Source organism: Aeromonas sp. R6-1, assembly GCF_040908165.1.
Classification (GTDB): Bacteria; Pseudomonadota; Gammaproteobacteria; order Enterobacterales; family Aeromonadaceae; genus Aeromonas; species Aeromonas caviae.
This window is the reverse complement of record NZ_JBFODF010000003.1, coordinates 1-56,544: the sequence shown is the minus strand read 5'-3', so window position 1 is coordinate 56,544 and position 56,544 is coordinate 1. Positions and strand designations below refer to the sequence as shown.

The window sequence follows — 56,544 nt, the reverse complement described above, 5'->3', positions numbered from 1 at the left end:
GTGCTGACCCGCCAGATGGCCCACTATGTCGCCACGCTGCCGGAGCCGCAGCAGCAGGTGGTGCGCGGGATCTACCTGCAGGAGCTCTCCCAGCAGGAGCTGGCCGACCGGCTCGGCGTGCCCCTTGGCACCATCAAGTCCCGGCTGCGGCTGGCACTACAGAAACTGAAGGAACAAGTGGAGCAAGGCCATGATTAAGACCCATCCGACTGAACCCATGCTGCGCGCCTTCGCCGCCGACGAGCTGCCTCTGCCGCTGGCCGTCGGTGTCTCCGCCCATTGCGAGTTCTGCCCCGAGTGCGCCGCCCGGGTGAAGGAATTTGAAGAGGCGCTGGCGTGCCAGCATCTCGCCCCTGACGTGCCGGACGAGGCGCTGCCCGCCGGATTCGATGCCATGCTGGCGGGCATACTGCAACAGCCGGTGGCGACGGAGGCGGCGCTCGCCCTTCCCGAGAGCCCGAGGCCAGAGCTCAGGGTGGCGGGTCACAGTTACCGGCTGCCGCGGGCATTGGCTCGGCATCATGCCCCCAGGTGGCGTCATCTCGGGGCCATCCGTCAGGTCAGCCTGCCCCTGGACGAGATGGGGGCGCGGGCCAACCTGCTCCACATCGAGGCGGGGGGGCGGATCCCGGAGCACACCCACAAGGGATATGAGCTGACCCTGCTGCTGGCGGGCACCATCGAGGATGGCGACACCCGCTATCAGGCGGGGGATTTCATCTGGCGTGACGCCAGCCACGCCCACAGCCCCCGTACCCCGGACGGCTGCCTCTGCTACACGGTGCAGGATGCCCCCGTGCAGTTCACCAAGGGGTTGTCACGGCTGCTCAACGGCATCAGCCAGCACCTCTATTGAGTTGGGTCACGGCTGCCCGGTGATCGCGGGCTGCCGCGCGACTGAGGCGGTATCACGGCATGAAAAAAGGGACCCTCGGGTCCCTTTTGTGTTGCTTGGCGGCGAAGCCCATCAGGCCACGAAGACCAGGTAGACGACGAAGGCCAGCAGGAAGCGGTAGATGGCGAACGGGATGAAGTCGAGACGACGGATCAGCGCCAGGAAGGTCTTGATGGCGACCATGGCCACCACGAAGGCGGTGACGAAGCCCACCGCAAACATGGGGAAGTCCGCCATGGAGAGGAAATCGCGGCTCTTGTAGAGATCCAGGCCGCTGGCCGCGATCATCATGGGTACCGCCATGATGAAGGAGAATTCTGCTGCCGCGTGGCGGCTGATGCCCATCAGCATGCCGCCGCTGATGGTGGCGCCGGAGCGGGAGAAACCGGGCCAGAGTGCCAGGCACTGGAACAGGCCGATGCCGAAGGCCTGCTTGTAGCTGATGTCGTCCAGGGTCTCCGCGGTCACGGCGGGGCGGAACTTTTCGGCGATGATGAGCAGGATGCCGCCGGCCACCAGGGCATACATCACGGTTTCCGGCCCGAACAGATTGGCCTTGATCCAGCTGTGGATAGCCAGCCCGACGACCACGGCAGGCAGCATGCCGAGGATGACGTGCACCAGGGAGAGGGTCGCGTGGCCCGGGGTCGGTTTCTGACCGAAGTGAATGCCGATGAGTCCGAACAGGCGGCGCCAGAACATGACGACCACTGCCAGGATGGAGCCGAGCTGGATCACCACCTCGAAGGTGGCGGCCTTGGGTCCTTCAAACCCGAGGAGGTGGCCGACGATGATCATGTGGCCGGTGGATGAGACGGGGAGGAACTCGGTCAGGCCTTCCACTATGCCCAGCACAAAGGCGACGAACAGGGCGTAGGATTCGGTCATGGTGCAGATCTCTTGGTTATGGGGTCTGGATAAAATCAACCCCGAATGGGTCGGGGCGGCCAATGATGGCGGAAAATCGCGCGGGCAACCAGTGAATATTGGGGATTTCAGCGCCCTGTCCCGGCCGGGAAAGGGCGCTGGCGGACCATGCAGGGCGCGGCTTGAAGCATGTTGTCAGAAGCCATGACTGTCCCGTCACGTTCTGACAGGGCAGTCACGCCTGTTGACCTCTGTTTTATGATCTCTTTGTGCTGTCAGGCTAGTATGGACAGGATTTTCTGTTGAAGATCATCGTCCAGGGGGGGCTGCCCCAGGGCGTCGACGGCGCTCCTTATCTGTTGGGGATGGCTGGCGCCGATCAGGGCGCAGCTCACCACGGGGTCGCGCAGCACCCATTGCAGTGCGAGTTGCGACAGGGACTGACCCCGTTGCAGGGCCAGTGCATGCAGGGCGCGGACGGTGGCGAGCTTCTCCTCGGTGATCTGGTCCGCCGTGAGGAAGGGGCTGGCACTGGCGGCGCGGGAATCCGCGGGAATGCCCGCCAGGTAGCGATCGCTCAGCAGCCCCCCCGCCAGGGGCGAGAAGGCGACCACCCCCATGCCGTGCTCCCGGCAGGCTGGCAGGGTGTCGGGCTCAATATCGCGCTGGAACAGGGAGTATTTGAGCTGGTTGACCAGGCAGGGGGTGCCGAGCTCTGCCAGCCGGGCGGCAGCCTTGGCCGCGAGCGGGGCCGGGTAGTTGGAGAGGCCGATGTAGAGCGCCTTGCCCTGGCGCACCATCAGGGCCAGGGCCTGGCAGGTCTCCTCGAGCGGGGTGCGGGGATCCGGCCTGTGGTGATAGAAGATGTCCACGTAGTCGAGGCCCAGACGGCGCAGGCTCTGGTGCAGGCTGGCGAAGAGGTACTTGGCGCTGCCGCCATCGCCGTAGGGGCCGTCCCACATCACGTAGCCCGCCTTGCTGGCGATGATGAGCTCGTCCCGATAGGGAGCCAGGCTCCTCTTGAGCAGCGTGCCGAAGGTCAGTTCGGCAGATCCCGGCGGCGGCCCGTAGTTGTTGGCGAGATCGAAGTGGGTGATCCCCAGATCGAACGCCTGATGCACCATGGCCTTCGCGGTGGCGGGATCGCTCCCGGCGCCGAAGTTGTGCCAAAGGCCCAGACCGATGCCGGGCAGGCGCAGGCCGTGGCGGCCCGCCGGTCGGTAGGGCTGGCGCTGGTAGCGGTCGGGGGCGGCGAGGTAGTTGTCATCCATCACGGTGCGGTTCCTTGGCTGATGTGCAATGAGGAGCGACGGGCCCTGCGGCGGGCCTCACCCCGGCTGATTCGGCGTTGCCATCGGGGCCGGGGCCGCCATGACGTGGTGGCGTGCCCGGGCCCCTTCGTCTGCCCGAGCGGGGCTGTCAGGGGGCAGGCATAAAGCGATAACGGGTCTGGTGGCGATAACGCTGCCCCGGCAGCAACCAGGGATCGCCGAGGGCGGGCCGGTTCGGGCTGTCGGGCAATTGCTGGGCCTCCAGGCAGAAGCCGTCGTAATCCCGGTAGGGTCGGCCCTGACGATCCGGTGTGCCGGTCAGCCAGTTGCCGCTGTAGAACTGCAGGGAGGGCTGGTTGGTGTAGACCGCCATCGCCAGCTTGCCATCCCCCGAGATCACCCGGGCGGCCCATGGCTGATTTGACCCACCAAACGGCTCATCATCAGGCTCAAAATCGCTGTTGTTGAGCAGAAATGCATGATCGTACCCCTTGGCCAACTGCTGCTGGGGGTGGTCCAGCCACGCCTGGCCGATGGGGCGGGGGGCGCGCAGATCGAAGGGGCCTTCCACCGGGGCGATGGCCAGCGGCAGGCTCTGGTCATCCGTGGGCAGGTAGCGGTCGGCGTCGAGGCTGATGGTGTGGTGGCGGATGTCGCCACCGCCATCCAGGTTGAAGTAGGCGTGGCTGGTGAGGCTGACCGGACTGGGGGCGTCCGTGCTGGCGCAGAAGTCGACCACCAGATCGCACTGCTCCAGCCGATACTCTAGGCTCACCCTCAGATTGCCGGGAAAGCCCTGATCCCCCGCCCGGGAGAGGAGCGCCAGCTTGACCCTGTCCGCCTCCTGCTCCTTGATCTGCCAGGTGCGGCGATGGAACCCGTCGCGCCCGCCATGCAGGCAGTTGGCCCCCTGGTTGGCGTCCAGCGTCCAGCACTGGCCTTCCCGCTCAAGGCGGGCGCCGCCGATGCGGTTGGCAAAGCGCCCCGCCACGGCCCCCAGCCATACCTGCTGGGTGAGGTAGGCCTCGTCGGCGCAGCCCAGCAACACCTCCCGCCGCTCTCCCGCCACCGGCAGGGTGAGGGAGGTGAGGGTGGCCCCGTATGCGAGACCGCGCAGCCGCAGTCCCTCCTCGTTTTCCAGCTCGAATTTCATCATGGTTTGCGGTTCCCCGTCGTGATCCCGTCGCCCCCTGCCGGCGTCGCGAGTGCCGGGCAGGGGGCGTCACCCGTTGTCAGGCGTGCGTTACAGTCTGCCGGCCCCTGCGCTGGCACGGCAGACGTAGCAGTCCGTCTTGAGGCCGAAGCGGGCCGGGTATTCCGCCTCCACCACGGCGATCACCTCGGCCACCTTCTCGGGGCGCAGCAGAGCGACCACGCAGCCACCAAAACCGCCGCCGGTCATGCGCACACCGCCTTCGCTGCCGATCCGGGCCTTGATGATCTCCACCAGGCCGTCGATGGGGGGCACGGTGATCTCGAAGTCATCGCGCATGGCGGCGTGGGACTGGCCCATCAGCTCGCCGAGGCGCACCAGATCGCCCTGTGCCAGCGCATCGGCCGCCGCCAGGGTGCGGGCGTTCTCGCCGACCACGTGGCGGGCACGGCGATAGCAGGCCTCGTCCAGCCCGGCCTTGCCCGCTTCCAGGGTCGCCAGATCCAGGTCGCGCAGGGCCTTGACCCCGTAGTGACGGGCGGCGGTTTCGCACTGCTGGCGACGGGTGTTGTATTCGCTGTCCACCAGGCCGCGGCGCACGTTGGAGTTGATGATGAGCACCGCTAGATCGGTGGGCATGGGGATGAGCCGGGTCTCCAGGGAGCGGCAATCGAGCAGCAGGGCGTGATCCTGCTTGCCGCTCGCGGAGATCATCTGATCCATGATGCCGCAGTTGCAGCCGACGAACTGGTTCTCCGCCTGCTGGCCGTTGAGGGCGATTTCCGCCTGGCTGATGGCCAGCCCCTGGGCCTCCTTGAAGGCCTGGCCGATGGCCACTTCCAGGGAAGCGGAGGAGGAGAGACCCGTCCCCTGGGGCACGTTGCCAGAGACCACCAGATTGAGGCCGCGCAGGGCGTGGCCCCGTGCCTGCAGGTGTTTCACCACGCCGCGGATGTAGTCGCTCCAGCGCTGGCTGGGGTGGTGCTCGATGGGTTGATCGAGACTGAACCGGTCGCGCTGGTTGTCGTAGTCGGCGGCGATCACTTCGACCAGGTTGTCGCCGCGCAGGCCGATGGCGACGCAGGTCTCGTAGTCGATGGCGCAGGGCAGCACGAAGCCGTCGTTGTAGTCGGTGTGCTCGCCGATGAGGTTGACGCGGCCTGGAGCCCGTACCAGCAGGTCGGGTTGTTGCTCAAACTGCTCGGCAAACACGGCGCTGACGCGCTGGCTCGGGGTCATAGGGCCTCCTCGTTGGACTGGTTCTGGTCGTTGTAGTGGATGGGACTGAGGGCGCGCAGCCGTTCGGCCGCCTGTTCCGGGGTGAGATCGCGCTGGGTTTCGGCCAGCATCTCGAAGCCCACCATGAATTTGCGCACCGTGGCGGAGCGCAGCAGGGGCGGATAGAAGTGGGCGTGCAGTTGCCACGCCTCGGGGCAGTCGGAACGGGGCGGGGCGAAGTGCCAGCCCATGGAGTAGGGGAAGCTGCACTGGAACAGGTTGTCGTAGCGGCTGGTGAGCTCCTTGAGCGCGATGGCCAGGTCCTGTTGCTGTTCCCGGGTGAGATCCAGCATGGAGGGGACATGGGCCTTGGGCAGCAGCAGGGTCTCGAACGGCCAGGCTGCCCAGAAGGGCACCACCGCCAGCCAGTGGGCCGTCTCCACCACGATGCGGGAGCGATCCGCCAGCTCCCGCTCCACATAGTCCAGCAGCAGGGGGCGGCCGTGTTCGGCCAGCCAGGCGCGCTGGTGCGCCTCTTCCCGGGCAATCTCGTTGGGCAGGAAGTCGCTGCCCCAGAGCTGGCCGTGAGGGTGCGGGTTGGAGCAGCCCATGACGGCGCCTTTGTTTTCAAAGACTTGCACCCATTCCCACTGGTCAGAGAGCTCGGCCACCTGGTCCATCCAGGTGGTGATCACCCCTTCGATGGCGGGCAGGGGCAGCTCGGGCAGGGTCTTGCCGTGATCCGGCGAGAAGCAGATGACCCGGCTGGTGCCCCGGGCGGCTTCCAGCTTCAGCAGGGGATCCGGCGCCGCGTCAGCGGCCGGGGTGTCCTGCATCAGGGCGGCGAAGTCGTTGGTAAAGACGAAGGTGCCCTGATAGTCGGGGTTGATATCGCCGGTCACCCGGGTGTTGCCCGCACAGAGGAAGCAGTCGGGATCATGGGCCTGGCTCGGCGCCAGGCTCACCTTCTCGACCTGGCCTTGCCAGGGGCGCTTGGCCCTGTGAGGGGAGACCAGCACGTACTGGCCGGTGAGCGGGTTGAAGCGGCGGTGGGGGTGATCAACGGGGTTGAACATCATCACTCCAGTGTGTGAGTTGAATACATCCGAAGGCGCAGGCCAGGGCCTACGCCTCGTAACCATTGGGGTTGGCGGACTGCCAGCGCCAGCTGTCGGCGCACATGGCGGCGAGATCCCGGCTGGCGTGCCAGTCCAGTTCCCGAGCGGCCTTGGCGGGATCGGCCCAGCACTCGGCGATGTCGCCGGGGCGCCGTGGCTCGATCCGGTAGGGAAGGGGCCGACCGCAGGCGGCCTCGAACGCCGCGACCATCTGCAACACGCTCTGGCCCTGGCCCGTGCCCAGGTTGTAGGCGTGGACACCGCCCCGTCCGGCGCAGTGTTCCAGAGCCTTGACGTGCCCTTCTGCGAGATCCATCACATGGATGTAGTCGCGCACCCCGGTGCCGTCGATGGTTGGGTAATCGTTACCAAAGACCGAGAGGCAGTCGCGCCGGCCGATGGCGACCTGGGTCAAAAACGGCATCAGATTGTTGGGGATGCCCTGGGGATCCTCCCCCAGAGTGCCGGACTCGTGGGCGCCGACGGGGTTGAAATAGCGCAGCAGGGTCATGCTCCAATGGGGCTCGGCCCGCTGCAGATCCTCGAGGATCTCCTCGATGATCAGCTTGGATCGGCCGTAGGGGTTGGTGGCGCTGCGGGGGAAATCCTCCCGGATCGGGGTGCTGGCGGGGTCGCCGTAGACGGTGGCCGACGAGCTGAACACCAGATTGCGTACCCCGGCCCGTTTCATCGCCTGCAGCAATACCAGGGTGCCGCTCAGGTTGTTCTCGTAGTAGTCCAGCGGGATGCGGGTCGACTCGCCGACCGCCTTGAGGGCGGCGAAGTGGATCACTGCGTCGATGTGCTGCTCGCTGAAGATGCGATCCAGCAGGGCCGGGTCACGGATGTCCCCTTCGTAGAAGCGGGGCTCGCGCCCGCTGATGGTGGCGACACGGGTCAGGACGCCCGCCTTGCTGTTGCAGAGGTTGTCTACCACCACGGGCTCCATGCCTGCGGCCTGCAAGGCCAGACAGGTGTGGCTGCCGATGTAGCCGCAACCGCCGGTGACCAGTACTTTCATCCGTTGTTCCACCCTCAACTCCTCGCATCAGGAAAGCCTGAGCAGGAGTCTAGCCGAGGGGCTGACGGGCAAACTGTGAGCTGCTTAACAAATATGTGTAAACGATTACACTTGTTTTCATCGACCAATGTGGCAAGTTCTGATTTTTCCCCCTGTTATCAGTGACATTGAACGGTATAATGCGGCCAGTTGCAGCGTGAAATAAGTGAAAACAGCATGAGCACCATCAAGGATGTCGCCCGTTTGGCCAATGTGTCAGTGGCAACGGTTTCACGGGTGATGAACAACTCACCCAAGGCCAGTGCCGCCTCTCGCGAGGTGGTGCTGAAGGCCATGGCCGAGCTGGGCTATACCCCCAACGCCAACGCGCGGGCCCTGGTCAGCCAGACCTGTGACACCATGGGAGTGGTGGTGGGGGACGTGGCGGATCCTTTCTTCGGCGCCCTGGTCAAAGGGGTCGCGGCGGTGGCGGTGGAGCAGGGCTTGCACCTGTTGATGGGTAATGGTTTTCACCGCGCCCAGCAGGAGCGGGAGGCCATCGAGCTGCTCATCGGCAAACGCTGCGAGGCACTGGTGGTGCACAGCAAGGCGCTCGGCGACGAGGAGCTGGTCGACTACGCCCTGCGCGCCCCTGGCATGGTGCTGATCAACCGCGACATTCCGAGTCTGAGGGGGCGCTGCATCGCCCTCAACAACCGCCAGGGTGCGGCGACCGCCACCCGTCATCTGCTGGATCTCGGCCACCGCCATATCGCCTTCCTGAGCTCGGATCACGCCATCGAGGATGCGCTGTTGCGCCACCAGGGCTATCAGGATGCCCTGGCGGAGGCGGAGGTCTTCGCCGATCCCGAGCTGGTGGAGAGCGGCATGCCCAATGAAGAGGGGGGCGAGCGCGCCATGCTCAACCTGCTGGCCAAGGGGTTGCCCATCACGGCGGTAGTGGCCTACAACGACGCCATGGCGGCAGGGGCCATCTCTGTGCTGGCGGACAACGGCCTCAAGGTGCCGGAAGAGGTGTCGGTGGTAGGCTTCGATGACATCATCTACGCCAGATACCTGAGACCCAAGCTCTCCACCATGCGCTATCCCATCGAGCTGATGGCGGCCCAGGCGGCCAAGCTGGCGCTGCAACTCGCCGCAGGGGAGAGCGAATCGGTGCAGAGCCGCATCTATACCCCCACCCTGATCAACCGCCATTCGGTCGCTCCCGTCAGGTCCTGATCGCAGCGCTTGCGCCCCGTCGGCGCAAGCGCTGCACCTGGCGAACCCGTACTGCAGCATATAAAGCGCCCCCATAGCTCAGACGATAGGTAGCTCAGAGCATGGCTAGCGCAGACCATAAAGGACTGTCTGAGGAGTGAGAACCGCCCCCTCACGCTCCCTGCCTGCCGAACTCGGCAGCTCTTCCCGCTCGTCTGTCACGAGCCCCTCTCCCCCGGCCTGCCGAGCCTCACTTCCGGCCAGATCCTGCCAGACGCCCGCCATGGCTTTTCTCTGCGCCGGGCAGGGGCTCTCGTGGCCTCTGCGCGCTCCTTCGAGAGACCGGGCTGTGTGCCCGGAACCGGGTTGAGGCGAGGGGGCGCGATGTCGGGTCTTTGCCATGGCTTGCTCCGCTGGTTCGGCCATTGCCTCCCGGTTTCACACTCCCGGGCATCTTCTGCCCTTCCGAAGGTCCGCTTTTTCCCCCATGGGGTCATTTACCCGGATTTATCCGATTTTTACTCCGTTTTACTTAACAAAATGAGTGTAATCGTTTACATCTGTGTGAGCGGGATCGCCGATCACCGGGCAAAACTCTCCTACACTGCAGTGGTTTTCAGCGTGAATGCAGGGAGAAGTGAAGCATGCTCAGGGAGATAGTGGCCCGTCAGGATTGGCAGACCCAGGGGATCACCGCCGTGAACCGGTTGCCAGCCCATACCCCCTTGTCCAGTTGGCGCAGTGAAGGGGAAGCCAGGATGGGGGGGTTGTCACCTTCCCGCCTGCTGCTGGACGGCGAGTGGCAGTTCTCCTGGTTCGAGGCCCCGGAGCGGGTGCCGGAGCAGTGGCTGGTAGAGGATCTGCCGGATGCCTGCCCCATCAAGGTGCCGGGCAACTGGCAACTGGCTGCGGCCTATCCGGGGGCGCGGCCCGTCACGGATGTGCCCATCTACACCAACATCAAGTACCCCTTTCCCTGCGACCCGCCCCGGGTGCCTGCCGAGAATCCCACCGGTTGCTACTCCCGCGAGTTCACCGTTGCTGCGGACTGGCTGGCCGAGGGGCAGACCCGGATCATCTTCGACGGAGTGGACAGCGCGTTTCACCTCTTCTGCAACGGCCGCTGGGTCGGTTACTCCCAAGACAGCCGGCTGCCGGCGGAATTCGATCTGACCCCCTTCCTTCAGGGCGGGGCCAACCGCCTCGCCGTCCTGGTGCTGCGCTGGTCTGACGGCTCCTATCTGGAAGATCAGGACATGTGGCGCATGAGCGGCATCTTCCGCTCCGTCAGCCTGCTGCACAAACCGGCCCGTCATCTGATGGATATCCGAGTGACGCCCGAGCTCGACGCCTGCTACCGGGATGCCCGCCTCAAGGTTGAATTGCAGGCGGCCAACGGAGCCGGTCTGTCGGTGGAGGCCAACCTCTATGATGGCGACGAGCGGGTGGCGACCCTGCGCCAGCAGATTGGCACCCAGGCCATCGACGAGAAAGGGGTGTATGACGATCGCGCTGAGTTGTGGCTGACGGTAACGGCGCCACACAAGTGGAGCGCCGAGAACCCGCACCTCTATCGCCTGACCCTGACCCTGCTGGACGAGCAGGGAAGCGTCCTCGAGAGCGAGGCCCATGACGTGGGCTTTCGGGCGGTGGAGATCCGTGGCGGCCTGCTGCGGGTCAACGGCCAACCCCTGCTGATTCGTGGTGCCAATCGCCATGAACACCATCCCGCCACGGGTCACGTGGTGACCCCGGCCGACATGGAGCAGGATCTGCTGCTGATGAAGCGGCACAACTTCAACGCGGTGCGCTGCTCCCACTATCCCAATCACCCCGAGCTCTATCGCCTGTGCGACCGGCTCGGCCTCTATGTGGTGGACGAGGCGAACCTGGAGACCCACGGCATGACCCCCATGGGGCGGCTGGCGCGGGATCCCGCCTGGAGCAACGCCTTCCTGGAGCGGGTCACCCGCATGGTGGCCAGGGACTTCAACCACCCCTGCATCATCATCTGGTCCCTGGGGAACGAATCCGGTTATGGTCCGGCCCACGACGCCATGTATCGCTGGGTGAAGGGGGCGGATCCCAGCCGCCCGGTGCAGTACGAAGGGGGCGGGGCCGACACCCCGGCCACCGACATCATCTGCCCCATGTATGCCCGTACCCATCAGGATCAACCCTTCCCGGCGGTGCCCAAGTGGGCGCTGGCCAAGTGGATCGGCCTGCCGGAAGAGACCCGGCCGCTGATCCTGTGCGAATACGCCCACGCCATGGGCAACAGCCTGGGGGGCTATGCCCATTACTGGCAGGCATTTCGCGATCATCCGCGGCTGCAGGGTGGGTTTGTCTGGGATTGGGTCGATCAGGGGCTGGACAAGCAGACCGACGATGGCCGCCATTTCTGGGCCTATGGTGGCGATTTTGGCGACACTCCCAACGATCGCCAGTTCTGCTGCAACGGCCTGCTGTTCCCCGATCGCACCCCCCATCCCTCCTTGTTTGAAGCCCGGCGTGCCCAGCAGCCCTTCGTTCTGACCCTGCAGGGTCGCCAGCCGCTGACGGTGGAGATCCGCAGCGAATACCTGTTCCGCGAGACGGACAACGAACGCCTGCTGTGGCGTCTGTGTGAAGACGGCGTGGTGGTGAGCCAGGGTGAATGCCCGCTCGAGCTGGCCCCCCGGGGGAGCGTGACGCTGACCCTGTTGGAGCAACTGCCGGCCTTTGCGCCGGGGGCGCTCGCCTGGCTGGATCTCGCCATCGTGCAGCCCACCGCCACGGCCTGGGCCGGAGCGGGTCACGAGGTGGCTCGCCAGCAATGCCTGTTGCCCGCGCCCCTGGCGCTGCCGTCGGCCTGCCCGGCGGTCAGCCTGACCGAGCAGCGCGATCACTGGGTGCTTGGCGCCGCAGATTCCCTGTGGCAGCTCGACAAGGCCAGTGGTCGCATCGTCAGCTGGCAGAAGCAGGGCCGCGAGCGGCTGCGCGACGCCATCGCCGATCATTTCTATCGGGCGCCGCTCGACAACGATATCGGCACCAGCGAGGCGGATCACGCCGATCCCAACGCCTGGATTGCCCGCTGGCAGGAGGCCGGACTCAATGATCTGCAGCACCGCTGTCTCGGCCTGGAGGCGAGTCCGGAGCTGGGTCTTATCACGGCGCACCACGGCTACTTCGTGGGTGACGAGCCGAAGATCCTGACCCGCTGGCATCACAGGGTGGACGGGGAGGGCGCCATGCACCTCGCCATCGAGGTGGAGGTGGCCGCCGACATGCCCTCCCTGCCGCGCATCGGTGCCCGGCTCTGGCTGGCCGATGAACCGGCCGAAGGTGCCCCGGTGAGCTGGCTGGGGCTTGGCCCCCACGAGAATTACCCGGATCGCCGGCTCGCCGCCGATCTCGGTCGCTGGCAATTGCCCATCGAGGCGTTGCACACCCCTTATGTCTTCCCCACCGACAACGGACTGCGCTGCGATACCCGCGCACTGCAACTGGGGGATCTGGCGGTGGAGGGGCACTTCCACTTCAGCGTCAGCCGCTACAGTCAGCAGCAACTGGCCGAAGCCCGTCACCAGACCGATCTGGTGGCCCTGGGGGGCACGCACCTGTGCCTCGATGGCTTCCACATGGGGGTAGGAGGCGACGACTCCTGGAGCCAGAGCGTGCGGCCCGAGTTCTGGCTGTTGCCGGGGCGTTATCACTGGCACTGCCGTCTGAGCTAGCCGGACCCGCCGTCGCGAGATGGCGAGACTCAAAGGCGGTTTCTCACGTAACTATTTAATTTTTAACAATATTACGGCTATGTAACAGAGTGTAAACGTTTTCATTTTGTTGCCAGGATCACAGACCGCCTCACAACAAACTGATTACATTAGGCTGGCGCCAGCTCAAACGGTGTACAGCATTCCCTACAAAAAACAGATAGAGATCGGAGCATAACAATGAAAAAACTCACGACAGTTGCCACCTTGCTGATGGGACTGATGGCGGGAGCCCAAGCCCAGGCCGATACCCGTATCGGGGTCACCGTCTACAAGTACGACGACAACTTCATGGCCGTGGTACGCAAGGCCATCGAGAAAGAAGCGGCGGCCACCCCGGGTGTGGAACTGCTGATGAACGACTCCCAGAACGACCAGTCCAAGCAGAACGACCAGATCGACGTGCTGCTGGCCAAGGGCGTGAAGGCTCTGGCCATCAACCTGGTTGACCCGGCGGCGGCCCCTGTCGTGATTGAGAAAGCCCGTGCGGACGAGATCCCCGTGGTCTTCTACAACAAGGAACCGAGCGCGGCCGACCTGGCCAGCTATGACAAGGCCTACTACGTTGGCACCGACTCCAAGGAGTCCGGAATCATTCAGGGCCAGCTGATCGCCAAGCACTGGAAAGCGCACCCCGAGTGGGATCTGAACAAGGATGGCGTCATCCAGTTCGTGCTGCTCAAGGGTGAGCCTGGTCACCCGGATGCGGAAGCCCGCACCACCTACGTCGTCAAGACCTTGAACGATGGCGGCATCAAGACCGAGCAGCTGCACATGGATACCGGTATGTGGGATACCGCCATGGCCAAGGACAAGATGGACGCCTGGATCTCCGGTCCGAACGCCAACAAGATCGAAGTGGTCATCGCCAACAACGACGGCATGGCGATGGGCGCCGTGGAATCCCTGAAGGCCCAGGGCAAGACCGCCATCCCGGTGTTCGGTGTTGACGCCCTGCCGGAAGCCCTGGCCATGGTCAAGAGCGGTGCCATGGCTGGTACCGTGCTGAACGATGCGGCCAACCAGGCCAAGGCCACCTTCGAGCTGACCAAGAACCTGGCCGAAGGCAAGCCGGCCGGTGAAGGCACCAACTGGAAGATCGACAACAAGGTCGTCCGCGTTGCCTACGTGGGCGTAGACAAAGACAACCTGTCCCAATTCGAGTAATTCCTCCCCTCAGGGCAAGGGAGATCCCCTTGCCCTCTTTTCAACCAGATGTGATGGCTGATATGACAACACGGCAACAATCAGAATGGCTGTTGGAGATGATTGACGTCAGTAAGAGCTTTCCTGGCGTCAAGGCACTCGATAATGTCAATTTACGGGTCCGTCCTCATTCTGTGCATGCGTTGATGGGCGAGAATGGCGCAGGGAAGTCCACGCTGCTCAAGTGCCTGTTCGGCATCTACGAGAAGGATCAGGGCAAGATCTTCTTCAAGGGACAGGAGATCAACTTCACCTCATCCAAAGAGGCGCTGGAGAATGGCGTTTCCATGGTGCACCAGGAGCTGAACCTGGTACTGCAACGCACCGTGATGGACAACATGTGGCTCGGCCGCTATCCCACCAAGGGACTGTTTGTCGACCACGGCAAGATGTATCAGGACACCAAGCATATCTTCGAGGAGCTGGACATCGACATCGACCCCAGGGTCAAGGTCGGCACCCTGTCGGTTTCCCAGATGCAGATGATCGAGATTGCCAAGGCATTCTCCTATGACGCCAAGATCGTCATCATGGACGAACCCACCTCCTCCCTGACCGAGAAAGAGGTCAATCACCTCTTCAAGATCATCAACAAGCTCAAGGAGAAGGGGTGCGGCATCGTCTACATCTCCCACAAGATGGAAGAGATCTTCCAGCTCTGTGACGAGATCACCATATTGCGGGATGGCCAGTGGGTGGCGACCCAGCCCCTCAAGGGCATGACCATGGATCAGATCATCGGCATGATGGTCGGCCGCGAGCTCACCCAGCGCTTCCCGGAAAAAACCAACCAGCCCAAAGAGGTGATCCTCGAGGTCGAGCACCTGACGGCCAAGAACCAGCCTTCCATCAAGGACGTGACCTTCAACCTGCACAAGGGGGAGATCCTCGGCATCGCCGGTCTGGTGGGGGCCAAGCGCACCGACATCGTGGAGACCCTGTTCGGCATCCGCGATCGCAGCGAAGGGACCATCAAGCTGCACGGCAAAGAGGTGGCGAACCACAACGCCCACGAGGCGATCCAGAACGGCTTCGCCCTGGTGACCGAGGAGCGCCGCTCCACCGGGATCTATTCACGCCTCGACATCGCCTTCAACTCCCTGATCGCCAACATGGACAACTACAAGGGATCCATGGGGCTGCTCAGCGACAACAAGATGAAGAGCGATACCCAGTGGGTCATCGACTCCATGCGGGTCAAGACACCGACCCAGCAGACCCAGATCGGCTCCCTCTCCGGTGGCAACCAGCAGAAGGTGATCATCGGTCGCTGGCTGCTGACCCAGCCCGAGATCCTGATGCTGGATGAACCGACCCGGGGTATCGACGTCGGCGCCAAGTTCGAGATCTACCAGCTCATCCTGGAGCTGGCGAAGAAGGACAAGGGCATCGTCATCATCTCCTCCGAAATGCCGGAACTGCTCGGCATCACGGACCGCATCATGGTCATGAGCAATGGCCGGGTCGCGGGGATCGTCAACACCAAAGAAACTGACCAGAGCGAGATCCTGCGCCTGGCATCTCTGTACCTATAAAGACAGGAAGACATTATGGAGTCGGCTAAAAATTTCAATCTGATGCAGGCGCTCAAAGAGAACGGCATCTACGTGGTGTTGCTGGTGTTGCTCATGATCATCGTGATCAAGGAGCCCTCCTTCCTCAGCCTCACCAACCTCAGCAACATCCTGACCCAGTCCTCGGTACGGGTCATCATTGCCCTCGGGGTGGCGGGCATCATCATCACCCAGGGTACTGACCTGTCGGCCGGTCGTCAGGTCGGTCTGGCGGCGCTGATCGCGGCCACCATGCTGCAGGCCCTGACCAACGTCAACAAGGTCTTCCCCACCCTGGGGGAGGTGCCCATTCCGGCGGTGATCCTGCTGGTGTGCGTGGTGGGCGCCCTGATTGGTCTGGTCAACGGCCTGATCGTCGCCTACCTGAACGTGACGCCCTTCATCACCACCCTGGGCACCATGATCATCGTCTACGGCATCAACTCCCTCTATTTTGACTCCGTGGGGGCTTCCCCGGTAGCCGGGTTTGATCCTCGTTTCTCCAACTTTGCGCAGGGCTTCATCCGGATTGGCGGGTTCAAGCTCTCGTACCTGACCTTCTATGCGGCCATCGCCAGCGTCTTCGTCTGGGTGCTGTGGAACAAGACCCGCTTTGGCAAGAACATCTTCGCCATCGGTGGCAACCCGGAAGCGGCCAAGGTGTCCGGCGTCAACGTCGCCGTCAACCTGGTGGTCATCTATGCCCTGGCCGGTGTCTTCTACGCCTTCGGCGGCATGCTGGAAGCGGGGCGGATCGGCAGTGCCACCAACAACCTCGGCTTCATGTACGAGCTGGATGCCATCGCGGCCTGCGTGGTGGGGGGCGTTTCGTTTGCCGGCGGTGTGGGAACTGTCGCGGGTGTGATCACCGGCGTACTTATCTTCACGCTGATCAACTATGGTTTGACCTACATCGGTGTCAGCCCTTACTGGCAGTTCATCATCAAGGGCGGCATCATCATCCTGGCGGTAGCCCTGGACTCCATGAAGTACGCCAAGAAGAAGTAAGCATTGGCAGGGAGGGCCGGGTCATCCCGGCCCTTTCTCTTTGGAGGGACCCATACCATGGCATTCAAAGTCAAAATCAACGTACTGTTGCTGCTCGCCATTCTGGTCACCATCGGTACCGCCTGGTTCAGCGTCAACCATTTCATCAGCGGCTACATCCGCACCCAGGCTACCCAGAACATCAACGAGCAGATCACCCTGGTCAGGGAGAAGCTGGCGGGTGACATCAACCAGAAGGTGCTGCTGGCCGCCAACCTCAACCTCGGGGTGACCAGCGTCAAGAAGGCGCTGCAGGAGACCGGCTTTCACAACATCGTCAAGCTCATTGGCGACATGGCATTCGACGCGAACGGGGTCATCGACGACAAGGCCAGGGTTGACGCCCTGCGCAAGCTGATCCCCGCCGCCAACAACCAGATCACCGTCAGCCCGCTGGAGCAGCTGGACGGCAAACCCGTCATCTCCATCCTGGTGCCGCGCGGTGCCGACTCCGCCTACCTCTACTACCTCGACATGAGCGAGTTCAAGACGCTGCTGACCAAGGTAAGCGGGGAAGGGCGTTACTTCTCCCTCACCGACAGTCAGGGACAGGTGCTCTACAGCAGCAAGCCCCAGGGAGAGAGCGAGAGCCGCCCCAACAAGCTGGATATTCGCGGCAGCGAGTGGACCCTGACCGGTTATGTGGATCTCGACTATATCCGGGCCATGACCCAGGCGCTCAACGGCAAGATCACCCTGGCCCTGCTCGGGGTGGCGGCGCTGGTACTGGCCCTCTCCATGGTGGCCCTCAATCTGGCCTATAGACCCATCCTCTCCCTGCGCGACCTGGTGCAGGAGCTCTCCCAGGGCAATGGGGATCTGACCCGCCGGCTCACGGTGACCAGCAAGGATGATCTCGGCCAGATCTCGGCGGGCATCAACCGTTTCATCGAGCAGTTGCAGGGCATGATGGGGGAGGTGAGACAAGCGAGCGGCCAGCTCAATGAAGGGATATCGGCATTGGCGAGGCAGACGGGGTCGGCCCAGGGCCTGCTGGCGGAGCATGTGCGGGAGACCGAACAGGTGGTCACCGCCATCAACGAGATGAGCCGTACTGCCGTCTCGGTATCGGAGAGCGCGGCCAATACTGCCCAGCTGACCGGCCAGAGCCAGCAACTGGCCAACCAGTCGCGTCAGGTGGTGGATCAGGCCATGGCCAGCGTCACTGCGCTGGTGACGGAGGTGGAGGCCACGGCACACTCCATCGAAGCCATGCAGCAGGATGTGCAGCAGATAGGCTCGATTCTCGGGGTCATCGGTGGCATCGCAGAGCAGACCAACCTGCTGGCCCTCAACGCCGCCATCGAGGCGGCCCGGGCTGGTGAACAGGGGCGGGGGTTTGCGGTGGTGGCGGACGAAGTGCGCTCTCTGGCGGGACGCACCCAGAAGAGCACTGCCGAGATCCAGACCATGCTGACCCGGCTGCAACGGGGCACCCAGACCGTGGTGGCCGCCATGGGCAACACCCGGCAGAGTTGCCAGGATGCGGCGGAAAACACCAGCAAGGTGAATGCGTCACTGGATCTGATGGCGGGAGAAGTGGTGGAGATCAACGATCTCATCAGCCATATCGCCACGGCCGCGGAGGAGCAAAGTGCCGTTGCCGAGGAGATCAATCGCAACATGAGTGCCATCGCCGAGGTGATCACCCAGCTCAAGGGGAATGGCGAGCGCACCGTGGACAGCTCGAATGCCATGCAGCGCACCTATGACAGGCTGCGGGAGATAGTGGGACACTTCCGGCTGGAATAGCGCCGGCTGTGCGAGTCCCGGGTACCCTGGCCAGCAACATCGTGGCCGGGATGACCCCTCAGCGGGCTGACGTGAAAAATACCCAAAAAAGATGGGGGCGACTTGCGTCGCCCCCGATAGTCTTATCGCTCATATCCTTGAACGAAGTTGCTCCCTGCAATCCCTGACTATACCTCTTCCTTTAGGTTTCCCCTTCCCAATCCTTTGGGGTGTCCTTTAGCCATCATGGCCTGACGAGTCATCCGTTCCCGTCGCACTTTCTCCGTCCTGGGAGGTGTCCTTTACCACATCCTGTGGTGAGTCCATTTGCCCAACCCTGGCAGCCAGTCTTCCTGACCGACTTCATTGCGTCCGTGCAGGAGTAACTATAAGGATTTCGCGCAGGGCGACAATGACATGCTGAAAAACGTTTTTTTCAAACTGGTTTCCCGAGAAAGGATAATGAAGTTATCTTTTTTAAAATCATGGCTTTAATGATCTATTGTGCTGTTTTTTCACGCGCATCTTCCGACTATGGCGAGAATTTTGTTGGCACTTTGCTTACGCAGTCGATGGCGAATGTCTCACAAGGTGTTTAACTGCGGTTCAGAATCCGGGGAGACCGGTCAGTGTCGATCGCAGATGAGGGTGGAGGAGGGCAACGGGCATGATGCAGGTGGCGTGGTCCGGATCCCATTCAGGAGATAAAGGAGGGAAAGCGGGGGTGACCCAAGAGGAGATCGCCTCCCCTTGGGCGAGAGGGTCAGGGGTGCTGGCTGCCACCGTACCATTGGCATAGGTAGGCGGGTACCAGCATCTGGGGTGCCTGGTCAACGTGACAGACCACCAGCGGCATGGCGGGGGCTCCCTGGGCATGCACCAGGGCCGGTGTCATGGGCAGGACCAGGGCGACGAACAGAAACAGCGACGGGATCTTCATGGTTATCTCCTTGGTGACGGGAACGAATGTGACAAGCATCACTTTTTGAGTTAAGGCGAACCCGAAATCGGCGCAAGGTGACTGAAAAAATTCAACTAATGAAAAAACTTTGAATCCCGGTTGCACCCCGGTCGGTGAAAAAGGCGCCATCAGGATGCGTGCAAAATGCATATCCATATAAAAGAGATAGTGCACACGACTTGGCGATGAGGCTCGCCATCTGGCCCGGGCGGGCCGCCATGATCTGGGACAAGAGATGGATTATTCAACGATAAAGGAGCAGGTGATTATTTATGTGAGAGCAAACGGGATGACAAGCGAGGATAAATTCAAAGGTGGGTGAAGTTTATTCAAAAAATGAGCGTTTTGATTTTAATATAATGATTTATTTGATGTTTTTTATTGGTGGCTATCCATTTTTGGATATCATGGGTGAATGGAATTGCGTTCTTTGTGGAATATATTGGGGCCTTATTGCGTATTTATGCCGGATGGAGGGTGAGGGAAATGTCAGATATGTAAACTCCATCATAAATTAACTTCTGAATTTATGCAGTCTCGGGTGAATGTGATCAATGTCCAAGTTTGGTGGAGTTGCCAGACCTAATCTCTGCGTCGAAAGGCAAGGGCAGGATAGAACACAAGCCGAGTACCCTACATAAAGAATATCCCGCCTTAGCCACGAGCCTGAATAGAAGGAATCTATTCAATCACTCGCAGGGACCACTGCTAGACGGAATATCATCATGAGCAAATTTTATGTAGGTTCTGAAGTTGGCCAGTTGCGCCGTGTCATGTTGCACCGCCCCAACCTCAGTCTGAAGCGTCTGACCCCTTCCAACTGCCAGGATCTGCTGTTTGACGACGTCCTGTCCGTGGAACGTGCCGGTCAGGAGCACGACAAATTCGCTCAGGTACTGCGCGATCAGAATGTCGAAGTCTTCCTCCTGACCAATCTGCTGGCGGAAACCCTGGACGTGCCGGAAGCCAAAGCCTGGCTGCTGCAACACCAGGTCTCCGACTATCGCCTCGGCACTGCCCTGGCCAACGACGTGCGCTGCTTCCTGGCGGACATGCCTCACCGCGAGCTGGCCCGCATCCTCTCCGGCGGCCTCACCTACTCCGAGATGCCCTACAGCGGCGTCAACATGGTGGTCGGCATGCATGCCCCGACCGATTTCATCATCGAACCGCTGCCCAACCACCTCTTCACCCGCGACACCTCCTGCTGGGTCTATGGCGGCGTCTCCATCAACCCCATGGCCAAGGCCGCCCGTCGTCGCGAGACCAACCACGTGAAGGCCATCTACCGCTGGCACCCGCAGTTTGCCGGTCAGGAGTTCATCAAGTACTTCGGTGACGAGGAGCGCGACTACGACAACTCCACCATCGAAGGGGGCGACGTTCTGGTCATCGGCCGTGGCGCCGTGCTCATCGGCATGTCCGAGCGCACCACGCCGCAAGGGGTGGAGCATCTGGCCCGCAGCCTGTTCAAGCACGGTCAGGCCAAGCAGGTCATCGCCATGGAGCTGCCGAAACACCGTAGCTGCATGCACCTCGACACCGTCATGACCCACATGGATGTCGACACCTTCTCCGTCTATCCGGAAGTCATCCGTAAGGATGTGAACTGCTGGAGCCTGACCCCGGGCGGTGCCACCGGGATGAACATCAAGGAAGAGGGTTACTTCGTGACCGCCATCGAGAAGGCGCTGGGGGTGGATCAGCTCAGGCTCATCACCACCGGCGGCGACAGCTTCGAGGCCGAGCGGGAGCAGTGGAACGACGCCAACAACGTGCTGACCGTGCGCCCCGGCGTGGTGGTGGGTTACGAGCGCAACACCTACACCAACGAGAAGTACGACAAGGCCGGCATCACTGTGCTGCCCATCCCGGGTGAAGAGCTGGGACGTGGCCGCGGCGGCGCCCGCTGCATGAGCTGCCCGATGGAACGTGACGGCATCTGACAAGACGGCGTGGCGCCGGCAGAGGCTGGCGCCACACACACCCGAACTCGAGAGTAACACCCATGAAAAAACCAACTGTCGTCGTCGCCCTGGGGGGCAATGCCCTGCTCCGCCGCGGTGAACCTCTGGAAGCCGACATCCAGCGCAAGAACATCGCCACCGCCGCCAAGACCATCGCCCGCATCGCCGAGGATTACAACGTGGTGCTGGTGCACGGCAACGGCCCGCAAGTCGGCCTGCTGGCCCTGCAGAACAGCGCCTACACCAAGGTCTCCCCCTATCCCCTGGATGTGCTGGGTGCCGAGTCCCAGGGCATGATCGGCTACATGCTGATCCAGGAGTTGAAGAACCTGATGCCGAGCCGCAACGTCACCGCGCTGCTGACCCAGGTGCAGGTTGATCCCCAGGATCCGGCGTTTGCCAACCCGACCAAGTTTATCGGCCCCGTCTACGAAGAGGCGGAAGCCCGCACCCTGGCTGCCGAGAAGCACTGGGTGGTCAAGGCCGACGGCAAGTTCTTCCGCCGTGTGGTGCCGTCCCCGCTGCCCCAGCGCATCGTCGAAGGCGACGCCATCGAAACCCTGATTGCCCAGGGTCACCTCATCATCTGTACCGGTGGTGGTGGTATCCCGGTGACCTGGGATGGCCAGAGCCTGACCGGCATCGAGGCCGTCATCGACAAGGACATGTCTGCCGCCTACCTGGCCAAGCAGATCAAGGCCGACGCCCTGCTGATCCTGACCGACGCCGATGCAGTGTATCTGGATTGGGGCAAGCCGACCCAGCGTCCGCTGCGGGTCACCAGCCCGGACGAGCTGGCCGGGGTCAAGTTCGACGCCGGCTCCATGGGGCCCAAGGTCGAAGCCTCCTGCGAATTCGTCAAGGCGACCGGCGGCATGGTCGGCATCGGCTCCCTGGAAGATGGCCTCGCCATCCTCAAGGGGGAAGCCGGCACCAACATCGTCGCCACCAATACCGTCAATGCCTGAGCCAAGGCTCTGGTCTGAACAACTGCGTAGTCAATGACACTGCCAAATTGGTCTGAACAAATATAGAGAGAACTCATCATGGCTTTTAATCTGCGTAACCGTAACTTCCTGAAACTGCTGGACTTCACCCCGCGCGAAATCCAATACATGATCGATCTGGCCATCGACCTGAAGAAAGCCAAATACGGTGGCTATGAGCGCAAGCATCTGGTCGGCAAGAACATTGCCCTGATCTTCGAGAAGACCTCCACCCGCACCCGCTGTGCGTTTGAAGTGGCAGCCTTCGACCAGGGCGCCCAGGTCTCCTACCTCGGCCCGAGCGGTTCCCAAATCGGTCACAAGGAGTCCATGAAGGACACCGCCCGGGTGCTGGGCCGCATGTATGACGGCATCGAATACCGCGGCTACGGCCAGGAGATCGTCGAAGAGCTGGGGGCCCACGCCGGTGTGCCGGTCTGGAACGGCCTGACCAACGAATTCCACCCGACCCAGATCCTGGCGGACTTCATGACCATGCTGGAGCACGGCAAGGGCAAACGTCTGGATCAGATCAAGTTCGCCTACCTGGGTGACGCCCGCAACAACATGGGCAACTCCCTGATGGTGGGTGCCGCCAAGATGGGCATGGACATCCGTCTGGTGGCGCCGAAAGCCTTCTGGCCGGAAGAGGAGCTGGTTGCCACCTGCCGCCTCATCGCCGAAGAGACCGGTGCGCGCATCCACCTGACCGAAGACGTGAAAGAGGGTGTGCTGGGTGCCGACTTCCTCTACACCGACGTCTGGGTCTCCATGGGTGAAGCGAAGGAAGCCTGGGATCAACGGGTGAAACTGATGACCCCGTATCAGGTCAACATGGACGTCATCAACGCGACCAAGAACCCGGATGTAAAGTTCATGCACTGCCTGCCGGCGTTCCACAACGACGAGACCACCATGGGCAAGGAAGTAGCCGACAAATATGGCATGAAGGGCCTGGAAGTGACCGAGGACGTGTTCGAATCCGAGCACAGCATCGTGTTCGACGAGGCGGAAAACCGGATGCACACCATCAAGGCAGTGATGGTGGCTACGCTGGGCGACTGACGTCGTCAGTGGTGCCGGGGGGTGACCCCCGGCTTTTCAACCATGTGACAGCGGCATAATACCTCCAACCCTACGACCCGCAGCCTGCATGGATACCACACCCACAGAAGGAAGCTGGACCATGACCAAATTCAAGTTCCCGTCAGCCTACACGATACTGTTTGTGCTGATCGCCCTGGTGGCCGCCCTGAGCTGGATAGTGCCGGCCGGCAAATACGAGATGACCATGAACGAGGCCCTCGGCAAGGAAGTGCCGGTGGCCGGTACCTACAAACTGGTGGATGCCAATCCCCAGGGGATCGTCGACGTGCTGCTGGCACCCATCGACGGTCTCTACAACCACGACACCTACGAGGCTGGCGCCATCGACGTCTCCCTCTTCATCCTGATCATCGGTGGCTTCCTTGGCATCGTGACCAAGACAGGTGCCATCGATGCCGGCATCGAGCGCGTCACCGATCGCCTGCGTGGCCGTGAAGAGTGGATGATCCCCATCCTGATGGCGCTGTTCGCCGCAGGGGGTACCATCTACGGCATGGCGGAAGAGTCCCTGCCATTCTACACCCTGCTGGTGCCGGTAATGATGGCCGCCCGCTTCGACCCCGTGGTCGCTGCCGCGACCGTGCTGCTGGGGGCCGGTATCGGTACCCTGGGCTCCACCATCAACCCGTTCGCCACCGTGATCGCCGCCAACGCGGCCGGCATCTCCTTCACCGACGGCATCTGGTTGCGGGTCGCCATGCTGGTGGCCGGCTGGCTGATCTGCGTGGCCTATGTGATGCGTTACGCCAAGATGGTGCGAAGCGACCCCAGCAAATCCCTGGTGGCCGACAAGTGGGAAGAGAACCGTGCCCACTTCCTCGGCAACAAGAGCGACCAGATGCTGGAGTTCACCACCACCCGCAAGATCGTGCTGGGTATCTTCGTCGCCGCCTTTGCCGTGATGATCTACGGGGTGGCCGTGCTGGGCTGGTGGATGGCGCAGATCTCCGGCGTGTTCCTGGCTGCCGCCATCATCGTCGGCGTCATCTCCCGCATGAGCGAGGAGGAGCTGACCTCCAACTTCATCGACGGTGCTCGTGACCTGCTCGGCGTGGCCCTCATCATCGGTATCGCCCGCGGTATCGTGGTGGTGATGGACAACGGCATGATCACCCACACCATTTTGCACAGTGCAGAGGGGATAGTGACCGGCCTCTCCACCATCGTCTTCATCAACGTGATGTTCGTGCTGGAAGTGGTGCTCTCCTTCCTGGTGCCCTCTTCCTCCGGTCTGGCGGTGCTGACCATGCCGATCATGGCGCCGCTTGCCGACTTCGCCAACGTGGGTCGCGAGCTGGTGGTCACCGCCTACCAGTCCGCCTCCGGCCTGGTGAACCTGGTGACCCCGACCTCCGCCGTGGTCATGGGGGGGCTGGCCATTGCCAAGGTGCCCTATGTGCGCTGGCTGAAGTGGGTGGCCCCGCTGCTCGGCATGCTGACCGTGCTGATCGTGCTCTGCCTGAGCCTGGGCGCCGTGCTGGCATGAATGCCGACAGAGATAGGGACAACAACGGGAGCCTGGGGCTCCCGTTTTTGATGGCAGGCAAGGCGGGGCGCCCGGCCTCTCCCGTGGCCTGACTCCTTGCCGCGCGGGCAACAAAAAGGCGACCCCAGGGTCGCCTTCTGGCATCCAGCAGGGGTCAGCGGGCGTTTTCCAGGGTGCGCACCACGGCGGCGTGAGCCTGGCGGGTTCGGCTGATGTGGCGCGGGGCGATCAGTACCACGTCGTTGCCGGCCACGGCCCCCAGGATCTCGGGATTGGCGTTGCGATCCAGCAGGCGAGCCACCACGGTAGCGGCCCCCGGGGTGGTATGCACCAGCACCATCTGCTGGTTGTGGACCACGGCGCGCACCATGTCGTGGATGGAGCGGGTGCTGCCGGCGGGCTCCAGCTGCTCGTCCACCAGGGTGTAGACCTTCTTGCCGTTGGCGTTCTGGGCCTTGGCGACCCCGAGACGGCGCAGCAGGCGGGAGATGGTGGACTGGCTGATGTCCGCAAAACCGCGGGCGGAGAGCTCGCGGCGGATCTCCTCCTGGGTGCTGTAACAGTGCTGGCCGATGATCTGGCGGCAGGCGTCGAGCTGGGCCAGGTCGGACTCTGGTTCTGCTGGGCGGCTGAGGGTGTTGACCATGGCGACTTCCTTTGGCGATGAGCGATGGCGGTCTCGCCCAGTCTGTCGTTCCGGCTTTTCATAGCGAAAAACACTAATGAGGAGCACTCAAGCAGGGGATGAGCGAGGTATATCCATTACGGGATGGCAAATTATAACCAAAGGGGGAATAAGTGATGTGACAGGGTTCAAAAATGGGCCCGATGGGGCCCACATGGATATCCTTTGTCGGCAGGAAATCAGTAGCGTTCGCTGACGATGTCCTGGGTGAAGGACTTCTCGCAGTATTTGCACTTCATCCGCACCGCCCCTTTCACCTCGCGCACCCGGAAGTAGCTCTCCACCGGTTCGTTGTGGGAGATGCAGTTGGAGTTGGGGCAGTGGAAGACCCCTTCGATGAACTCCGGCAGCGCCAGTTGGTGCTTCTTCACCACCACGAAGTCTTCGATGATGTTGACGGTCGCCTTGGGGGCGAACAGGGCGAGCTGGTTGGCCTGCTGCTCGGTCAGACGGGTGTTCTCGATCTTGATGAGATCCTTCTTGCCGAGGGCGCCGGATTTGAGGTTGAAGCCGACGGTGATCCGCTCCTGGGTCTCGATCAGCTGGAACAGCTTGAGGATCTTGATGCCCTGGCCGGCGGGGACGTGGTCGATGACGGAGCCGTGGCGGATGGCTTCGACTTGCAGTTGGTTCTTCTCGGACATGATGTTCCCCTTTCCCTTAGACGGTTTCGTTCAGTACCAGTGCCAGCAGTGCCTGGCGGGCATAGACCCCGTTCTCCGCCTGCTGGAAGTAGTAGGCGTGGGGGGTCTTGTCGACGGCGACCTCGATCTCGTCAACCCGGGGCAGGGGATGGAGGATCTTCATGGTGGGCTTGGCCCCTTCCAGGGTCGCCAGCTCCAGCACGAACTTGGCGGCCATGTGCTTGTACTCGGTCTCGTCGAAGCGCTCCTTCTGGACGCGGGTCATGTAGAGGATGTCGAGCTCCGGCATCACCTCTTCCATGGTCTCGTGCACGCTGAAGCGGATGCCTTTCTCTTCCAGCTCCTCGCAGAGGTAGTCCGGCATGGCCAGGGCTTCCGGGGAGATGAAGAAGAAGCGGCAGTTGAACAGGCTCAGGGCCTGGGCCAGGGAGTGGACGGTGCGGCCGTACTTCAGGTCACCGACGAAGGCGACGTTGAGGCCGTCCAGCTTGCCTTGGGTCTCGTGGATGGAGAAGAGGTCGAGCAGGGTCTGGGTGGGATGCTGGTTGGAGCCGTCACCGCCGTTGATGACCGGCACCCGGGAGAACTCGGAGGCCAGACGGGCTGCCCCTTCCTTCGGGTGGCGCATCACCACCGCATCGGTGTAGGAGCTGATGATCTTGATGGAGTCGGCCAGAGTCTCGCCCTTCTTGGCGCTGGTGTTGCCGCCGTCAGCGAAGCCGATGATGTTGCCGCCCAGGCGCTGGACCGCGGTCTCGAAGGAGAGACGGGTGCGGGTGGAGGCTTCGAAGAAGCAACTGGCGACCAGCTTGTCTTTCAGCAGGCGGCTGTCGGGTTCGGCCTTCAACCGCTGTGCGGTGGCGACCACCAGTTCCATGTCGGACCGGGTCAGATCCGAGATGGAGATGACGTGTTTGTTATAGAGTGGATTGGTCATCGTCTGCATTCCCTTTGGCATCAATGAAGGTTTTTCCGGCACAAAAAAAAGCCCCTGAAACAGGGGCTCTTTTCAAAAAAAACGGGGGATCTGTGGGACGGGAACCGGAAACAACGGGGCCGCTCTGGTGCGCTCCACCCGTCTGCAAGGCTGCTTTTTTCATCAAAAACGGCATTGTCCTGTCCCGACCTTTTTCAAAACCGCACCGATTATAGGGCTGGTTTTTGAATTGTCAAAAATTTATTTCAGAGGCAGGATTTGGCCAGAAAAACGTTTAAGTGTCGCGAACTGGTCGACAAATCCAGAGTGCGTGCTGCGCCTGCAAGGGGGCGCCATCGGCGGCCATGCTGCGCAGGTAGCCGAGCCTGTGGTGCCCCTCCAGCAGGCAGTAGGGATGGGGCAGGGGGTGACCGTCCGGGTAGCAGGTTCCCGGGGCGGTGGCGAGGACGATGACAGGCTCGGACCAGGTGCCCCGGCGCAGCATGTCATCGCCGAGCCAGGAGCGGCGCACGTAGCGGTTGCTGCGCAGCATCTCGCCCCAGCGATCGATCACCTCCATGTGGCGGGAGTCTATCTGCTCGATAATCTGCGCGGTGGGCCAGTGCTCGCACTCAAACTGGTGGCTGGCGAGATCGATAAAGCTCCAGTTGGATTCAAAACCGCGCCAATGACGGTAAATCCACTGGGCGAGCACATTGGAGGGAATGGAGGGCACCAGGGGAGAGACTCTGTCCAGATAGTCGGCCAGGGTCTCCGTCTTGCGCTCATCCCGGAAGTTGAGGGGCGCAAGCTGTTGCAGCAGTCGGTAATTGAGCATGGGCAGCCTCCCTGAGCCTGGTTTCACCCTACCCCCATTTGTGTCCCATTCCTACCCCGTCGGGGCTGCAAATACAGCAGCTTACCCCCGCTCCTTGTTGGAATTGCGGGGATCTGCTCGTCATTTGTTCGATCGCATCGAAAGTGAGAAAAAAAGCCTTTACCTTTGACCTCCGCTTTGTATACTACGCCTCGTTTGTTGCAGGGGCGTAGTTCCAATTGGTAGAACAGCGGTCTCCAAAACCGATGGTTGCGGGTTCGAGTCCTGCCGCCCCTGCCATTTTTCAGAAAGGCCAGCTCATTGAGCTGGCCTTTCGCATTTCCGGCGTTTGCCACCGCCTCCGTTAGCCTCTTTTCCCCGCTTCGCCGCTGCCATTTCTGCCAATGGAGGCCGCTTTTCCCCTGTGCTACACCTTGCTTCCTGCCAGATGGCGCCCTCAGGCGCATCGCATCCGGCGGGCCCAAGGCGCTTCAACAAGGAGAGAGCGATGAACAAGGCAGTGGATACGCGTCACCCCCATGCCCATGCCGGTGGCTGGGTCCCCCGGGATCAGGCCCATGTGGCGCGCTGGGTACAGCGGCTGCGTCAGGCGGTCACCCGCCAGCCTCGCCCGCTGGTGGCCCCGATCGCCGGATTGAAGGCGCTGGTGGAGCAGGATCCTCTCCTGCATCAGCAGGCCCAGGGGATGTTTGACGAGGCGTGGCAGCACGAGCACAGCACGCCGCTCGGTCAGGTCCAGGTGCGCAGCTTCGATGAGTTCCTGCAGCTGCTCAACGGCATCATGACCACGGCCCCGGAAGCCTATCAGGATGTGCAGACCCAGGAGCCCGCCGGGCTGATCGGATTCCCCATCAATGCCCTGCTCAACTGGCCCATGGCGACGGCCGCCGGGTACGACTTTTTCGCCAATGCGCTGGTGAACCAGCAATTGCGCAAGATCCTCGGTTACTGGGCCGACTTCCTGCAAAGTCCCGCGTTCCGTTATGTGCTGACCGAGTCGGTGAGCCCCCTGGATCGCCAGACCCTGATCGTCCCCTGGCTGGGTGACGTGGCGAAACGGGAGATGGTCAAGGTGGCGCAGGGGGCGCTCGGGGCCGGCGACAACCCCACCCCAGAGCGCTTCGAGGGGATCTTCCACACCGCGCAGGGAGAGGAATACGAGGGCTTCGCCAGCTGGGACGACTTCTTCACCCGCCGCTTCTGCCCCGGCGTGCGGCCGGTGACGGCCCCGGACGATGACAGCGTGATCGCCAACGCCTGCGAGTCGGCCCCGCTGCAGGTGGTGACCGGGGTAAGACGGCAGGACGCCTTCTGGCTCAAGGGGCAGCCCTATTCCCTGGACAACCTGCTGGACTTCGACCCGCGCGCCGCCGCGTTCGAGGGGGGCACCCTCTATCAGGCCTTCCTCAGCGCCCTCAGCTATCACCGCTGGCACAGCCCGGTGAGCGGCACGGTGCGCTCGGTCAAGGTGGTCAACGGCAGCTACTACCTGGCCAACCGCCACCAGGGTTTCGACAGCCCGGCGGGGCCCGACCCCAGCGCCCCGAACCAGTCCCAGCCCTTCCTCACCGCGGTGGCGACCCGGGCACTCATCTTCATCGAGGCGGACAACCCCAAAATCGGCCTGATGTGCGTGGTGCCGGTGGGCATGGCCGAGGTGTCGAGCTGCGAGGTGACGGTGCAGCCGGGGCAGCGGATCGCGAAGGGGGAGCAGCTCGGCATGTTCCACTTCGGCGGCTCCACCCACTGCCTGCTGTTTCGCCCCGGTGTCGAGCTGGCGTTCGACTTCTACGGCCAGCAGCCGGGGCTGGAGGCGACCAACCCGAGGATCAACACGGCGCTGGCGCGGGTCAAATAACCCAGCCGCCGGACAGTAAAGGCCGCCCTTGAGGCGGCCTTGTTGTTGCGAATCCCTCAGGGTTGTCGTTGCAGCAGGAGATCCAGATAGGCGCCTTCGATCAACCGGGAGGGTTCGATACCGAGACGCGCCATGATGTCGTGAGCTTCCTGCATCCCCACCTCGAGCGGCTCGTCATCTTCCAGCACCACTTCCAGTTCGAGGAAGTGACCCAGCCCTTCAACCCGGTCGAGATGGATCCGGGTTCTGCCCACCAGAAACAGGGTCCGCTGTTTTCGCACTCTGCCAATCTGGCCGCAAGCCAGGGTGAGCGTTTCCCGCAGCTTGTCCGGCTCGTTCGTTGGCGTGATGTGGTAGTAGCTCTCCTTCGGACCCTGTTGATCAGGCCTGCGGTAGAAGATGAGCTGGCCTGCCGACGGGGAGAGCGTCCGCAATTTGAAGCGGCCCGATTCACAGCGAAAGAAGGTATCGTCCTGGGCGATGTCGACGGGGCCCTTGTCGGCGATGGCCGCGGCTCTGGGGATAAGGTCATCGACCCCGGCTATGCGGGCTTTGATCTCGATATTTCGTGGCATGGCAGCGGGTTCTCCTTGAAAACGGGATACCCAATCTAGCACAGCCCACGTTGCCGAGAGGGGGGCAACAGGGGGAGCACCAACTCGGTTCCTGATGGATGCTCAACCCTGCCCGCCAACCCTCTTTGCAGACGCCTGAAGCCGCCCTCAAGAGACAGGTCAGCGGGTGCTGGCCTGCTCTGCCGGTGCCTGCCCGTCATCCGCGATATGACCTCATGGCCGCCTTAGGGCGGCCTTGTGGTGCCTGCGGGTGTCAGCATGGAATAGTGAGCAGTCTGTTGCTGGTAGTGTGTTCTGTTGTTGATAGATGAAAAAATATCAGGATTCACTAAAGACCGTTCATCATTGTGCCGATAGAACTACCAAGATGGGGGTATTCCCGGCCCCCGGCTACCACAAGGATTCGTTGTCATGACTCTCTCGTTGCGCGGCAAGCTGCTCGCGGCCAGCCTGGGGGTAGTGCTGCTGATGGCAGCCCTGCTCGGTATTGTCGCCTTCCACACCCTCAAATCCCGCACCCTTGACGCCATCCAGAGCGAGGCGGTCAACTACGGCCACGCCCACTCGGTGGCCATCGGCAACTGGCTGGAGGATCGCAAGCACGCGGTCGACGCCCTGGCCGCCGTCATTGCGCGCGACCCCGACACGGCCCTGGTGCCCCACCTGTTGCAGACCCGCACCTCCGGCGGTTTCGGCCTCACCTATTTTGGTTCGGCGCAGGGGGAGATGACCCGCCACGATCCCGCCCTCAACACCGCCAACTATGACCCCAGGGCCCGCCCCTGGTACCAGAACGCCGACAAGGCGGGCAAGCTCATCGTCACGCCGCCCTATGTCAGCGTGACCATGCAGCAGATGGTGGTGACCCTGGCCGAGCCGGTGAGCCACCAGGGCCGGGTGATCGGGGTGGCCGGGGCGGATCTCTCCCTTGACGCCCTCATCGACGAGGTGCTGGCCATGAAGGTGCAGGGGGAGGGCTACGCCATGCTGCTCGATCGCACCGGCCTCATCGTCGGCCACCCGAACAAGGAGCTGGCGCTCAAGCAGGTGGCGGAGCTGGATCCCGGCCTCACCGGGGCGGCGCTGGATGCGTGGAGCCGCGACGGCGAACTGCACGGCGCCAACCTGAACGGGCGCGAGGTGCTGCTCTCGGTGCAGGGCGTGCCCGGCACCGACTGGCTGCTCGCCATGGTGATGTACAAGGAGGTGCTGGAGGCGCCGCTCGCCTCCCTGCTGTGGCAACTGGTGGGGCTGACCCTGGTGCTGCTGCTGGTGTTCGGTGCCCTGCTCATCGCCATGTTCAACTACCTGTTCGCGGATCTGGGACGGGTCTCCAGGGCGCTCGCCGACATTGCCCACGGGGAGGGGGATCTCACGGTGCAGATCGCCACCCGCAGCCAGGATGAGGTGGGGCAGCTGGCCCAGAACTTCAACCAGTTCGTGGCGCGACTGCACGGCATTGTCAGCCGGTTGCGGGACGTCACCGTCGAGCTGGCGGCCCAGTCCCGCACCCAGGCGGCGGGGGCCGAGGCCCGCAGCCAGCGGGTGCGCCAGCAGCAGGACGAGATCGTCATGGTAGCGACCGCAGTGACCGAGATGGCCTCCGCCACCCAGGAGATCGCCGGCAACGCCGAGTTTGCCGCCAACACCGCCGGCGATGCGGTGCGCCTCGCGGTGGCCGGCCAGTCCCAGGTCGGCCAGAGCCAGCGCAGCATCACGGGGCTGGCGGGGGAGGTCACCGACGCCAGCCAGACCATCCACGAGCTGGATGGCCACGCCCAGCAGATCAGCGGCATTCTGGCCACCATCAGCGGCATCGCCGAGCAGACCAATCTGCTGGCCCTGAACGCCGCCATCGAGGCGGCTCGGGCCGGGGAGCAGGGGCGCGGCTTTGCTGTGGTGGCGGACGAGGTGCGGGTGCTGTCGCGCCGCACTCACGACTCCACCGCCGAGATCCAGCAGATGATCGAGGCGCTGCAGCAGACCACCCGCAAGGCGGTGGGCGGCATGGAGACCAGTCGCCAGCTGGCGGGCACCAGCGTGGAGGACGCCGAAGCGGCGAATCTCAGCCTGGGCAGGATCAACGAAGCCATCGGCGCCATCAGCGACATGGCGACCCAGATAGCGGCGGCGGCCGAGGAGCAAACCTCGGTGACCGGCGAGATCAGCCGCAACACAGAGAATATCCGCCACGTCTCCCAGGCGCTGGCGGCCCAGGCCGGCGAAGAGGCCGCCCAGGCGGCCCAGCTCAAGTCTCTCACCGAGCGGCTAGAGCAGGAGATCGGGCGCTTCCGGCTCTAGGCTGCGACCCGGATGTGACAAAGGCGACCCCGGGGTCGCCTTTATTCATCCTGTGTATGGATATTAATTCGTCATGCACCCGCTGAATAATGCCGGGTCCTGGCCCTGCAACGGGCGCAGGCAGAGGCTCAGAGGGGCTTGATGTAGCTGTAGAACTCGTTGTCCCGCTGGTAGCCGTGCCCTTCGTAGAGGGCCTGAGCCTGTCGGTTGTCGGTGGCGGTGCTCAGCATCAGGAAGGCGGCGCCCGTCTCCTGGCCGTGGCGATCGGCCCGCGCCAGCAGCGCCTGGGCCACCCCCTGCTGGCGGGCCGCCGGCGCCACGAACAGATCGTACAGCAGCCAGACGGGCTTCAGGGCGAGGGAGCAGAACAGGGGATAGAGGTGGGCAAATCCCAGCACCACTCCCGCCTCGCTCTGGGCCACGAAGAGCACCGACTCCCCGGCGGTGCAGCGCTCCAGCAGGAAGGCTTCGGCAGCCTCGGGCCGGGCAGGCAGCCGGTAGAACGCCCGGTATTCCACGAACAGGGGGGTGACCCGGGGAATGTCACCGGGGGTGGCCTGGAAGATCCTCATGGGGCGTTCCCCGCCGGATCCTGGCTGACCCAGATCAGCCGGTCGGTGGCAAAGCCGAGCCCCCGGGCCCGCTCGACCAGGGCCTCTACCTTCTCTTTGGGGGGATGGGGCGTGCGGGAGAGGATCCAGAGGTACTGGAGGTTGTAACTGCTCACCAGGGAGAGGTCATAGTCCGTCGCCAGCACGTTGTAGCTGCCGTAGAAGGGGCCGAAGAAGCTCACCTTGAGGCGCCCCTCGTCGCTGTCGCCCACGAAGTAGGCGCGCCCCTCGGCCTCGCGCCACTCCCCCTGTTCGTCCTGCCCCCGGTTGATCACCCTGACACCGCCGTCATCCCGCAGGCTGTAGGTGGCGGTGACCCGGTTCAGGCCGCGCTCGAAACCGTGATCGAGGCGAGCCACCTCGTACCAGGTGCCCAGGTAGCGGTCGAGCTGGAAGGGCTTGACCACCTGGTGTCCCGGTGGAATGCCGGTGCAGGCGGTGGCCAGCAGGGTCAGAACGAGCAGGATCAGTGTGCGCATGTCATCCCTCCACGATACGCAGTTGTCCCGAGCGGAAGCGTGCCGCGTGTTCGCTCGGGGTGTTGCCAAAGAAGCGTTTGTATTCGCGACTGAACTGGGAGCCGCTCTCGTAGCCTACCTTGTCCGCCGCCACCCCGGCCTTGAGGCCGTCGTGCAGCATCATCAGCCGCGCCCGGTGCAGGCGCAGGGTCTTGATGTACTGCAGGGGCGAGGTGGCGGTGGCCGCCTTGAAGTGGTGGTGGAAGGCCGAGACGCTCATGTTCGCCTCCCGGGCCAGCTCCTCCACCGTCAGGTTCTCGGTAAAGCGCTGCTCCATGATACGCAGCACCCGGGCTATCTGGCTCACCTGGCTGTGACGGCTGGCCATGGCCAGCAGGGCGGGGGCACCCCCTTCGTGCAGGGCGTGGAACAGGATCTCGCGCACGATCTGGGGCCCCAGCACCCGGGCGTGGAGCGGTTTGTCCATCACGTCGATGAGGCGCTCCACCGCGCAGAGCATGGTCTCGGAGAGGGGCACGGAGACGACGCCGCGACCCGGCTCCGCCGGGGCGGGGGCCGCGTCCCCCATCTCCAGCAGCAGGGCCTGCAGCGCCGCCACGTCGATCTCCACCGAGAGCCCCACCAGAGGGGATTCGGGGGAGGCGAAGCACTCGCACTCGCAGGGCAGCGGCAGGGTCATCATCAGGTAGTGCTCGGGGTCGTAGCGGAAGGTGAAGTCCGAGAGATAGCCCACCTTGTGCCCCTGCAGGATGATGATCATGCGCGGGCGGTAGAGCACCGGGATGCGGTCGTGATGCTCCGTGGTGTAGATGAGGTGCACGCCGGGCACGGGGGCGGCGGTGATCCCCGGGTGGGGTGCCAGGGCGGCGAGCCGGCTGGCGAGGGCGGACTGGTGGGTCGCCGCGATGGGCTGATTTGTACTCATTTATCCAGGCTCAGTAGAAATAGGCAAGAAATCGGCAGAAAGCTCCCTTGATGGTAGGAGGTTATAAGAGAAAAATGCAACCCATACCTTACCGACTACGACCACCCCGGGAGATCCCATGAACAACTTCATCCTGCACACCCCCACCAAGGTACTGTTCGGCAAGGGCCAGGTGGCCCAGCTGCGCGGCCAGATCCCCAGCGACGCCCGCATCCTCGTCACCTACGGCGGTGGCAGCGTGGTGCGCAGCGGTCTGCTGGACCAGATCCGCCGCGAGCTGGCCGGCCTGACCCTGTTTGAATTTGGCGGCATCGAGCCCAACCCCACCTACGAGACCCTGATGGGCGCGGTCGAGTTGGCCCGCGCCGAGAAGGTCGACTTCCTGCTGGCAGTGGGCGGCGGCTCCGTGCTGGACGGCTCCAAGTTCATCGCCGCGGCCGCTCACTACGATCCGGCCAGGGATCCCTGGCACATCCTCGAGACCGTCGGGGGCGAGGTGGCCTCCGCCATTCCCCTGGGCAGCGTGCTGACCCTGCCGGCCACCGGTTCCGAGATGAACATGGGCGCCGTCATCACCCGCAAGAGCACAGGGGACAAGCAGCACTTCTTCTCGCCCTTCGTGATGCCGCGCTTCGCCGTGCTCGACCCCGTGCTCACCTACACCCTGCCCGCCCGTCAGGTGGCCAATGGGGTGGTGGATGCCTTCATCCACACCCTGGAGCAGTACCTCACCTACCCGGTGGATGCCAAGGTGCAGGATCGCTTTGCAGAAGGGCTGCTGCTGACCCTGGCGGAAGAGGGGCCCAAGGCGCTGGTGGAGCCGGAAAACTACGACGTGCGTGCCAACATCATGTGGAGCGCCACCCTGGCACTGAACGGCCTGATCGGAGCCGGCGTGCCCCAGGACTGGGCCACCCACATGCTGGGCCACGAGATCACCGCCCTGCACGGTCTGGACCACGCCCAGACCCTGGCGGTGGTGCTGCCCGCCCTGCTGCAGGCCAAGCGCGAGCAGAAGCGCGCCAAGCTGCTGCAATACGCCGAGCGGGTCTGGGATCTGCGCAGCGGCAGTGACGAGGAGCGTATCGACGGGGCCATCGCCGCCACCCGCGACTTCTTCGAGCGGATGGGGATCAAGACCCGGCTGCGGGATTACGTGGCCGACGCCCGGATCGACGCCCTGCTGGCCAAGCTCGAAGAGCACGGCATGACCGCCCTGGGTGAGCACGGCGACATCGACCTGGCCCAGAGCCGGCATATTTATGAGGCGGCCTGGTAAGCAGAGCGCGCCTGAAACGGGCCGCAGGCCCGGTTGCACCAGGGGGCCCGAACCCGCCAGCAGGCGGGGACGCGGCCCCCTGATCGTTGCAAAATGGTTACTTTTTCCCTTTTCATCTCATCAGATGAGCCAACGGCAGATTTCGTAAGAACAAAAAACGCTAAGGTAGAGGCCGGGTTAAACATTTTTTTTGACTGGTTGGATCACTTTTTTTAGCGCTTTTTGCTGGTATAAGCCCCTAATTTGGTTTGTTTTTTTTAATCATGGTCCGGGATGGGCTGAATTCTGTACCCGCCCGACCGGGGCCGTGGTTGTAATAAAACTCCAAAATTTGATACTAATCACCCTCGCGCCTGAAAAGCGGGGGCCTGACCGTGACAGGAGGTCGAGGTGAAGCCTGCTGATTTTCATAACAAAGGGCCCGTGACCTGCACTTTGATCATGCCTTGTCCCCTCAGACATGAGAGACTTGGCGATGATTGTTTATTAACCATCAGGGAATAGTCATGCAGATTGGAATACCGAGAGAGAGTCTCGCCGGTGAGACCCGGGTCGCAGCGACCCCGGCCACTGTCGAGCAGCTGAAAAAGCTCGGCTTCGAGGTTGCCATCGAGGCCGGTGCCGGCCTGCGAGCCAGCTTCGATGATGCCGCCTTCGAGGCTGCCGGTGCCAGCGTGGTACCGAACGTCTGGCAAGCCGACCTTGTCTTCAAGGTCAACGCGCCGACCGAGGCCGAAATCGCACAAATTAAGGATGGTGCCACCCTGGTGAGCTTCATCTGGCCCGCCCAGAACCCCGAGCTGGTCAAGAAGCTTTCCGAGCGCAACATCAATGTGATGGCGATGGACATGGTGCCGCGGATCTCCCGTGCCCAGTCCCTCGACGCCCTCTCTTCCATGGCCAACATCGGTGGCTATCGCGCCGTCGTGGAAGCCGCGCACCAGTTCGGTCGCTTCTTCACCGGCCAGATCACCGCCGCCGGTAAAGTACCGCCCGCCAAGGTGCTGGTCATCGGTGCTGGTGTGGCCGGTCTGGCCGCCATCGGGACCGCCGGTTCCCTCGGTGCCATCGTGCGTGCCTTCGATACCCGTCTGGAAGTGGCCGAGCAGATCGAGTCCATGGGTGGGGAATTCCTCAAGCTGGACTTCGGCGGCGAAGATGGCGCATCCAGCGACGGTTACGCCAAGGTGATGAGCGAAGAGTTCATCAAGGCCGAGATGGAGCTGTTCGCCCAGCAGGCCAAGGAAGTGGACATCATCATCACTACCGCCCTGATCCCGGGCAAGCCGGCACCCAAGCTCATCACCAAGGAAATGGTGGACAGCATGAAGCCGGGCTCCGTCATCGTGGACATGGCGGCCCAGGCCGGCGGCAACTGCGAATACACGGTACCGGGTGAACTGCATGTCACCGACAACGGCGTCAAGGTGATCGGTTACACCGATCTGCCGGGCCGCCTGCCTGCCCAATCCTCCCAGCTCTACGGCACCAACCTGGTGAACCTGATGAAGCTGATGTGCAAGGAGAAGGACGGCAACGTCGCCATCGACTTCGAAGACGTGGTGCAGCGCAACATGACGGTGGTCCAGGCCGGTGAAGTGACCTTCCCGCCCCCCGCCATCTCCGTCTCTGCCGCCCCGCAGAAACCCGCTGCCGCCAAACCGGCCGCCAAGAAGGAAGAGGCCAAGCCCTCCAACAAGAAGTTCGTGTTCGGTGCCCTCGGCATCGCCGCCTTCGGTTGGGTGGCCGCCGTAGCGCCTGCCGCCTTCCTCTCCCACTTCACCGTCTTCATCCTGGCCTGCGTGGTCGGTTACTACGTGGTGTGGAACGTCTCTCACGCCCTGCACACGCCGCTGATGTCGGTCACCAATGCCATCTCCGGCATCATCGTGGTCGGTGCGCTGTTGCAGATTGGACAAGGGTCGACCCTGGTCACCGTGCTGGCCTTTGTCGCCGTGCTGATTGCCAGTATCAACATCTTCGGTGGCTTCACCGTCACTCAGCGCATGCTGAAGATGTTCCGTAAGGATTAAGGGGGTTTAACGTGTCTCAAGGACTGGTAACAGCATCCTATATCGTTGCCGCCGTGCTCTTCATCCTCAGTCTCGCGGGACTGTCGAAGCAAGAAACGGCCAAGCATGGCAACCTGTTCGGTATCGCGGGGATGGCCATCGCCCTGCTCGCGACCGTGTTCAACCCGGAAACCAGTGGCGTCCACTGGATCATCCTGGCCATGGCCATCGGTGGCGCCATCGGCGTGCGGCTGGCCCTCAAGGTCGAGATGACCGAGATGCCCGAGCTGGTGGCCGTGCTGCACAGCTTCGTGGGCATGGCAGCGGTGCTGGTGGGCTTCAACAGCTTCATCGATCTGCACCCCTCCGCCCCCGCTGAAGTGGTGGTCTCCGTCGGCTCCAACCTGGATGCGACCCTGGCAGCCGCCCGGGCGGCGTTCGAGCAGGCGGCAAGCGTCGCCCAGGTCGAGCACCTCTCCGGCGCCATGCTGAACATCCACCTGGTGGAAGTGTTCCTGGGCGTCTTCATCGGTGCCGTGACCTTCACCGGTTCCGTGGTGGCGTTCGGCAAGCTGCGTGGCCTCATCTCTTCCAAGCCGCTGATGCTGCCGCACCGCCACAAGCTGAACCTGCTGGCCGTGGTGGTCTCCATCGCGCTGATGATCCACTTCGTCAACGCCGGTGGCTCCACCTTCGCCCTGCTGGTGATGACCCTGATCGCCTTCGCCTTCGGCTGGCACCTGGTCGCCTCCATCGGTGGTGCGGACATGCCGGTGGTGGTCTCCATGCTGAACTCCTACTCCGGTTGGGCGGCGGCGGCGGCGGGCTTCATGCTCTCCAATGACCTGCTGATCGTCACCGGTGCCCTGGTGGGTTCCTCCGGTGCCATCCTCTCCTACATCATGTGCAAGGCGATGAACCGCTCCTTCATCTCCGTGATCGCAGGAGGCTTTGGCTCCGACGGCGTGGCCTCCACCGCCGAGCAGGAGCTGGGCGAATACCGCGAGACCAACGCCGAAGACGTGGCCGACATGCTGAAGAACGCCAGCTCCGTCATCATCACCCCAGGCTACGGCATGGCGGTGGCGCAGGCCCAGTACCCGGTGGCCGAGATCACCCAGAAGCTGCGTGATCGCGGCGTCAAGGTGCGCTTCGGCATCCACCCGGTGGCCGGTCGTCTGCCTGGTCACATGAACGTGCTGCTGGCGGAAGCGAAAGTCCCCTATGACATCGTGCTGGAAATGGACGAGATCAACGATGACTTCGCCGACACCGACGTGGTGCTGGTGATCGGTGCCAACGACACCGTCAACCCGGCCGCCATGGAAGATCCGGGCAGCCCCATCGCCGGCATGCCGGTGCTGGAAGTGTGGAAGGCGCAGAATGTCATCGGCTTCAAGCGCTCCATGAACACTGGCTACGCCGGTGTCCAGAACCCGCTGTTCTTCAAGGAGAACACCCAGATGCTGTTTGGCGATGCCAAGGCCAGCGTCGAGGCCATCCTGAAGGCGCTGTAAGCGTTGACCGGATGAGACAAAAAGGGGGCTTCGGCCCCCTTTTTTTATGACCAGAGTGGATGACCGTGGCAGGGAACAGACAGACGGTGGTGCCTGCCTGTCTGGACTGACTGGCGAGCCCTGGCTCAATTAAAGTTGAGCAAAAGCACCAAAAAACCACCTTGAAGGCCTCTCATGAGGCCTTTTTGTCATTTCAGTCGTGATTTTGCTCACATTTTGTGGTGTTGTCTCACCAGTCGGGCATAATGCCCGCGCAAAAAGCGGATTTGCTCAATTTTATTTGAGTCCGCTTCGAATATCCTTACCCAACGTTGACCGGATGACCCCATGACCGAGGTAGCTCCCTTGCGCGACGCCAGCACACTGACCGATGAAGAGCGCCATCTGATTGCCAGCTTCGAGCCTGCGGTGGCGGCGCTGTCCGCCCTGTTTGGCCCGGGCTGCGAGGTGGTGCTGCACGCCTTTGACAGTCTGCACGCCTCCGTCATCAAGATTGCCAACGGCCACATCACCGGCCGCCAGGAGGGAGCGCCGGTCACCGATTTTGCGCTCGACAAGTTGCACAGTGCCGCCGGCAGCCAGTGGAGCAGTTATTTCTCCCGCACCCGGGAGGGCACCCTGCTGAAGTCCTCGTCCATCACCATCAGCAACCGCGAGGGCAAACCCATCGGTATGCTGTGCGTGAATTTCAGCCTGGACACGCCCCTTGGCAGCCTGCTCGACACCTTTGCCCCGCCCGCAGTGCCCCCTGCCCACGGCACCGAGACCTTCGCCAGCTCGGTGGATGATCTGGTGGCGCAGGTGATCGCCAAGGTGGACAGGGATCCCGGGCTGGGCAGCAGCGTGCGCAACAAGGCGATCGTGCACCGGCTCTACGACATGGGCATCTTCGAGATCAAGGATGCCGCCCAACTGGTGGCCGAGCTGCTCGGCATCTCCCGCCATACCGTTTACCTGCATATCCGCAATCACAAGGCGGAACTGGCCGAACAACAATGACGAGCCCGCACGCGGGCGCCATGAACATGAGACACATCGCAATGAACGCACAATGGACCGACTTTATTACCCTGCTCAAGCGTGAAGTGGTGCCGGCCCTCGGCTGCACCGAGCCCATGTCGGTCGCCCTGGCGGCGGCCAACTGCCGCAAGCTGCTGGGGCAGGTACCGACCCGCACCCGCGTCTGGGTCAGCGGCAATCTGTTCAAGAACGGCATGGGGGTCGGCGTGCCCGGCACCGGCATGATCGGCCTGCCGGTGGCTGCCGCAGTGGGCATCACCGGTGGCAACCCGGATGCCGGGCTGGAGGTGCTCAAGAGCCTCACGCCGGATCAGGTCGAGGCGGCCAAGGGGCTGCTGCCCACCATAGAGGTGGATGTGAAGGATGTGCCCGACGTGCTCTACGCCGAGGTGCTGGCCGAAGTGGAGGGGCACAGCGCCCGGGTGGTGATCTGTACCGACCACACCCGCATCGTGCTGATGGAGAAGGATGGCGAGGTGCTGATGGTGCAGGACAGCGCCCCCGGGGTGCAGATCCAGCCAGCCAAGGCCGACAAGCCCGCCATGACCCTGAAGGAGATCGTGGCCTTCGCACTGGAGGTGCCGCTGGTCGAGATCGACTTCATCCGCGAGGCGGCCACCATGAACCAGGCGCTGGCGGACGAAGGGCTGCAGGGCTATGGCCTGCGCATCGGCAAGATCCTCACCGATCAGGTGGAGCGCAAGCTGCTTTCCGACGACCTGATGACCCTGGCCATGCGCCTGTCGTCTGCCGCCTCCGATGCGCGGATGGATGGCGCCATGCTGCCCGCCATGTCCAACTCCGGTTCCGGCAACCAGGGCATTGCCGCCACCATGCCGGTGGTCGCCGCCGCCCGCTTCCTCAAGGCCGATGACGAGCAGCTGGCCCGTGCCCTGGTGATGAGCCATCTGGTGGCCATCTACATCAAGGCCTACCAGAACAAGCTCTCCGCCCTGTGTGCAGCCAGTACCGCCGCCATGGGATCGGGGGCCGCCATCACCTGGCTGCTGGGGGGCCAGTTCGAGCAGATCAGCCACTGCATCAACAACATGATTGGGGATGTTTCCGGCATCATCTGCGACGGCGCCGGCAGCGCCTGCTCCATGAAGGTCTCCACCTCCACCTCGGCGGCGGTGAAATCCTCGCTGATGGCCATCAACAACCTGCGCGTGCCCCAGAGCGAGGGGATCGTCTCGGACGATGTGGATCAGACCATCGCCAACCTGGGTCGCCTCTCCAGGGAGGGGATGCTGGATACCGACATCGAGATCATCAACATCATGCGGGCCAAGCAGCAGGGTAAGCACCAGTGACCCCGGAGTGCCGCCGTCGGCCATAAAAAAACCGGAGCCAGTGGCTCCGGTTTTTCATTGTCCGTTCGCTACTCAGCCGCGACCGAGACGGTTGTCCGGGTAGTTCTTGGCCAACACTTCGCGGGCATGCTGGGCCAGGGTCGGCATCTTCAGGGTGTCATAGGCGTTGACCATGATTTCCAGTGCCTTCTCGGTTTCCACCGTGTCGGGATAGGTCTCGACGATCAGCTTGGCGCGGTTGGCGGCGGCGATCAGGGCGTCACGCTTGACGTAGTACTCGGCTACCCCTAGGTCATAGCGGGCAAGACGGTTCTTCAGGCCGATCATGCGGGCACGGGCATCGGCTGCATAGCTGCTGTTGGGGTAGTTCTGCAGCAGGGTCTTGAAGTCCTGGAAGGCCTGACGGGCGTAGGAGGGGTCCTTGTCATCCCGATTGATGCCGAGGAAATCCTGGAAGAAGTTGTAATCCGCCGCCATGTTGGTCAGGCCGCGCATATAGAAGACGTAATCGATGTTCTTGTGCGCCGGGTTCAGGCGGATGAAACGGTCGATGTTGGCGATCGCCTGGGCGGTATCATCCTGCTTGTAGTAGGCATAGATGAGATCGAGCTGAACCTGGTTGGAGTAGGCACCGAACGGGTAACGAGAGTCCAGCGCTTCCAGCAGTTCGATGGCATTGAGGTAGTTGCCGGTATCCAGTTTGATGCGGGCTTTCTGGTACAGAACTTCCGGCGGTTCGTCGGGAACCTTGGGTTTGGTGCTGGAACAGCCAGTGATCAGGGTAGCGACCAAGGCGAGCGACATCAGCAGGTGAGACTTCTTTCCCATCAACAACATCCGGTCCATTTCCACGAAATTGGCAAAGTATCCGTTATGCTTGGCTAAAAGAAAAGCTAGAATACCCGGATTATTTCGAATTGATACCCCCGCTCAAGAGACCATACATGAGCCAGCATATTGAACTGACAGGCGAATTTCAGGATCACCAATTCGGGCAACGACTAGACCAGGCCCTGGCCGAATTGTTTCCCGACTACTCCCGGACCCGCATCAAGGAGTGGATTTTACAGGACAGAGTGACCCTGGACGGTCAGGTTGCCAATACCCCGCGCGAGAAAGTGGTGGCCGGGCAGCAGGTACATGTGAATGTGGAACTGGCAGACGACACCCGCTGGGATGCCCAGAACATCGAGCTGAACATTGTCTATGAAGATGAACACATCCTGGTGATCGACAAGCCGGCCGGCCTGGTGGTTCACCCGGGCGCCGGTACGCCGGACGGCACCGTGCTCAACGCCCTGCTGCACCGCTACCCCGGCATCGCCGAGGTCCCCCGTGCCGGTATCGTGCACCGTCTGGACAAAGACACCACGGGGTTGATGGTGGTCGCCAAGACCATTCCCGCCCAGACCCACCTGGTGGAAGCCCTGCAGGCACGCCAGATCACCCGTGAGTACGAGGCGATTGCCATCGGTCACATGACCGCCGGCGGCACCGTCGATGCCCCCATCGGTCGTCACCCGACCCAGCGTACCCACATGGCTGTGGTGCCCAACGGGCGCGAGTCCGTCACCCACTACCGGGTGCACGAGAAGTTCCGTGGTCACACCCGTCTGCGGTTGCGCCTGGAAACCGGCCGTACCCACCAGATCCGTGTCCACATGGCCCACATCAAGCATCCGCTGGTGGGGGATCCCGCCTACGGTGGCCGTCTGCGTCTGCTGCGCAACGCCACCCCCGAACTGACCGAGGCCCTGCGCGGTTTCCACCGTCAGGCGCTGCACGCCACCATGCTGAAGCTGGCGCACCCCATCACGGGTGAAGTGATGGAGTGGCACTCCCCCACGCCGCAGGACATGGTGGCGCTGATGGAAGTGCTGCGGGCGGATACCCTGGCCAATCCGGACGATCTGGTCTGGAACTGATCCCGAGGGCGGCCTTGCGACGATTCCTGCCGTAACCTGCCCTCCATGATCTGATGCGGGGCCCCTTGACTGGTTGCAGCCAAGGGGCCCCGTTTTCATATGAACGAAAGGAGCCACAGATGAACTGGATCACACCCGACTGGCCCGCGCCGGGCAATGTCAGGGCTCTCTCGACCACCCGGGACGGCGGCATCAGCGAAGGGGTTTTTGCCGGCCTGAACCTCGGGGCCCATGTGGGCGATGCACCGGCCAGGGTCGAGGCCAACCGCGCCCGACTGCAGCAGGTGGCGGGGATCCCCGACACTCTCAACTGGCTCAACCAGGTACATGGCATCGCCGTCCATCCGGTGAGCGACCGTTATGAGCGCGCACCGGATGCCGATGCCGCCTGTGCTCATGAGGCGGGGCAGGCCTGCATCGTGATGACTGCCGACTGCCTGCCGGTGCTGTTCTGCGATCGGGCAGGCACCGTAGTGGCGGCGGCCCATGCCGGCTGGCGCGGACTGCAGGGGGGCGTATTGGAGGCAAGCATCGCCGCCATGGGCTGCGAGCCTGGCGAGATCCTGGCCTGGCTGGGCCCGGCCATCGGTCCCGCCGCGTTCGAAGTGGGTGGCGAGGTGCGTGAGGCCTTCATGGCGGAGCAGGCCGAGGCGGCGACTGCATTCGTGCCATCCCTCAACGAAGGGAAATGGCTGGCGGATATCTACCAGCTGGCCCGACTGCGCCTCGCCCGCGCCGGCGTCACCGCCATCTATGGCGGCGAATACTGCACCTTCAACGACAGCGAGCGCTTCTACTCCTATCGCCGCGACGGGCAGACGGGTCGCATGGCCTCCCTCGTGTGGCTGGAAAAATAGCCGAAGAGGCGCTGGCGCGTTGCCACAAGCGCCTCCTCACTCTCTGGTGATGGCCCTCCGCGACCATGTCTTGCTGCCGAGCAGGCTCAGGGGGCAGGCTGCCATTGCGAGGTCGTTTTCCCCCGGTCACCGCTATTGAGGAAAAAATAAACAGCCACCCCTTGAAATTGCCCTTCAAGACCACATCTTCCTTGTCAGAAAGCGATGTTGTTGCCGCGCATGCGGCGTCTGTCTTGAAGGGGGAGTGCAATGCGCCTCGATCGCCTGACCAGCAAATTCCAGATTGCCATTTCCGATGCCCAGTCTCTTGCACTGGGTCGTGACCACCAATTCATCGAACCCGTCCATCTGATGAGCGCCTTGCTCAATCAGGACGGCGGATCCATTCGTCCGCTGCTCACCTTGACCGGGCTCGACATCAATACCCTGCGCTCGCGCCTCGGCGAGGAGCTGGATCGCCTGCCCCGCGTCAGCGGGGTGGAAGGGGACGTACAGCTCTCCAACGGCCTCGGCCGCCTGCTCAACGTCTGCGACAAGCTGGCCCAGCAGCGCAAGGATCAGTTCATCTCGTCCGAGCTGTTCGTGCTGGCGGCCCTGGACGAGAAGGGGACGCTGGGCGAGCTGCTGCGTGCCCAGGGGCTGACCAAGGAAAAACTTGAGGCAGCCATCGACAAGGTCCGTGGCGGCAAGAAGGTGGAGGATGCCAACGCCGAGGAGAATCGCCAGGCGCTGGAGAAGTACACCATCGATCTCACCGAGCGGGCAGAACTCGGCAAGCTCGACCCGGTGATCGGCCGGGATGACGAGATTCGCCGCACCATCCAGGTGCTGCAACGCCGCACCAAGAACAACCCGGTGCTGATCGGTGCCCCCGGCGTCGGCAAGACCGCCATCGTCGAGGGGCTGGCCCAGCGCATCATCAATGGCGAAGTGCCGGAAGGGCTCAAGAACAAGCGGGTGCTGTCGCTCGACATGGGGGCCCTGGTGGCCGGTGCCAAGTATCGCGGCGAGTTCGAGGAACGCCTCAAGGCGGTTCTGAACGATCTGGCCAAGGAGGAGGGCAGCGTCATCCTCTTCGTGGACGAACTGCACACCATGGTCGGCGCCGGCAAGGGCGAGGGTGCCATGGATGCGGGCAACATGCTCAAGCCCGCCCTGGCCCGCGGCGAGCTGCACTGCGTCGGGGCCACCACCCTCGATGAGTACAGGCAGTACGTGGAGAAGGATGCCGCGCTGGAGCGCCGTTTCCAGAAGGTGCTGGTGGAGGAGCCCTCGGTGGAGGACACCATCGCCATCCTGCGTGGCCTGAAGGAGCGCTACGAGCTGCACCACCATGTGCAGATCACCGACCCCGCCATCGTCGCGGCGGCCCAGCTCTCCCACCGCTACATCGCGGATCGCCAGCTGCCTGACAAGGCCATCGACCTCATCGACGAGGCGGCGGCCAGCATCCGGCTCCAGATCGACTCCAAGCCGGAATCCCTGGACCGGCTCGAGCGGCGCATCATCCAGCTCAAGCTGGAGCAGCAGGCGCTGATGAAGGAGGACGATGACGCCAGCCGCAAGCGCCTCGATCTGCTCAATCAGGAGCTGACGGAAAAAGAGCGGGAATACAACGAGCTGGAAGAGGTGTGGAAGGCCGAGAAGGCTGCCCTCGCCGGGACTCAGCACATCAAGGCGGCACTGGAGCAGGCCCGTCAGGATCTCGAGGTGGCGCGCCGCGCAGGGGATTTGGGTCGCATGTCCGAGTTGCAGTACGGCCGCATCCCGGAGCTGGAGAAACAGCTGGATCTCGCCACCCAGGCCGAGATGCAGGAGACCAGCCTGCTGCGCAACAGAGTCACCGACGTGGAGATCGCCGACGTCCTGGCCCGCTGGACCGGCATTCCGGTGGCCCGCATGCTGGAAGGGGAACGGGAGAAGCTGCTGCGGATGGAGGATCAGCTGCACAGCCGGGTGATCGGCCAGGAAGAGGCGGTGGACGCCGTCTCCAACGCCATTCGCCGCTCTCGTGCCGGGCTGTCCGACCCGAACCGCCCCATCGGCTCCTTCCTCTTCCTCGGCCCCACCGGGGTGGGCAAGACCGAGCTGTGCAAGGCGCTGGCGGAGTTCCTGTTCGATACCCAGGACGCCATGGTGCGGATCGACATGTCCGAGTTCATGGAGAAACACAGCGTGGCCCGTCTGGTGGGGGCGCCTCCGGGATACGTGGGTTACGAGGAAGGGGGCTATCTCACCGAGGCGGTGCGCCGTCGCCCCTACTCGGTGATCCTGCTGGACGAGGTGGAGAAGGCGCATCCCGATGTCTTCAACATCCTGTTGCAGGTGCTGGACGATGGCCGCCTGACCGACGGTCAGGGGCGTACCGTGGACTTCCGCAACACCGTAGTGATCATGACCTCCAACCTCGGGTCTGATCTCATCCAGGAGCACCACTCCGAGAAGGATTACGACGAGATGAAGGCCATGCTGATGGAGGTGCTGACCCGCAGCTTCCGGCCGGAATTCATCAACCGGATCGACGAGACCGTGGTGTTCCACCCGCTCGGTGAGGAGCACATCAAGTCCATCGCCCGCATCCAGCTCAAGAGCCTGATGAGCCGTCTGGAGTCCCAGGGCTTCGAGGTGGAGGTGAGCGAGGAGCTGCTGACCAAGCTGGTTCATGCCGGGTTCGATCCCGTCTACGGGGCGCGTCCCCTCAAGCGGGCGATCCAGCAGAAGGTGGAGAACCCGCTGGCCCAGGCCCTGCTCAGCGGCCGGGTCATCCCGGGCAAGACACTGCGGCTGGGGGCCGACAGCAACGGCCTCACCATGACCCAGTAATGGGATTGTCGATGAAAAACGCAGGCCTCGTGCCTGCGTTTTGTTTTCTGAGGGATTGAGATGCTGACGTTTTCCGTTTTGGTGGATGACGACGTTCATCTGCCTGGCTGTCTGCCCGAGCGAGGGTTGGCGCTGCTGCTGGAGTGTGACGGCCTCAGGGTGCTGTTCGACAGCGGCCGTGGCCGGGCGCTGTGCCACAACGCCGCCGTGATGGGGATCGATCTCGCCTCTCTCACCCATGTGGCGCTCTCTCACGGTCATTACGACCATGTGGGCGGGGTCGGCTCGCTGCCCGCTTATCCAAGACCCATCCCGCTCATAGCCTGTCCGGACGTGTTCTGCGAGCGGGGCTACTTCCTGTCGCTGCCCTTCTGGCGGCGCAACCTCTATCGCCTGTCGGGGGCGCTGGATCGGGAGTCGCTGTCGGCCAGAGGCTTGCTTCCCCACTGCTCGTCCGAGCCGATGTGGCTCTCGGATCGTCTGGTGTTCCTCGGCAGCATTGTGCGGCGCGACCGGGCTGCGCCTTCGCTACTCGGCTACATAGTGCGGGGTGGGCGGGTGGAGAAAGACCTCATCAGCGACGACTCGGCGCTGGCCTACACGAGCGAGCAGGGGCTCATCGTCTTTATCGGCTGCGGTCACGCCGGGGTCGAGAACATCATCGAGTGTGCCAAGGAGGTGTGTGGCGACGAGCGGATCCACGCCGTCATCGGCGGCCTGCACCTGAAGTTTTCCGGCCCGCAGCGGGCGGTGGCGCTCGGAGCCTATCTGCAGGAAGAGGCGGTGGAGCGGTTGTTTGCCTGCCACTGCACCGGCAGCAGAAAGGCGGGGCTGCCGCGCCAGCACCAGATCGGGGCGGGTTTTGAGCACAGTTTTTCGGCGTAAAAAAAGCGGCAATCCGAAGATTGCCGGGAGGAATGTATTCGATGCGATCTGACGTGGGTTGAGCGGATCGCAGGGGCAAGCCCCAGGGTCGGCAGGCACAGTCAGCGACCATGCCCGCCTTACAGTCAGTCGGGATACGCTCTCCACCCCGGCTGACCAGCTTCGCTATCGCGTCTGTCCCCCGCCGTGTTGCCGCGATAGGAGGACAGAGGCAATCAAATCAATTCGTTACAGCATGTCCGCAATGGCGGCCTTCATCTCGGCCGGCCAGACGCCGACCTGGACCTGACCGATGTGCTCTTTTTGCAGCAGCAGCATGGCCAGACGGGATTGGCCGATGCCGCCGCCGATGGTTTGCGGCATGCGTGCTGCCAGCAGATCCTGATGCCAGTCGTACTGCAGGCGATCTTCGTCCCCGGTGATGGCGAGCTGGCGGCGCAGGGCCTCTGCGTCCACCCGGATCCCCATGGAGGAGATCTCGAAGCTGTCTTCCAGCACCGGGTTCCACACCAGGATGTCACCGTTCAGACCCGCCAGCCCGAGCTCGCTCTCGCTGCTCCAGTCGTCGTAGTCCGGGGCTCGCACGTCGTGGCGTTCGCCGTGGGAGAGGGCGCCACCGATACCGATGAGGAAGACCGCTCCCAGCTCTTTGGCGATGGCGCGCTCGCGTCCCTTGGCATCGAGGTCCGGGTAGCGGGTCAGCAGCTCTTCACTGTGCAGGAACTGGATATCCGCTGGCAGGAAGGGGGTCAGCTCATGCTCGGCACAGACCGCGCGCTCGGTGGCCTTGATGGCGGCCCAGATGCCGCGCACCGTCTCCTGCAGATAGGCGAGATCCCGGCGCTCGCCCGGCATCACCTTCTCCCAGTCCCACTGGTCGACGTAGACGGAGTGAATGGGGCTGAGACGATCCTCGTCCGGACGCAGTGCCTTCATGTGGGTGTAGATGCCTTCACCCGGGCCGAAACCGAAGCGACCCAGAGTCTGGCGCTTCCACTTGGCCAGGGAGTGGACCACCTCATAGCTGTGCTCCGGCAGGGTTTTCACCTTGACCTGCACTGCATGCTCGCAGCCGGAGAGGTTGTCCTGGGTGCCGTCACCGACCCGGCTCAGAATGGGGGCTTGTACCTCCATCAGGCCGAGTTGCAGTGCGAGTTGGCGGGAGAACATCTCTTTGACGAAGCTGATCTGCTGTTGGCTGCGGATGTAGTGCTGTTTCATGCTGAATTACCTGTCGTGAATCCGTTGAATGCGGTGATTCTTCAACAGAATGCCAACTAAATTCAATATTCGATAATTGAAATAGGCTTTGTGTGTTTTTTTCTTCAAAATAAGCCATTAATTAATGATGAATCATTAAAAGGAGCGCAAAAAAGTGTCAGAAAATTATCGGATCGATAATCTCGATCAGGCCATCCTTACCGCCCTGATGGAGAATGCGCGCCTGCCTTACGCCGAACTGGCCAAACAACTGCTGGTGAGCCCGGGCACCATCCACGTGCGGGTAGAGAAGATGAAGCAGGCGGGCATCATCGAGGGAACGCGGGTGCAGGTGAACCCCAAGAAGCTGGGCTACGACGTCTGCTGCTTCATCGGGATCAACCTCAAGAGCGCCAAGGATTACCCGTCGGCCCTGGCCAAACTGCAGGCGCTGGACGAGGTGGTGGAGGCCTACTACACCACGGGCCACTACAGCATCTTCATGAAGGTGATGACCCGCTCCATCGACGAGTTGCAGACGGTACTGATCCACAAGATCCAGACCATCGACGAGATCCAGTCCACCGAGACGCTGATTTCGCTGCAAAACCCGATCCTGCGGGATGTGAAGCCCTGAGTCGGGTGGTCTGAGGGGGGCGTAGAGATCCCTCTCCCGTGCGAGACCCTGTTCGCGCAGCAGAATGCGACCCTGTGGGCTATGACACCCTGACCGGTGGATCAGGGTTCGATATAGGGGATGCCGTATTTGTCGTAGAGGGCTTTGAGCCGGCCGTCCCGCTTCATGTGCAGCAGTTCGGCATCATAGGCGGCCATCAGGGCCGGGGTGTCGGCATCGGCCCGGGAGCGGGTCCAGACATTGAAGTAGGGGCTGGTCTTGAGGGGTTTTGGCAGGTAGTCGAGCTTGCCTTCCAGTCCCTCCTCTCTTATCTGGGTGAAGGCGGTGACCAGGGACATGGGCACCACGTCGATGCGACCGGCGATGAGTTTGCGCAGTTGCAGCTGGTTGATGGGGATCTCCTGGAAGTGATAGCTCGGGTCTGTCATGGCCGCCGCGAGCTCGGGGGTATAGGAGAAATCCCGGGTGACACCGATACGCCAGGGTTTGAGATCCGTCAGATGGTCATAATGGATCCGGCCTGCGGACTCCTTGCGTATGAAGAAGTGCCAGCTATGGAGCATATGGGCCTGTTTGGGGTAGAGCAGATAGGCCTCCCGCTCCGGTTTGTAGGAGTGGGTCAGCAGCAGGTCATAGAAGCCGCTTTCGGCATTGCGGGTGAGCCTGGCCCCCGAATCGATGAGCTCAATCCTGATGGGGGTATGGAGCGTGCCGAAGATGGCGGTGACGAGATCCACATCCAGCCCGCGAGGGTGTCCCTGTGCATCCAGCCACTTGAGAGGGGGCTCCAGGATGCCACCAATGACCAGCTCCCTGGCTGACAGCCAGCAGGGCAGCAGCAAGCAGAATACGAGCAAGCGTCGCACGTTACATCTCCTGAGCACTCGGGACGGGGTCGCATCCGGCAGGGACTGTGACCGGCACCTATCTAACTAGAGACAACCACGGATGGCAAACCCTGAAATGGGGAGGGGACAAACGAACGGTGCCGGTGGGAGGGGGGCGGGCTGCCTCGACAGGCCGCCCCGTGGCAGAGTCGGGTGGGGTGGACCAGCCACTCGCCGGCTGTGGACGGGAGGGTGGCCGGCATGAAACCTGTGCGAGGTTGCCTGCCTCAGGTTGCCTGACACTGTTTCATCTGGGTGTTGAGGGCCTGCATCACCTGACGACGGCTGATGATGCCCGTCACCTTGCCTCCCTCCATCACTGGATAGACCTTGGGTCTGGCCCCGGCCATCTGGCGGGCGAGATCCACAATGTTGTCATCAGGAGAGACGAACAGCGGGGCCCGGCTCATCAGATCTTCGACCAGAGTACGGGTGTCGCAGTGATAGCTGCCCGTAAGCAGGGCGGGAATGCAATCCTGCTCGGAGAGAAATCCGACGAGGTGCTGATGGTCATCCAGTACCGGCAGGCCCCCCAGGTTTGCCCGATGGAGTCTGTCCAGCGCCTCGGCCAGACCGAGGCCGGGGTGCAGTGAGTGGGTCAATGGCTGCATATGATCGCGAATTTGTAGCATGATGGTGGCTCCATGGGGGTCGATGGGGCCACTATGCCCGGTGACCGTGACAGGGGGCCAATGGGTTTTGCCTCGGACATCGATAGGTCATGGCCGATGAATGGGCCCTCCGTGCGATCCTGCATGGATCGGGGAGGGCGACAACCACAAGGAGAAGGTATGCGTGCATTGGTAACGGGCTGTGGCCGTCGCCTGGGATTCTATCTGTGCGAGCAGCTGGTGGCTGCTGGCTGGCAGGTGACGGGCAGCTATCGCAGCGAACGGCCCGAGCTGGATCGTCTGCGAGACGTGGGCGTCGAGCTGGTTCAGGCGGACTTCACCCGGGAAGAGGAGGTGGGCGCCGTGGTGACGGCGCTGGCGGCCCATGAGGATCTTGCCCTGATCATCCACAATGCCTCTGCCTTCGAGCCCCAGGCGGCGGATCCTGCGGTGCAGCTGGCCCAGTTTGATCAGTTCTACCGGGTACACATGGCGGCTCCCTTCCAGCTCAACCGGGCGCTGGCCCCCGCCCTTGCCCGCCAGCCCAACGGGGGCATCATCCACATCACCGATATCTACATCCATGCCCCGGCGCCCCAGTTTGCCGCCTACGTGGCCACCAAGGCGGGAGCCCATTCCCTGGCCATGAGCTTTGCCCGCGAACTGGCACCCGCCGTGCGGGTCAACACCATAGAGCCTGGCCCCATCCTGTTTCTCGACGAGCACGGGGATGACTGGCGCCAGCAGGTGCTGGCGAAGACGCCGCTGGCGCGGGAAGGGGGTCTGGAGCCCATCTGGCAGGCGGTACAGATGCTGATGAAGAACGACTACATGACCGGGGCCAGCATCCGGGTGGACGGGGGGCGCGCCCTCGCCGTCATCTAGGGCAAGGCGGGCCGCCATGACATGAGGCGCTTTTGGGTGCCTCATGTGTGTGAACGGCTCAAGGGTGCCGGATGGCGGCGTGCCGGGAAGGGGGGCCGGGGTGGCCGTTGCCGGGAAGCAGGGCCTCGTCTTGCTGGCAGAGATGGATGGGGGCCTGGCCGATGCGCTGCTTCGCAAACACCTTGCTGCCCGGCAGGCCGAGGGTCACCTTGCCGGAGTCCACACTGCCGCCCTGATACATCTCCGCCAGCAGATCCCCCAGGTAGGCATCCACCCCGGCCTCGGCGAAGTCATCCCGTTCGCTGCAGGCCAGTATGTCGATGTCCAGTGGCCTGTCCGCCACCTTGCACAGGGGGTGGCTGCGATCCCGGCCATGAGCCAGCTCCATGGTGACAAACTCGGCCTTGAGCTGGACGGGGGAGAGGTCGCTCTGGACGACGAACAGGCAGTTGAGGAAGTCGTGGCGTGAATGCATGCCCACGGGCTTGGTCTGGATGACGGAACTCAGGTGAAGGCGACCAAAGCGGGCCAGCAATTCGGCGACGGCCTGACTGACGTGCAGGGCGGGGTCGAGATTGGATCCAATGCTACAGAGGTAAAACATGCTTTCCATTCCTTGGGTTGGGCTCGTCTGAAATATATACGCAGCTCACGGTTATGGGATTCACTATGAATTAACATGTCGTTATCTGTTGTGATCCAACGCTGATTGGCAGAAAGGAGGTTTGCATGAGCGTAGAAATGAAATGGGCACTGTTGGCCGCGTCAGGGGCCCTTGCCATGATCATTGTCATCTGTGTGGCGTCCGTCGGTCTGGCGTGAATCCGGCCTCGGTGAGCAATCAAACCGGCTTTATGGCCGGTTTTGCTTTTTGGGGCAGTGCGGATATGCTGGCTCCCCCATGACGAATCGAGACCGCAGAAGATGACCAAGGTTCGGCCCCGCTCCCTGCTCCAGGTAGTACTGATGGGCTTCGTGCTGGTGCTGATGCCCCTGGGGGGCATGATCTGGCACGACAGTCAGGCTCTCTCCCACCTGGGCCAGCTCACCAGCGACGAGATGGAACGTGCGGTGCGGGACACTCGCCGGGCGACGCTGCTCTCCACCCAGGCCATCGATCTGGAGCGCACCCTGCGCCGCTATGCGGTCCTGGGTGATGACCGCATCCTGGCCAGCTATCGGCAGCAGTTGGTGCGCTACCGGGAACTGCTCGCTACCCATCAGGACTCCATCCCGGATGCCGAGGTCTACGGAGATCTCGAGGCGGCGCTGGTCTGGCTCGACGGCCTGCAGGATCTGCGCAAGGCCAGGCAGGAGGCGACCAGCCCCCGTTTCACCGATTTCAACGAACTGAACCAGCAACTGGAGGTGGTCACCCGCAGCCAGGTGGATGATCACGTGACCCGCATGCGGGGCGCCATCGTGGAGCTGAAACAGCAGATCTGGTGGGTCAGCGGCTTCGTGGCCGGGCTCAGCCTGCTGCTGGTGTTGCTCTTTACCTACCTCATCATCCACCCGGTACGTCAGATTGAGTCGCGGATCCTGAGTTTGGGCGCCGGTGTCGAGCCGGATCAGCGCCCGGTGGATGGCCCGGCCGAACTGGTGCTGCTGGGGGAGCGGATCAGCTGGCTGCACGACAAGCTCAAGGAGCTGGAACAGCAGAAATACCAGTTCCTGCGCCACGTATCCCACGAGCTGAAAACCCCCCTTGCCGTGCTGCGGGAGGGGGCTGATCTGCTCTCGGAGCAGCTGGTGGGGCCCCTCAACGGGGATCAGCAGGAGATCTGCCAGATGCTGGAGGAGAACAGCCGCCGTCTGCAGACCCTGATCGAGCGGCTGCTCGACTTCAATCGCCTCAGCCAGCAGGAGGTGTTCACCCTGTCCGAGGTGCCCCTGGCGCCCTTGTTGTCAGACTTGTCCGAAGAGTACCGGCTCGCGCTGGAATCCAAGCAAATCAGTGTACACTTGCCGCCCGAGCCCATCAGCCTGCGGGCAGAGCCCTACCGCCTGCGACTCATCCTCGACAATCTCTTTTCCAACGCGGTCAGCTATGGCGCCAGGGGCGGACAGATCTGGATCCGCGCCGGGGCGGGGGCGGGCGGCGGCTGGCTGGAGGTGGCCAACGAAGGGCCTGTCATCCCGCCAGACGAGCGGGAGCGCATCTTCGAGCCCTTCGAACAGGGCAGCATAGTGCGCCAGGGATTGCTGAAAGGCTCCGGCATGGGCCTCTCCATTGCCCGTGAGTCTGCCATGAGCCTGGGCGGCGAGCTCAGGCTGATCGAGGATGCCCAGGCGGATGTCTGTTTCCGGCTGGATTTGAACGTGCGCCCGAGCTGACGGGCGTGGCGGCGACCCCGCAGGTGCGGGTGGCGCCTTGACACCGAATATTGAGAGGAGCGGGCAGGTGCCTGTTCCCCACCAGGATCTGAAGTGACATTCAAGATGAAACGATTTGTGATTCCCGTATTGATGATAGGCCTGCTCGCTGGCTGTTCCCTGCTGCCTTCTACCAGCCTCACCGAGCCTTCCCAGGAGGCGATTGCCAGGCGGATGGAGTTTGCCAACAAGGAGATGCAGGTGCGCCTGCAATACTCGGACTGGCTGCTGGCCAGCCATCCCCAGCAGCGGATGCAGGAGCGCCAGCGACTGGCCGGCGCCACCGACCTCGAGAGCCGGGTCAGCCTGGCCATGGTCAACACCCACCCGTCCGAATCGGTGGCCAGCCGCCGGGCCGGGCTGGATCAGCTGAAGGCTCTGTTGCCGGAGCTCGGTCTCGATGCCCAGGCCTTCCTGCGCAGCTGGATCGCCCTCGGGGAGGAGCTGCTGGTGCGAGACAGCCGCCGCGACGATCAGAGTCAGGAGGTGAAGCGTCTGCGCCAGCAGATAGAGCAGCTCTCCGCCATCGACGAGCAGCTCAACCAGCGTAAGCTCAATGGGGGAGGTCAGCCATGACAGCTCCGGACCGCGCCATAATGACCGCGTTTTTCGCCAAGAGGGGGTGAGAGCATGAGCCGTATTCTGCTGGTGGACGATGATGCCAGCCTGCTCAAGCTGATGAGCATGCGCCTGCGCAGCCAGGGTTACGAGGTGGATACCGCCGACAGCGCCGAAGGAGCGCTGGACAGGCTGCGCCAGCAACGGGCCGACCTGGTGCTGAGCGATCTGCGCATGGGGGGCATGGACGGGCTGGCGCTGTTCGAGCGGATCCAGTCCCAGTGGCTCGGCATGCCGGTGATCATCATGACCGCCCACGGCACCATTCCCGACGCCATCCAGGCGACCCGCACCGGGGTATTCAGCTTCCTCACCAAGCCCATCGACAAGGACGAGCTGCTGGTCACCATAGAACATGCTCTCAGCCTGACCCGTCCGAAGCAGCAGCAGGAGTGGCAGTCCCTCATCCAGACGCGCAACCCGCAGATGGAGCAGTTGCTGATCCAGGCGAGCAGCATCGCCACCATGGACGTGCCCGTGCTGATTCTGGGCCCCTCCGGCGCCGGCAAGGGGGTGATGACCCAGGCGCTGCACCAGGCCAGCCACCGCCGCGACAAGCCGCTGCATACCATCAACTGTGCGGCTCTGCCCTGGCCCGCGCTGGACTTGCAGCTGTTTGGCGAGGATGGCCAGTCCGGCCTGTTTGCCGAGGCCAAAGGCGGCACCCTCTTCCTCGACGAGATAGGGGATCTGTCGGAGTCACTCCAGGCCAAGTTGCTCCAGGTGCTGGCGGAGTATGGTCAGGGCACCCCCGAGGTGCGAGTCATCAGCTCCAGCCATCAGGATCTGGTGACCGCTATGGAAGAGGGGCGTTTTCGAGAGGATCTCTTCTACCGCCTCAACGTGGCCAACATCACCCTGCCGCCGCTGAGCGCCCGCAGCGAGGACATCCCCCTGCTGGCCCGTCAGGCGCTGGACGATTACCGCAACCGTCACCCCGATTGCGCCGCCCTCGGCTTCTCGCCGGAGGCGCTGGCCCTGCTGGCCGCCGCGGCCTGGCCGGGCAACGTGCGCCAGCTCTGCGGGGTGGTGGAGCAGCTCGCGAGCCTCTGCTGCAGCCCGGTGATAGGCGCGGCCATGGTGGAGTCGGCCCTGAGTGGCGGCGGTGGCGGCATTCCCTCGTTCAACGAGGCGCGGGCCGAGTTTGAAAAGGAGTACCTGATCCGGCTGCTGCGCACCACGGAAGGCAATGTGACCCTGGCGGCCAACATGGCGGGGAGAAACCGCACCGACTTCTACAAGCTGCTGAATCGGCACGGCATCGAGGCGGCCAACTTCAAGTCGAAGGGGTAAATGACAGAGGGGCGGCCCGTCGATGACGG

At 63.0% G+C, this 56,544-nt stretch carries 49 protein-coding genes and 1 tRNA gene (1 of these 50 only partly in view); 30 read left to right on the top strand and 20 right to left on the bottom strand.

Features of this window, described 5'->3' with window-relative positions:
* Positions 1-198 carry the 3' end of a sigma-70 family RNA polymerase sigma factor gene (locus AB5Y68_RS00580; RefSeq protein ID WP_010676026.1) on the top strand. 372 nt of this gene lie to the left of the window's left edge, so 198 of the gene's 570 nt are visible here — the last part of the coding sequence; its start codon lies off the left edge, out of view; its stop codon occupies positions 196-198.
* Positions 191-856: a ChrR family anti-sigma-E factor gene (locus AB5Y68_RS00575; protein ID WP_039039642.1), complete on the top strand. Its 666-nt coding sequence runs from the start codon at positions 191-193 to the stop codon at positions 854-856. The genes AB5Y68_RS00580 and AB5Y68_RS00575 overlap by 8 nt, the downstream gene beginning before the upstream one ends.
* Positions 857-967: 111 nt before the next feature.
* Here AB5Y68_RS00575 and bacA read toward each other — a convergent pair whose 3' ends face one another.
* The 6 genes from bacA to galE form a co-directional block, all read right to left on the bottom strand.
* Positions 968-1,783: an undecaprenyl-diphosphate phosphatase gene (gene bacA, locus AB5Y68_RS00570; RefSeq protein WP_010676024.1), complete on the bottom strand. Its 816-nt coding sequence runs from the start codon at positions 1,781-1,783 to the stop codon at positions 968-970.
* A 254-nt stretch (positions 1,784-2,037) separates the two neighbouring features.
* Positions 2,038-3,033 carry an aldo/keto reductase gene (locus tag AB5Y68_RS00565; protein ID WP_039039641.1) on the bottom strand — a complete coding sequence of 332 codons (996 nt, stop codon included), beginning with the start codon at positions 3,031-3,033 and terminating at the stop codon, positions 2,038-2,040.
* 148 nt (positions 3,034-3,181) lie between these two features.
* Positions 3,182-4,249, bottom strand: coding sequence for a galactose-1-epimerase (locus tag AB5Y68_RS00560; RefSeq protein ID WP_267882643.1), 1,068 nt, complete (start codon positions 4,247-4,249; stop codon positions 3,182-3,184).
* A gap of 27 nt (positions 4,250-4,276) precedes the next feature.
* A complete protein-coding gene (galK, locus tag AB5Y68_RS00555) occupies positions 4,277-5,425 on the bottom strand; it encodes a galactokinase (RefSeq protein ID WP_039039639.1) in 1,149 nt (382 codons plus the stop codon).
* Positions 5,422-6,480, bottom strand: a complete 1,059-nt coding sequence (locus AB5Y68_RS00550; RefSeq protein ID WP_039039638.1) for a UDP-glucose--hexose-1-phosphate uridylyltransferase — start codon at positions 6,478-6,480, stop codon at positions 5,422-5,424. Before AB5Y68_RS00550 ends, galK begins: the two co-directional genes overlap by 4 nt.
* Before the next feature lie 49 nt (positions 6,481-6,529).
* Entirely contained in the window at positions 6,530-7,543 is a 1,014-nt protein-coding gene (galE, locus tag AB5Y68_RS00545) for a UDP-glucose 4-epimerase GalE (protein WP_039039637.1), read from the bottom strand.
* A 216-nt stretch (positions 7,544-7,759) separates the two neighbouring features.
* On the opposite strand from galE, the gene AB5Y68_RS00540 reads away from it, so the two are divergent.
* The 6 genes from AB5Y68_RS00540 (at position 7,760) to AB5Y68_RS00515 (ending at position 18,059) form a co-directional block, all read left to right on the top strand.
* Entirely contained in the window at positions 7,760-8,764 is a 1,005-nt protein-coding gene (locus AB5Y68_RS00540) for a substrate-binding domain-containing protein (protein ID WP_010676018.1), read from the top strand.
* 623 nt (positions 8,765-9,387) lie between these two features.
* Positions 9,388-12,462 carry a beta-galactosidase gene (locus tag AB5Y68_RS00535; protein WP_039039636.1) on the top strand — a complete coding sequence of 1,025 codons (3,075 nt, stop codon included), beginning with the start codon at positions 9,388-9,390 and terminating at the stop codon, positions 12,460-12,462.
* A gap of 219 nt (positions 12,463-12,681) precedes the next feature.
* Positions 12,682-13,668, top strand: a complete 987-nt coding sequence (gene mglB, locus AB5Y68_RS00530; RefSeq protein WP_010676016.1) for a galactose/glucose ABC transporter substrate-binding protein MglB — start codon at positions 12,682-12,684, stop codon at positions 13,666-13,668.
* Positions 13,669-13,721: 53 nt separating this feature from the next.
* Complete coding sequence (gene mglA, locus AB5Y68_RS00525; RefSeq protein WP_010676015.1) at positions 13,722-15,242, top strand: galactose/methyl galactoside ABC transporter ATP-binding protein MglA; 1,521 nt, start codon at positions 13,722-13,724, stop codon at positions 15,240-15,242.
* Between the two features lie 15 nt (positions 15,243-15,257).
* A complete protein-coding gene (mglC, locus tag AB5Y68_RS00520) occupies positions 15,258-16,268 on the top strand; it encodes a galactose/methyl galactoside ABC transporter permease MglC (protein WP_010676014.1) in 1,011 nt (336 codons plus the stop codon).
* Between the two features lie 57 nt (positions 16,269-16,325).
* A complete protein-coding gene (locus tag AB5Y68_RS00515) occupies positions 16,326-18,059 on the top strand; it encodes a methyl-accepting chemotaxis protein (RefSeq protein WP_039039635.1) in 1,734 nt (577 codons plus the stop codon).
* 742 nt (positions 18,060-18,801) lie between these two features.
* On the opposite strand, the gene AB5Y68_RS00510 is transcribed toward AB5Y68_RS00515, so the two are convergent.
* Complete coding sequence (locus AB5Y68_RS00510; RefSeq protein WP_102983722.1) at positions 18,802-18,978, bottom strand: hypothetical protein; 177 nt, start codon at positions 18,976-18,978, stop codon at positions 18,802-18,804.
* A 746-nt stretch (positions 18,979-19,724) separates the two neighbouring features.
* On the opposite strand from AB5Y68_RS00510, the gene arcA reads away from it, so the two are divergent.
* The 4 genes from arcA to AB5Y68_RS00490 all read left to right on the top strand — a co-directional run bounded on the left by arcA (position 19,725) and on the right by AB5Y68_RS00490 (position 24,545).
* Positions 19,725-20,945: an arginine deiminase gene (gene arcA, locus AB5Y68_RS00505; protein WP_010676011.1), complete on the top strand. Its 1,221-nt coding sequence runs from the start codon at positions 19,725-19,727 to the stop codon at positions 20,943-20,945.
* A gap of 62 nt (positions 20,946-21,007) precedes the next feature.
* Complete coding sequence (arcC, locus tag AB5Y68_RS00500; RefSeq protein WP_039039634.1) at positions 21,008-21,934, top strand: carbamate kinase; 927 nt, start codon at positions 21,008-21,010, stop codon at positions 21,932-21,934.
* Positions 21,935-22,012: 78 nt separating this feature from the next.
* Complete coding sequence (argF, locus tag AB5Y68_RS00495; protein WP_010676009.1) at positions 22,013-23,017, top strand: ornithine carbamoyltransferase; 1,005 nt, start codon at positions 22,013-22,015, stop codon at positions 23,015-23,017.
* Positions 23,018-23,138: 121 nt separating this feature from the next.
* Complete coding sequence (locus AB5Y68_RS00490; protein WP_010676008.1) at positions 23,139-24,545, top strand: YfcC family protein; 1,407 nt, start codon at positions 23,139-23,141, stop codon at positions 24,543-24,545.
* Positions 24,546-24,699: 154 nt separating this feature from the next.
* Here the strand turns inward: AB5Y68_RS00490 and AB5Y68_RS00485 are convergent, their stop codons facing one another.
* From AB5Y68_RS00485 to AB5Y68_RS00470, 4 genes are all read right to left on the bottom strand, one after another.
* Positions 24,700-25,191 carry an arginine repressor gene (locus tag AB5Y68_RS00485; protein ID WP_039039633.1) on the bottom strand — a complete coding sequence of 164 codons (492 nt, stop codon included), beginning with the start codon at positions 25,189-25,191 and terminating at the stop codon, positions 24,700-24,702.
* Positions 25,192-25,409: 218 nt separating this feature from the next.
* On the bottom strand, positions 25,410-25,874 hold the full coding sequence (pyrI, locus tag AB5Y68_RS00480) for an aspartate carbamoyltransferase regulatory subunit (protein WP_010676006.1): 465 nt from the start codon (positions 25,872-25,874) through the stop codon (positions 25,410-25,412).
* Positions 25,875-25,890: 16 nt separating this feature from the next.
* Complete coding sequence (gene pyrB, locus AB5Y68_RS00475) at positions 25,891-26,811, bottom strand: aspartate carbamoyltransferase (RefSeq protein WP_010676005.1); 921 nt, start codon at positions 26,809-26,811, stop codon at positions 25,891-25,893.
* 274 nt (positions 26,812-27,085) lie between these two features.
* Positions 27,086-27,628, bottom strand: coding sequence for a hypothetical protein (locus tag AB5Y68_RS00470; protein WP_039039632.1), 543 nt, complete (start codon positions 27,626-27,628; stop codon positions 27,086-27,088).
* A gap of 202 nt (positions 27,629-27,830) precedes the next feature.
* Between AB5Y68_RS00470 and AB5Y68_RS00465 the strand changes: the two genes are divergently transcribed.
* A tRNA-Trp gene (locus AB5Y68_RS00465) sits at positions 27,831-27,907 on the top strand.
* 208 nt (positions 27,908-28,115) lie between these two features.
* Positions 28,116-29,486 carry a phosphatidylserine decarboxylase family protein gene (locus AB5Y68_RS00460; RefSeq protein WP_039039631.1) on the top strand — a complete coding sequence of 457 codons (1,371 nt, stop codon included), beginning with the start codon at positions 28,116-28,118 and terminating at the stop codon, positions 29,484-29,486.
* A gap of 56 nt (positions 29,487-29,542) precedes the next feature.
* On the opposite strand, the gene AB5Y68_RS00455 is transcribed toward AB5Y68_RS00460, so the two are convergent.
* On the bottom strand, positions 29,543-30,061 hold the full coding sequence (locus AB5Y68_RS00455; RefSeq protein ID WP_039039630.1) for a class IV adenylate cyclase: 519 nt from the start codon (positions 30,059-30,061) through the stop codon (positions 29,543-29,545).
* A 411-nt stretch (positions 30,062-30,472) separates the two neighbouring features.
* On the opposite strand from AB5Y68_RS00455, the gene AB5Y68_RS00450 reads away from it, so the two are divergent.
* A complete protein-coding gene (locus AB5Y68_RS00450) occupies positions 30,473-32,362 on the top strand; it encodes a methyl-accepting chemotaxis protein (protein WP_039039629.1) in 1,890 nt (629 codons plus the stop codon).
* 128 nt (positions 32,363-32,490) lie between these two features.
* Here the strand turns inward: AB5Y68_RS00450 and AB5Y68_RS00445 are convergent, their stop codons facing one another.
* The 3 genes from AB5Y68_RS00445 to AB5Y68_RS00435 are packed head-to-tail and all read right to left on the bottom strand — an operon-like array spanning position 32,491 to position 34,377.
* Positions 32,491-32,934, bottom strand: a complete 444-nt coding sequence (locus AB5Y68_RS00445; RefSeq protein ID WP_039039628.1) for an N-acetyltransferase — start codon at positions 32,932-32,934, stop codon at positions 32,491-32,493.
* Positions 32,931-33,452 carry a lipocalin family protein gene (locus tag AB5Y68_RS00440; RefSeq protein ID WP_039039627.1) on the bottom strand — a complete coding sequence of 174 codons (522 nt, stop codon included), beginning with the start codon at positions 33,450-33,452 and terminating at the stop codon, positions 32,931-32,933. The genes AB5Y68_RS00445 and AB5Y68_RS00440 overlap by 4 nt, the downstream gene beginning before the upstream one ends.
* Before the next feature lies 1 nt (position 33,453).
* The gene (locus AB5Y68_RS00435; RefSeq protein WP_010675998.1) at positions 33,454-34,377 is read right to left on the bottom strand and encodes an AraC family transcriptional regulator; all 924 of its coding nucleotides are present in this window, start codon (positions 34,375-34,377) and stop codon (positions 33,454-33,456) included.
* 118 nt (positions 34,378-34,495) lie between these two features.
* On the opposite strand from AB5Y68_RS00435, the gene yqhD reads away from it, so the two are divergent.
* From yqhD to AB5Y68_RS00410, 5 genes are all read left to right on the top strand, one after another.
* Positions 34,496-35,656 carry an alcohol dehydrogenase gene (yqhD, locus tag AB5Y68_RS00430; protein ID WP_039039626.1) on the top strand — a complete coding sequence of 387 codons (1,161 nt, stop codon included), beginning with the start codon at positions 34,496-34,498 and terminating at the stop codon, positions 35,654-35,656.
* Positions 35,657-36,162: 506 nt separating this feature from the next.
* On the top strand, positions 36,163-37,689 hold the full coding sequence (locus AB5Y68_RS00425; protein ID WP_010675996.1) for a Re/Si-specific NAD(P)(+) transhydrogenase subunit alpha: 1,527 nt from the start codon (positions 36,163-36,165) through the stop codon (positions 37,687-37,689).
* Between the two features lie 11 nt (positions 37,690-37,700).
* Complete coding sequence (gene pntB, locus AB5Y68_RS00420; RefSeq protein ID WP_010675995.1) at positions 37,701-39,185, top strand: Re/Si-specific NAD(P)(+) transhydrogenase subunit beta; 1,485 nt, start codon at positions 37,701-37,703, stop codon at positions 39,183-39,185.
* 327 nt (positions 39,186-39,512) lie between these two features.
* Positions 39,513-40,184, top strand: a complete 672-nt coding sequence (locus AB5Y68_RS00415) for a transcriptional regulator (RefSeq protein WP_039039625.1) — start codon at positions 39,513-39,515, stop codon at positions 40,182-40,184.
* A gap of 26 nt (positions 40,185-40,210) precedes the next feature.
* Complete coding sequence (locus AB5Y68_RS00410) at positions 40,211-41,518, top strand: serine dehydratase subunit alpha family protein (RefSeq protein WP_039039696.1); 1,308 nt, start codon at positions 40,211-40,213, stop codon at positions 41,516-41,518.
* Between the two features lie 72 nt (positions 41,519-41,590).
* Here AB5Y68_RS00410 and AB5Y68_RS00405 read toward each other — a convergent pair whose 3' ends face one another.
* A complete protein-coding gene (locus AB5Y68_RS00405) occupies positions 41,591-42,346 on the bottom strand; it encodes an outer membrane protein assembly factor BamD (protein ID WP_039039695.1) in 756 nt (251 codons plus the stop codon).
* A gap of 116 nt (positions 42,347-42,462) precedes the next feature.
* Between AB5Y68_RS00405 and rluD the strand changes: the two genes are divergently transcribed.
* From rluD to AB5Y68_RS00385, 4 genes are all read left to right on the top strand, one after another.
* Positions 42,463-43,443: a 23S rRNA pseudouridine(1911/1915/1917) synthase RluD gene (rluD, locus tag AB5Y68_RS00400; protein WP_010675991.1), complete on the top strand. Its 981-nt coding sequence runs from the start codon at positions 42,463-42,465 to the stop codon at positions 43,441-43,443.
* Between the two features lie 119 nt (positions 43,444-43,562).
* Positions 43,563-44,300, top strand: a complete 738-nt coding sequence (pgeF, locus tag AB5Y68_RS00395) for a peptidoglycan editing factor PgeF (RefSeq protein WP_039039624.1) — start codon at positions 43,563-43,565, stop codon at positions 44,298-44,300.
* A 249-nt stretch (positions 44,301-44,549) separates the two neighbouring features.
* Positions 44,550-47,123 (top strand): ATP-dependent chaperone ClpB, encoded by a 2,574-nt coding sequence (clpB, locus tag AB5Y68_RS00390; protein WP_039039623.1) that lies wholly within the window; start codon positions 44,550-44,552, stop codon positions 47,121-47,123.
* Between the two features lie 60 nt (positions 47,124-47,183).
* Positions 47,184-48,008, top strand: coding sequence for an MBL fold metallo-hydrolase (locus AB5Y68_RS00385; RefSeq protein ID WP_039039622.1), 825 nt, complete (start codon positions 47,184-47,186; stop codon positions 48,006-48,008).
* Positions 48,009-48,236: 228 nt separating this feature from the next.
* Here AB5Y68_RS00385 and asnA read toward each other — a convergent pair whose 3' ends face one another.
* Positions 48,237-49,229 carry an aspartate--ammonia ligase gene (gene asnA, locus AB5Y68_RS00380; RefSeq protein ID WP_039039621.1) on the bottom strand — a complete coding sequence of 331 codons (993 nt, stop codon included), beginning with the start codon at positions 49,227-49,229 and terminating at the stop codon, positions 48,237-48,239.
* Positions 49,230-49,383: 154 nt separating this feature from the next.
* On the opposite strand from asnA, the gene asnC reads away from it, so the two are divergent.
* Entirely contained in the window at positions 49,384-49,845 is a 462-nt protein-coding gene (gene asnC / locus AB5Y68_RS00375) for a transcriptional regulator AsnC (protein ID WP_010675986.1), read from the top strand.
* Between the two features lie 101 nt (positions 49,846-49,946).
* Here the strand turns inward: asnC and AB5Y68_RS00370 are convergent, their stop codons facing one another.
* Both AB5Y68_RS00370 and AB5Y68_RS00365 read right to left on the bottom strand, forming a co-directional pair.
* Positions 49,947-50,711 carry an ABC transporter substrate-binding protein gene (locus tag AB5Y68_RS00370; RefSeq protein WP_039039620.1) on the bottom strand — a complete coding sequence of 255 codons (765 nt, stop codon included), beginning with the start codon at positions 50,709-50,711 and terminating at the stop codon, positions 49,947-49,949.
* 248 nt (positions 50,712-50,959) lie between these two features.
* Positions 50,960-51,364, bottom strand: a complete 405-nt coding sequence (locus tag AB5Y68_RS00365; protein ID WP_039039619.1) for a CBS domain-containing protein — start codon at positions 51,362-51,364, stop codon at positions 50,960-50,962.
* A gap of 159 nt (positions 51,365-51,523) precedes the next feature.
* On the opposite strand from AB5Y68_RS00365, the gene AB5Y68_RS00360 reads away from it, so the two are divergent.
* Positions 51,524-52,228: an SDR family oxidoreductase gene (locus AB5Y68_RS00360; RefSeq protein ID WP_039039618.1), complete on the top strand. Its 705-nt coding sequence runs from the start codon at positions 51,524-51,526 to the stop codon at positions 52,226-52,228.
* Between the two features lie 58 nt (positions 52,229-52,286).
* On the opposite strand, the gene folK is transcribed toward AB5Y68_RS00360, so the two are convergent.
* On the bottom strand, positions 52,287-52,832 hold the full coding sequence (folK, locus tag AB5Y68_RS00355) for a 2-amino-4-hydroxy-6-hydroxymethyldihydropteridine diphosphokinase (protein WP_039039617.1): 546 nt from the start codon (positions 52,830-52,832) through the stop codon (positions 52,287-52,289).
* Positions 52,833-52,957: 125 nt separating this feature from the next.
* Here folK and AB5Y68_RS00350 point away from each other — a divergent pair, with 125 nt between their 5' ends.
* The 4 genes from AB5Y68_RS00350 (at position 52,958) to AB5Y68_RS00335 (ending at position 56,515) form a co-directional block, all read left to right on the top strand.
* Complete coding sequence (locus tag AB5Y68_RS00350) at positions 52,958-53,050, top strand: YnhF family membrane protein (RefSeq protein ID WP_010675981.1); 93 nt, start codon at positions 52,958-52,960, stop codon at positions 53,048-53,050.
* A 102-nt stretch (positions 53,051-53,152) separates the two neighbouring features.
* On the top strand, positions 53,153-54,565 hold the full coding sequence (locus AB5Y68_RS00345) for an ATP-binding protein (RefSeq protein WP_039039616.1): 1,413 nt from the start codon (positions 53,153-53,155) through the stop codon (positions 54,563-54,565).
* 105 nt (positions 54,566-54,670) lie between these two features.
* A complete protein-coding gene (locus AB5Y68_RS00340) occupies positions 54,671-55,180 on the top strand; it encodes a hypothetical protein (protein ID WP_039039694.1) in 510 nt (169 codons plus the stop codon).
* A 54-nt stretch (positions 55,181-55,234) separates the two neighbouring features.
* Positions 55,235-56,515 carry a sigma 54-interacting transcriptional regulator gene (locus tag AB5Y68_RS00335; protein ID WP_039039615.1) on the top strand — a complete coding sequence of 427 codons (1,281 nt, stop codon included), beginning with the start codon at positions 55,235-55,237 and terminating at the stop codon, positions 56,513-56,515.
* The last annotated feature ends 29 nt before the right edge of the window (positions 56,516-56,544 follow it).

What these genes read in the sequence shown, in the direction of transcription:
- AB5Y68_RS00575 (WP_039039642.1), top strand. Translation starts at nt 191, where the DNA reads ATGATTAAGACCCATCCGACTGAACCCATGCTGCGCGCCTTCGCCGCC.
- bacA (WP_010676024.1), bottom strand. Translation starts at nt 1,783, where the DNA reads ATGACCGAATCCTACGCCCTGTTCGTCGCCTTTGTGCTGGGCATAGTG.
- AB5Y68_RS00565 (WP_039039641.1), bottom strand. Translation starts at nt 3,033, where the DNA reads ATGGATGACAACTACCTCGCCGCCCCCGACCGCTACCAGCGCCAGCCC.
- galK (WP_039039639.1), bottom strand. Translation starts at nt 5,425, where the DNA reads ATGACCCCGAGCCAGCGCGTCAGCGCCGTGTTTGCCGAGCAGTTTGAG.
- AB5Y68_RS00550 (WP_039039638.1), bottom strand. Translation starts at nt 6,480, where the DNA reads ATGTTCAACCCCGTTGATCACCCCCACCGCCGCTTCAACCCGCTCACC.
- galE (WP_039039637.1), bottom strand. Translation starts at nt 7,543, where the DNA reads ATGAAAGTACTGGTCACCGGCGGTTGCGGCTACATCGGCAGCCACACC.
- AB5Y68_RS00540 (WP_010676018.1), top strand. Translation starts at nt 7,760, where the DNA reads ATGAGCACCATCAAGGATGTCGCCCGTTTGGCCAATGTGTCAGTGGCA.
- AB5Y68_RS00535 (WP_039039636.1), top strand. Translation starts at nt 9,388, where the DNA reads ATGCTCAGGGAGATAGTGGCCCGTCAGGATTGGCAGACCCAGGGGATC.
- mglB (WP_010676016.1), top strand. Translation starts at nt 12,682, where the DNA reads ATGAAAAAACTCACGACAGTTGCCACCTTGCTGATGGGACTGATGGCG.
- mglA (WP_010676015.1), top strand. Translation starts at nt 13,722, where the DNA reads ATGGCTGATATGACAACACGGCAACAATCAGAATGGCTGTTGGAGATG.
- mglC (WP_010676014.1), top strand. Translation starts at nt 15,258, where the DNA reads ATGGAGTCGGCTAAAAATTTCAATCTGATGCAGGCGCTCAAAGAGAAC.
- AB5Y68_RS00515 (WP_039039635.1), top strand. Translation starts at nt 16,326, where the DNA reads ATGGCATTCAAAGTCAAAATCAACGTACTGTTGCTGCTCGCCATTCTG.
- AB5Y68_RS00510 (WP_102983722.1), bottom strand. Translation starts at nt 18,978, where the DNA reads ATGAAGATCCCGTCGCTGTTTCTGTTCGTCGCCCTGGTCCTGCCCATG.
- arcA (WP_010676011.1), top strand. Translation starts at nt 19,725, where the DNA reads ATGAGCAAATTTTATGTAGGTTCTGAAGTTGGCCAGTTGCGCCGTGTC.
- arcC (WP_039039634.1), top strand. Translation starts at nt 21,008, where the DNA reads ATGAAAAAACCAACTGTCGTCGTCGCCCTGGGGGGCAATGCCCTGCTC.
- argF (WP_010676009.1), top strand. Translation starts at nt 22,013, where the DNA reads ATGGCTTTTAATCTGCGTAACCGTAACTTCCTGAAACTGCTGGACTTC.
- AB5Y68_RS00490 (WP_010676008.1), top strand. Translation starts at nt 23,139, where the DNA reads ATGACCAAATTCAAGTTCCCGTCAGCCTACACGATACTGTTTGTGCTG.
- AB5Y68_RS00485 (WP_039039633.1), bottom strand. Translation starts at nt 25,191, where the DNA reads ATGGTCAACACCCTCAGCCGCCCAGCAGAACCAGAGTCCGACCTGGCC.
- pyrI (WP_010676006.1), bottom strand. Translation starts at nt 25,874, where the DNA reads ATGTCCGAGAAGAACCAACTGCAAGTCGAAGCCATCCGCCACGGCTCC.
- pyrB (WP_010676005.1), bottom strand. Translation starts at nt 26,811, where the DNA reads ATGACCAATCCACTCTATAACAAACACGTCATCTCCATCTCGGATCTG.
- AB5Y68_RS00470 (WP_039039632.1), bottom strand. Translation starts at nt 27,628, where the DNA reads ATGCTCAATTACCGACTGCTGCAACAGCTTGCGCCCCTCAACTTCCGG.
- AB5Y68_RS00460 (WP_039039631.1), top strand. Translation starts at nt 28,116, where the DNA reads ATGAACAAGGCAGTGGATACGCGTCACCCCCATGCCCATGCCGGTGGC.
- AB5Y68_RS00455 (WP_039039630.1), bottom strand. Translation starts at nt 30,061, where the DNA reads ATGCCACGAAATATCGAGATCAAAGCCCGCATAGCCGGGGTCGATGAC.
- AB5Y68_RS00450 (WP_039039629.1), top strand. Translation starts at nt 30,473, where the DNA reads ATGACTCTCTCGTTGCGCGGCAAGCTGCTCGCGGCCAGCCTGGGGGTA.
- AB5Y68_RS00445 (WP_039039628.1), bottom strand. Translation starts at nt 32,934, where the DNA reads ATGAGGATCTTCCAGGCCACCCCCGGTGACATTCCCCGGGTCACCCCC.
- AB5Y68_RS00440 (WP_039039627.1), bottom strand. Translation starts at nt 33,452, where the DNA reads ATGCGCACACTGATCCTGCTCGTTCTGACCCTGCTGGCCACCGCCTGC.
- AB5Y68_RS00435 (WP_010675998.1), bottom strand. Translation starts at nt 34,377, where the DNA reads ATGAGTACAAATCAGCCCATCGCGGCGACCCACCAGTCCGCCCTCGCC.
- yqhD (WP_039039626.1), top strand. Translation starts at nt 34,496, where the DNA reads ATGAACAACTTCATCCTGCACACCCCCACCAAGGTACTGTTCGGCAAG.
- AB5Y68_RS00425 (WP_010675996.1), top strand. Translation starts at nt 36,163, where the DNA reads ATGCAGATTGGAATACCGAGAGAGAGTCTCGCCGGTGAGACCCGGGTC.
- AB5Y68_RS00415 (WP_039039625.1), top strand. Translation starts at nt 39,513, where the DNA reads ATGACCGAGGTAGCTCCCTTGCGCGACGCCAGCACACTGACCGATGAA.
- AB5Y68_RS00410 (WP_039039696.1), top strand. Translation starts at nt 40,211, where the DNA reads ATGAGACACATCGCAATGAACGCACAATGGACCGACTTTATTACCCTG.
- AB5Y68_RS00405 (WP_039039695.1), bottom strand. Translation starts at nt 42,346, where the DNA reads ATGGGAAAGAAGTCTCACCTGCTGATGTCGCTCGCCTTGGTCGCTACC.
- rluD (WP_010675991.1), top strand. Translation starts at nt 42,463, where the DNA reads ATGAGCCAGCATATTGAACTGACAGGCGAATTTCAGGATCACCAATTC.
- pgeF (WP_039039624.1), top strand. Translation starts at nt 43,563, where the DNA reads ATGAACTGGATCACACCCGACTGGCCCGCGCCGGGCAATGTCAGGGCT.
- clpB (WP_039039623.1), top strand. Translation starts at nt 44,550, where the DNA reads ATGCGCCTCGATCGCCTGACCAGCAAATTCCAGATTGCCATTTCCGAT.
- AB5Y68_RS00385 (WP_039039622.1), top strand. Translation starts at nt 47,184, where the DNA reads ATGCTGACGTTTTCCGTTTTGGTGGATGACGACGTTCATCTGCCTGGC.
- asnA (WP_039039621.1), bottom strand. Translation starts at nt 49,229, where the DNA reads ATGAAACAGCACTACATCCGCAGCCAACAGCAGATCAGCTTCGTCAAA.
- AB5Y68_RS00365 (WP_039039619.1), bottom strand. Translation starts at nt 51,364, where the DNA reads ATGCTACAAATTCGCGATCATATGCAGCCATTGACCCACTCACTGCAC.
- AB5Y68_RS00360 (WP_039039618.1), top strand. Translation starts at nt 51,524, where the DNA reads ATGCGTGCATTGGTAACGGGCTGTGGCCGTCGCCTGGGATTCTATCTG.
- folK (WP_039039617.1), bottom strand. Translation starts at nt 52,832, where the DNA reads ATGTTTTACCTCTGTAGCATTGGATCCAATCTCGACCCCGCCCTGCAC.
- AB5Y68_RS00350 (WP_010675981.1), top strand. Translation starts at nt 52,958, where the DNA reads ATGAGCGTAGAAATGAAATGGGCACTGTTGGCCGCGTCAGGGGCCCTT.
- AB5Y68_RS00345 (WP_039039616.1), top strand. Translation starts at nt 53,153, where the DNA reads ATGACCAAGGTTCGGCCCCGCTCCCTGCTCCAGGTAGTACTGATGGGC.
- AB5Y68_RS00340 (WP_039039694.1), top strand. Translation starts at nt 54,671, where the DNA reads ATGAAACGATTTGTGATTCCCGTATTGATGATAGGCCTGCTCGCTGGC.
- AB5Y68_RS00335 (WP_039039615.1), top strand. Translation starts at nt 55,235, where the DNA reads ATGAGCCGTATTCTGCTGGTGGACGATGATGCCAGCCTGCTCAAGCTG.